The 57,671-nt window shown below is 49.7% G+C and carries 54 protein-coding genes (1 of these 54 running past the window's edge); 34 read left to right on the forward strand and 20 right to left on the reverse strand.

Translation table 11 applies throughout. From position 1 onward, the window contains the following. Positions 1–69: 69 nt before the first annotated feature. From AAC007_RS12200 to AAC007_RS12215, 4 genes are all read right to left on the reverse strand, one after another. Positions 70–1,104, reverse strand: coding sequence for an LLM class F420-dependent oxidoreductase (locus AAC007_RS12200; protein WP_339677203.1), 1,035 nt, complete (start codon positions 1,102–1,104; stop codon positions 70–72). Between the two features lie 61 nt (positions 1,105–1,165). Beyond that, positions 1,166–1,645, reverse strand: coding sequence for a ribonuclease E activity regulator RraA (gene rraA, locus AAC007_RS12205; RefSeq protein WP_295875316.1), 480 nt, complete (start codon positions 1,643–1,645; stop codon positions 1,166–1,168). A gap of 106 nt (positions 1,646–1,751) precedes the next feature. After that, complete coding sequence (locus AAC007_RS12210; protein WP_339677205.1) at positions 1,752–2,315, reverse strand: hypothetical protein; 564 nt, start codon at positions 2,313–2,315, stop codon at positions 1,752–1,754. Positions 2,316–2,518: 203 nt separating this feature from the next. Beyond that, a complete protein-coding gene (locus AAC007_RS12215; RefSeq protein ID WP_295875321.1) occupies positions 2,519–4,117 on the reverse strand; it encodes an isocitrate lyase in 1,599 nt (532 codons plus the stop codon). Positions 4,118–4,446: 329 nt separating this feature from the next. Here AAC007_RS12215 and AAC007_RS12220 point away from each other — a divergent pair, with 329 nt between their 5' ends. The 10 genes from AAC007_RS12220 to AAC007_RS12265 all read left to right on the forward strand — a co-directional run bounded on the left by AAC007_RS12220 (position 4,447) and on the right by AAC007_RS12265 (position 16,864). Continuing rightward, entirely contained in the window at positions 4,447–6,630 is a 2,184-nt protein-coding gene (locus AAC007_RS12220) for a malate synthase G (protein ID WP_339677206.1), read from the forward strand. 237 nt (positions 6,631–6,867) lie between these two features. Then, positions 6,868–7,821: a LysR family transcriptional regulator gene (locus AAC007_RS12225; protein WP_295875328.1), complete on the forward strand. Its 954-nt coding sequence runs from the start codon at positions 6,868–6,870 to the stop codon at positions 7,819–7,821. A 162-nt stretch (positions 7,822–7,983) separates the two neighbouring features. Then, positions 7,984–8,469, forward strand: a complete 486-nt coding sequence (locus AAC007_RS12230) for a peptidylprolyl isomerase (RefSeq protein ID WP_295875331.1) — start codon at positions 7,984–7,986, stop codon at positions 8,467–8,469. A 179-nt stretch (positions 8,470–8,648) separates the two neighbouring features. Next, entirely contained in the window at positions 8,649–9,551 is a 903-nt protein-coding gene (locus tag AAC007_RS12235) for a phosphoribulokinase (RefSeq protein WP_339677207.1), read from the forward strand. After that, complete coding sequence (locus tag AAC007_RS12240; protein WP_339677208.1) at positions 9,548–10,369, forward strand: HAD-IIB family hydrolase; 822 nt, start codon at positions 9,548–9,550, stop codon at positions 10,367–10,369. The genes AAC007_RS12235 and AAC007_RS12240 overlap by 4 nt, the downstream gene beginning before the upstream one ends. Before the next feature lie 65 nt (positions 10,370–10,434). After that, positions 10,435–11,655, forward strand: coding sequence for a glycosyl transferase (locus tag AAC007_RS12245; RefSeq protein ID WP_339677210.1), 1,221 nt, complete (start codon positions 10,435–10,437; stop codon positions 11,653–11,655). After that, the gene (locus tag AAC007_RS12250) at positions 11,656–13,431 is read left to right on the forward strand and encodes a sugar phosphorylase (protein WP_339677212.1); all 1,776 of its coding nucleotides are present in this window, start codon (positions 11,656–11,658) and stop codon (positions 13,429–13,431) included. 335 nt (positions 13,432–13,766) lie between these two features. Then, complete coding sequence (locus tag AAC007_RS12255; protein ID WP_339677214.1) at positions 13,767–14,561, forward strand: alpha/beta hydrolase; 795 nt, start codon at positions 13,767–13,769, stop codon at positions 14,559–14,561. Between the two features lie 205 nt (positions 14,562–14,766). Further along, entirely contained in the window at positions 14,767–16,140 is a 1,374-nt protein-coding gene (locus AAC007_RS12260) for an alanine/glycine:cation symporter family protein (RefSeq protein ID WP_339677216.1), read from the forward strand. A 211-nt stretch (positions 16,141–16,351) separates the two neighbouring features. Continuing rightward, a complete protein-coding gene (locus tag AAC007_RS12265; protein WP_295875352.1) occupies positions 16,352–16,864 on the forward strand; it encodes a DUF1993 domain-containing protein in 513 nt (170 codons plus the stop codon). Positions 16,865–16,908: 44 nt separating this feature from the next. On the opposite strand, the gene oxyR is transcribed toward AAC007_RS12265, so the two are convergent. After that, a complete protein-coding gene (gene oxyR, locus AAC007_RS12270; protein ID WP_339677218.1) occupies positions 16,909–17,802 on the reverse strand; it encodes a DNA-binding transcriptional regulator OxyR in 894 nt (297 codons plus the stop codon). Between the two features lie 138 nt (positions 17,803–17,940). On the opposite strand from oxyR, the gene ahpC reads away from it, so the two are divergent. From ahpC to AAC007_RS12305, 7 genes are all read left to right on the forward strand, one after another. Next, positions 17,941–18,510 (forward strand): alkyl hydroperoxide reductase subunit C, encoded by a 570-nt coding sequence (gene ahpC, locus AAC007_RS12275; RefSeq protein WP_159240620.1) that lies wholly within the window; start codon positions 17,941–17,943, stop codon positions 18,508–18,510. A 229-nt stretch (positions 18,511–18,739) separates the two neighbouring features. Then, a complete protein-coding gene (gene ahpF, locus AAC007_RS12280) occupies positions 18,740–20,341 on the forward strand; it encodes an alkyl hydroperoxide reductase subunit F (protein ID WP_339677221.1) in 1,602 nt (533 codons plus the stop codon). 272 nt (positions 20,342–20,613) lie between these two features. Beyond that, positions 20,614–21,789: a Fic family protein gene (locus tag AAC007_RS12285; RefSeq protein WP_296433746.1), complete on the forward strand. Its 1,176-nt coding sequence runs from the start codon at positions 20,614–20,616 to the stop codon at positions 21,787–21,789. Between the two features lie 250 nt (positions 21,790–22,039). Further along, complete coding sequence (locus tag AAC007_RS12290) at positions 22,040–22,453, forward strand: (deoxy)nucleoside triphosphate pyrophosphohydrolase (RefSeq protein ID WP_295875364.1); 414 nt, start codon at positions 22,040–22,042, stop codon at positions 22,451–22,453. A 4-nt stretch (positions 22,454–22,457) separates the two neighbouring features. Beyond that, on the forward strand, positions 22,458–24,431 hold the full coding sequence (locus tag AAC007_RS12295; RefSeq protein ID WP_296433744.1) for a DUF2075 domain-containing protein: 1,974 nt from the start codon (positions 22,458–22,460) through the stop codon (positions 24,429–24,431). A gap of 229 nt (positions 24,432–24,660) precedes the next feature. After that, positions 24,661–25,140, forward strand: a complete 480-nt coding sequence (locus AAC007_RS12300) for a hypothetical protein (protein ID WP_339677222.1) — start codon at positions 24,661–24,663, stop codon at positions 25,138–25,140. 226 nt (positions 25,141–25,366) lie between these two features. Next, positions 25,367–27,679 (forward strand): DUF6351 family protein, encoded by a 2,313-nt coding sequence (locus AAC007_RS12305; protein ID WP_339677223.1) that lies wholly within the window; start codon positions 25,367–25,369, stop codon positions 27,677–27,679. Positions 27,680–27,784: 105 nt separating this feature from the next. On the opposite strand, the gene AAC007_RS12310 is transcribed toward AAC007_RS12305, so the two are convergent. After that, the gene (locus tag AAC007_RS12310) at positions 27,785–28,903 is read right to left on the reverse strand and encodes a helix-turn-helix transcriptional regulator (protein WP_339677224.1); all 1,119 of its coding nucleotides are present in this window, start codon (positions 28,901–28,903) and stop codon (positions 27,785–27,787) included. Positions 28,904–29,181: 278 nt separating this feature from the next. On the opposite strand from AAC007_RS12310, the gene AAC007_RS12315 reads away from it, so the two are divergent. Continuing rightward, entirely contained in the window at positions 29,182–30,804 is a 1,623-nt protein-coding gene (locus tag AAC007_RS12315; protein WP_339677225.1) for a thrombospondin type 3 repeat-containing protein, read from the forward strand. 57 nt (positions 30,805–30,861) lie between these two features. After that, complete coding sequence (locus tag AAC007_RS12320) at positions 30,862–31,536, forward strand: hypothetical protein (protein WP_295875383.1); 675 nt, start codon at positions 30,862–30,864, stop codon at positions 31,534–31,536. Positions 31,537–31,605: 69 nt separating this feature from the next. On the opposite strand, the gene AAC007_RS12325 is transcribed toward AAC007_RS12320, so the two are convergent. The 4 genes from AAC007_RS12325 to AAC007_RS12340 all read right to left on the reverse strand — a co-directional run bounded on the left by AAC007_RS12325 (position 31,606) and on the right by AAC007_RS12340 (position 35,689). Next, the gene (locus AAC007_RS12325; RefSeq protein ID WP_296435140.1) at positions 31,606–32,670 is read right to left on the reverse strand and encodes a succinylglutamate desuccinylase/aspartoacylase family protein; all 1,065 of its coding nucleotides are present in this window, start codon (positions 32,668–32,670) and stop codon (positions 31,606–31,608) included. 10 nt (positions 32,671–32,680) lie between these two features. Next, entirely contained in the window at positions 32,681–33,586 is a 906-nt protein-coding gene (gene rimK / locus AAC007_RS12330; RefSeq protein WP_219042926.1) for a 30S ribosomal protein S6--L-glutamate ligase, read from the reverse strand. Positions 33,587–33,646: 60 nt separating this feature from the next. Further along, positions 33,647–34,099: an ATP-dependent zinc protease gene (locus tag AAC007_RS12335; protein ID WP_295875390.1), complete on the reverse strand. Its 453-nt coding sequence runs from the start codon at positions 34,097–34,099 to the stop codon at positions 33,647–33,649. Positions 34,100–34,240: 141 nt separating this feature from the next. Then, positions 34,241–35,689 carry a coniferyl aldehyde dehydrogenase gene (locus tag AAC007_RS12340; RefSeq protein WP_339677229.1) on the reverse strand — a complete coding sequence of 483 codons (1,449 nt, stop codon included), beginning with the start codon at positions 35,687–35,689 and terminating at the stop codon, positions 34,241–34,243. A 101-nt stretch (positions 35,690–35,790) separates the two neighbouring features. On the opposite strand from AAC007_RS12340, the gene AAC007_RS12345 reads away from it, so the two are divergent. After that, positions 35,791–36,498: an SIMPL domain-containing protein gene (locus tag AAC007_RS12345; RefSeq protein ID WP_339677231.1), complete on the forward strand. Its 708-nt coding sequence runs from the start codon at positions 35,791–35,793 to the stop codon at positions 36,496–36,498. 194 nt (positions 36,499–36,692) lie between these two features. On the opposite strand, the gene AAC007_RS12350 is transcribed toward AAC007_RS12345, so the two are convergent. Beyond that, positions 36,693–37,478 (reverse strand): DUF2889 domain-containing protein, encoded by a 786-nt coding sequence (locus AAC007_RS12350; RefSeq protein WP_339677233.1) that lies wholly within the window; start codon positions 37,476–37,478, stop codon positions 36,693–36,695. 133 nt (positions 37,479–37,611) lie between these two features. Here AAC007_RS12350 and AAC007_RS12355 point away from each other — a divergent pair, with 133 nt between their 5' ends. From AAC007_RS12355 to AAC007_RS12370, 4 genes are all read left to right on the forward strand, one after another. After that, positions 37,612–37,992, forward strand: a complete 381-nt coding sequence (locus tag AAC007_RS12355; RefSeq protein ID WP_219042921.1) for a DUF4345 family protein — start codon at positions 37,612–37,614, stop codon at positions 37,990–37,992. A gap of 4 nt (positions 37,993–37,996) precedes the next feature. Then, positions 37,997–38,809, forward strand: a complete 813-nt coding sequence (locus tag AAC007_RS12360) for a DUF4126 domain-containing protein (protein WP_296435150.1) — start codon at positions 37,997–37,999, stop codon at positions 38,807–38,809. Positions 38,810–39,022: 213 nt separating this feature from the next. Next, entirely contained in the window at positions 39,023–39,907 is an 885-nt protein-coding gene (locus tag AAC007_RS12365; protein WP_339677236.1) for an OmpA family protein, read from the forward strand. Between the two features lie 59 nt (positions 39,908–39,966). Beyond that, the gene (locus AAC007_RS12370) at positions 39,967–41,610 is read left to right on the forward strand and encodes a ShlB/FhaC/HecB family hemolysin secretion/activation protein (protein WP_339677237.1); all 1,644 of its coding nucleotides are present in this window, start codon (positions 39,967–39,969) and stop codon (positions 41,608–41,610) included. Here AAC007_RS12370 and AAC007_RS12375 read toward each other — a convergent pair. Continuing rightward, positions 41,593–42,129: a MarR family transcriptional regulator gene (locus AAC007_RS12375; protein ID WP_339677239.1), complete on the reverse strand. Its 537-nt coding sequence runs from the start codon at positions 42,127–42,129 to the stop codon at positions 41,593–41,595. The two genes, AAC007_RS12370 and AAC007_RS12375, sit on opposite strands and share 18 nt — an antisense overlap. Positions 42,130–42,230: 101 nt before the next feature. Here AAC007_RS12375 and AAC007_RS12380 point away from each other — a divergent pair, with 101 nt between their 5' ends. Next, positions 42,231–43,430: a multidrug effflux MFS transporter gene (locus AAC007_RS12380; protein WP_339677241.1), complete on the forward strand. Its 1,200-nt coding sequence runs from the start codon at positions 42,231–42,233 to the stop codon at positions 43,428–43,430. A 7-nt stretch (positions 43,431–43,437) separates the two neighbouring features. Here the strand turns inward: AAC007_RS12380 and AAC007_RS12385 are convergent, their stop codons facing one another. Continuing rightward, positions 43,438–44,316 carry a LysR family transcriptional regulator gene (locus tag AAC007_RS12385; protein ID WP_295875487.1) on the reverse strand — a complete coding sequence of 293 codons (879 nt, stop codon included), beginning with the start codon at positions 44,314–44,316 and terminating at the stop codon, positions 43,438–43,440. Between the two features lie 124 nt (positions 44,317–44,440). Between AAC007_RS12385 and AAC007_RS12390 the strand changes: the two genes are divergently transcribed. From AAC007_RS12390 to AAC007_RS12415, 6 genes are all read left to right on the forward strand, one after another. Next, positions 44,441–45,214: a ferredoxin--NADP reductase gene (locus tag AAC007_RS12390; protein ID WP_295875418.1), complete on the forward strand. Its 774-nt coding sequence runs from the start codon at positions 44,441–44,443 to the stop codon at positions 45,212–45,214. A 293-nt stretch (positions 45,215–45,507) separates the two neighbouring features. Continuing rightward, the gene (locus AAC007_RS12395) at positions 45,508–46,647 is read left to right on the forward strand and encodes a hypothetical protein (RefSeq protein WP_339677243.1); all 1,140 of its coding nucleotides are present in this window, start codon (positions 45,508–45,510) and stop codon (positions 46,645–46,647) included. A 142-nt stretch (positions 46,648–46,789) separates the two neighbouring features. After that, positions 46,790–47,176 (forward strand): MAPEG family protein, encoded by a 387-nt coding sequence (locus AAC007_RS12400; RefSeq protein WP_219042913.1) that lies wholly within the window; start codon positions 46,790–46,792, stop codon positions 47,174–47,176. Positions 47,177–47,181: 5 nt separating this feature from the next. Beyond that, a complete protein-coding gene (locus AAC007_RS12405) occupies positions 47,182–49,929 on the forward strand; it encodes a CehA/McbA family metallohydrolase (protein WP_296435160.1) in 2,748 nt (915 codons plus the stop codon). A 160-nt stretch (positions 49,930–50,089) separates the two neighbouring features. After that, positions 50,090–50,758, forward strand: coding sequence for an OmpA family protein (locus AAC007_RS12410; protein WP_219042911.1), 669 nt, complete (start codon positions 50,090–50,092; stop codon positions 50,756–50,758). A 73-nt stretch (positions 50,759–50,831) separates the two neighbouring features. Continuing rightward, the gene (locus tag AAC007_RS12415; RefSeq protein WP_296435163.1) at positions 50,832–51,305 is read left to right on the forward strand and encodes an LEA type 2 family protein; all 474 of its coding nucleotides are present in this window, start codon (positions 50,832–50,834) and stop codon (positions 51,303–51,305) included. Positions 51,306–51,355: 50 nt separating this feature from the next. On the opposite strand, the gene AAC007_RS12420 is transcribed toward AAC007_RS12415, so the two are convergent. Together AAC007_RS12420 and AAC007_RS12425 are read right to left on the reverse strand one after the other, a co-directional pair. After that, a complete protein-coding gene (locus AAC007_RS12420) occupies positions 51,356–52,153 on the reverse strand; it encodes a ParA family protein (protein WP_219042909.1) in 798 nt (265 codons plus the stop codon). A gap of 103 nt (positions 52,154–52,256) precedes the next feature. Continuing rightward, the gene (locus AAC007_RS12425) at positions 52,257–52,523 is read right to left on the reverse strand and encodes a DUF1145 domain-containing protein (protein ID WP_296435166.1); all 267 of its coding nucleotides are present in this window, start codon (positions 52,521–52,523) and stop codon (positions 52,257–52,259) included. A gap of 119 nt (positions 52,524–52,642) precedes the next feature. Between AAC007_RS12425 and AAC007_RS12430 the strand changes: the two genes are divergently transcribed. Beyond that, positions 52,643–53,260, forward strand: coding sequence for a riboflavin synthase subunit alpha (locus tag AAC007_RS12430; RefSeq protein WP_339677247.1), 618 nt, complete (start codon positions 52,643–52,645; stop codon positions 53,258–53,260). 39 nt (positions 53,261–53,299) lie between these two features. Here the strand turns inward: AAC007_RS12430 and AAC007_RS12435 are convergent, their stop codons facing one another. Further along, entirely contained in the window at positions 53,300–54,427 is a 1,128-nt protein-coding gene (locus tag AAC007_RS12435; protein WP_296435168.1) for a nitronate monooxygenase, read from the reverse strand. Positions 54,428–54,655: 228 nt separating this feature from the next. Between AAC007_RS12435 and AAC007_RS12440 the strand changes: the two genes are divergently transcribed. Together AAC007_RS12440 and AAC007_RS12445 are read left to right on the forward strand one after the other, a co-directional pair. Further along, a complete protein-coding gene (locus AAC007_RS12440) occupies positions 54,656–54,856 on the forward strand; it encodes a YdcH family protein (RefSeq protein ID WP_219042905.1) in 201 nt (66 codons plus the stop codon). A 272-nt stretch (positions 54,857–55,128) separates the two neighbouring features. Further along, positions 55,129–55,911 carry a methyltransferase domain-containing protein gene (locus AAC007_RS12445; protein WP_339677251.1) on the forward strand — a complete coding sequence of 261 codons (783 nt, stop codon included), beginning with the start codon at positions 55,129–55,131 and terminating at the stop codon, positions 55,909–55,911. Between the two features lie 2 nt (positions 55,912–55,913). Here the strand turns inward: AAC007_RS12445 and AAC007_RS12450 are convergent, their stop codons facing one another. The 4 genes from AAC007_RS12450 to AAC007_RS12465 form a co-directional block, all read right to left on the reverse strand. Then, positions 55,914–56,375, reverse strand: coding sequence for an Mpo1-like protein (locus AAC007_RS12450; protein ID WP_295875449.1), 462 nt, complete (start codon positions 56,373–56,375; stop codon positions 55,914–55,916). Positions 56,376–56,464: 89 nt separating this feature from the next. Next, positions 56,465–56,833 (reverse strand): PPOX class F420-dependent oxidoreductase, encoded by a 369-nt coding sequence (locus AAC007_RS12455; protein ID WP_295875454.1) that lies wholly within the window; start codon positions 56,831–56,833, stop codon positions 56,465–56,467. Positions 56,834–57,162: 329 nt separating this feature from the next. Continuing rightward, the gene (locus AAC007_RS12460) at positions 57,163–57,288 is read right to left on the reverse strand and encodes a hypothetical protein (protein WP_296435181.1); all 126 of its coding nucleotides are present in this window, start codon (positions 57,286–57,288) and stop codon (positions 57,163–57,165) included. 286 nt (positions 57,289–57,574) lie between these two features. Further along, positions 57,575–57,671: the final stretch of a glycerophosphodiester phosphodiesterase family protein gene (locus AAC007_RS12465; RefSeq protein ID WP_296435183.1), read on the reverse strand. The gene runs 647 nt beyond the window's last position; 97 of the gene's 744 nt are visible here — the last part of the coding sequence; its start codon lies off the right edge, out of view; it ends in the stop codon at positions 57,575–57,577.

The following is a 57,671-nucleotide window of genomic DNA, read 5'->3' on the forward strand; positions in this document are numbered from 1 at the left end:
CTTCCGACTTCCGACTTCCGACTTCCGACTTCCGACTTCCGACTTCCGACTTCCGTCAAGCGTCTCCCATTAAAGGAAACAATCCGCCATCACTTCCATCGCTTCCGGCTGCGCGCAATTGAGCAGCATAGAATTTACTTCGCCGCGCTTTGATGCGGCTTTCCAGTCAGCCGCGCGTTCGCGAATACGCGCTTCCGGTCCGACTAAGGCGATTTCGTCTACGAGTGCGTCTGGTATGGCGTTGCGAGCCTCGTCTTTTTTGCCAGCCAAGTACAAATCTTGTACTTGCTCTGCAGCATCACCGTAACCCATACGCGTTGCATAGTCGGTGTAGAAGTTTTTACCCTTCGCGCCCATGCCGCCAATATAAAGGGCAAGGAAGTCTTTAATAAAGTAACGGCAGCCGTCGATATCATCGTCCATAATCACGCCGACAAAAGGCGCGACGTCGAAGTCGGCTTTGTTGCGGCCGCTTTTTTCTAGGCCTTTCGTGATACTTGGTTCCAGCACAGAGTATTTTTCCGGGCTCATCCACACAGGGAATACACCATCGGCAACTTCCGCTGAGGCGCTAACGCCAGCGGGCGTAATCGATGCTGTGTAAATCGGGATGCTTGGGTCGCCATGCAAAATTGATTTTAAGGGCTTGCCTAGTCCAGTCGCGCCGGTGCCTTTATACGGCATTTGGTACATGCCACCGTCAAATTCTACCGGGCCTTCGCGCTCGAAAATCTTTTTCATGATTTGAATATATTCGCGGGTCCGAGTAACAGGTTTACCGTAGGGTACACCATGCCAGCCTTCTACTACCTGGGGGCCAGATGCACCAAGCCCAACAATAAAGCGTCCGCCGGAAAGTTGGTCTAAGCTCATGGCCGTCATTGCGCACATGGCGGGAGTGCGCGCTGGCATTTGCATGATGGCAGTACCGACTTTGATTTTGCTGGTTTGCGCCAATATCCATGCCGCTGGAGTGACCGCGTCTGAGCCGTATGCCTCTGCTGTCCATACTGAGTCGAAGCCGAGTGCTTCAGCTTTTTTTACGGTGTCCATTGGCAGCGATAATTTTGCGCCAGAGTAGCCGAGTAGTAGTCCGAGTTTCATGTGCGTCTCCCGCATTTCGTTGTTATTACTTAGTGGGTTACAGCCTAGCGTATTTCACCGTTTATAGGGCGTCTGATGAAACGATAATGCCGCTTAGGTCCGCGTAAAGATATTCGCCAGCATTAATGGTGGTGCCGCCAAATTCGAGTTGCACATCGCAGCGGCCATCGCCAAGCTTTTCAGTTTTTCTGGGTACGCTACCTAGCGCCATAATACCGATAGGCATCGGGGCAATCTCCTCTACGTCGCGAAGATAGCCGTAAATAACGATGCCAGCCCAGCCATTATCTACCGCTGCTTTCGCTAGGTTGTCGCCCAATAGTGAGCGCCGCGGTGACGCGCCGCCGTCGACCACCAGTACGCGGCCGTTGCCTGCTTCTTTTACGCGCTCGGCAACTTTAGAGTTGTCTTCAAAGCACTTAATGGTGGCGATTTGGCCGCTGAAATTTTTACTGCCGCCGTAATGGCGGAATTGGCCCTCAATAACGCGAACTTTGTCGCCGTGCTCGTCACATAGATCTGGGGTGGATATTGTGGTCATAGTAACTCCTACAGTGTTTGGTGCTGGGCGCGTGATGACGAATAAAACTACTATGCCTTCTTTTGCGTCTCCCGTCTCCCGTCAAGCATTTGCCAAGTGGCTTTGTTTAGCTGCTAATAAGGGTCAGATTTAAGGGGCTGATATCCTCATTGAGATACGCCATGCCTAACACATTCAAGTACGCTAAACGGTCTGCGCGCATCAGGTCGATATTCGGTACATCAAAACCATTTTCCTGATAAATTTCGGCTAGATACGCCATAAATTCTTCGCCTTCTTTCAACAGCAATAAGCTCGCGGCGCCGACGTCGGGTTTTACTTTGGCGTTTGTGTCTTCAGGCAGTGTTGCTGCAACAACCACAGGCTCTTCTTTACCTTCAATACGCACGCTGCGGTTTCGCACTGTTTGCTCGGCCCAGTAAAAAGCCAGCTCTTTACTTTGGCTTAAGAAAACCGGCTCCACCGATTCACTGTAGTCATTGCCGATAGTGGCCATGGTTTTTTTTGCGGCTTCTTTCAATACTTTATCGCCAGAGCGTTTTAGGCCCTGCTGCTTGATTGAGTCGACAAGCGCCGATGAGGTGCCGTGATACCAGACGTTGCTAGCGGCAAAGCCCTGTTCGCTTAACAAATCTTTGGCGTCTTTTAGGAAGGTGGGGGTATTGGCCATATAGAGAATCACTTGGTTGTTTGATCAGATTTAAGCAGACATTGGCATACTAACGTAAAACGCTATCTGATTCTTTTGTGATGGTGCTAAGTGGAATTTTATTCATAAAAAAGGCGGCGCCTTTAATTAGGAGCCGCCTTTTTTCTTGCGAAGGCTGTACCTTGTCGATGCAGAGCAATCAGCAAGGTACTAACACGTCGAACTTAGTTGAACTGGTTCGAGGTGTTTTTTGCGCCGCCCGCTTTCAACGCTAGCTCACCGGCATAGTATTCTTTGTGGTCGTCACCCATGTCAGAACCTGACATGTTTTGGTGTTTAACACAGGCAATACCTTGACGGATTTCTTTGCGCTGTACGCCAGCAACATAGCCCAACATCGCTTGCTCACCAAAGTACTCTTTAGCTAGGTTGTCAGTGGACAGCGCAGCAGTGTGGTAGGTTGGCAGAGTGATCAAGTGGTGGAATACGTTAGCTTCACGCGCAGTATCCGCTTGGAAAGTCTTGATGCGAGCGTCAGCTGCAGCAGCCAGTGCAGTTTCGTCGTATTCAGCAGACATTAGGTTTGCACGATCGTAGGCAGATACGTCTTCACCAGCTTCAACCATGGCATCGTAAGCTTGTTGACGGAAGTTCAGGGTCCAGTTGAATGAAGGAGAGTTGTTGTAAACCAACTTCGCATCTGGGTGAACTTTACGAACGTCGTCCATCATACCTTTGATTTCGTGAACGGTTGGAACTGCAGTTTCAATCCACAACAGGTCAGCACCGGCATTGATCGCTTCGATACAGTCAAATACACAGCGCTCATGGCCAGTGCCTTGACGGAACTGGTACAAGCCAGAAGGTAGACGCTTAGGACGAACCAACTTGCCGTTACGGTTGAAGCACACATCGCCTTCGGCCATGTCAGCTACGTCAATTTCTTCAACATCAAGGAAAGAGTTATATACGTCGCCTTGATCGCCGCGCTCTTTAACAACAGCGATTTCTTTGGTCAGGCCAGCGCCTTCAGAGTCGGTACGTGCAACGATAACGCCGTTGTCGACACCCAGTTCCAAGAAAGCGTAACGCAGCGCGCGCAGCTTAGTGTGGAAGTCGGCGTGAGGCACGGTTACTTTGCCGTCTTGGTGACCGCACTGCTTTTCGTCAGCAACTTGGTTTTCGATCTGCAAGCAGCAAGCGCCGGCTTCGATCATTTGCTTGGCCATCAGGTAAGTCGCTTCAGCGTTACCAAAGCCGGCGTCGATATCAGCAACAATCGGTACTACGTGAGTAACGTGGTTGTCGATTTGATCTTGGATTTTAGCTTCTTCAGCCGTGTCGCCAGCTTCACGAGCTGCATCCAGTGCGCGGAACAGGCCGCCCAACTCGCGCGCATCTGCTTGGCGAAGGAAGGTGTAAAGTTCGCGAACCAAATCGGCAACAGAAGTTTTTTCATGCATTGACTGGTCAGGTAGAGGGCCGAACTCAGAGCGCAGAGCGGCAACCATCCAGCCAGACAGGTATAGGTAGCGGCGGTCAGTTTGGCCGTTGAAGTGCTTCTTAATAGAAATCATCTTCTGTTGACCGATAAAGCCGTGCCAGCAACCCAGTGATTGGGTGTACTTGGTCTTGTCTTTGTCAAACGCGGCCATGTCTGCACGCATGATGTCGGCAGTATACTTGGCGATGTCTAAACCGGTTTTGAATTTGTTCTGGGCACGCATACGTGCTGCAGATTCGGGATTGATGGCGTCCCAGCTGCTGCCAGCTTGTTCTTTAAGAGAGGCGACTGCCTGGATGTCTGCGTCTAGAGTTGACATATGTGGTCCCTATTTTGTTGCGGGTTGGGTTATTTAACGTTGGCAAGTTTACGCTCGGAGTTTAAATTTTTCTAATTTATAGTTATTATGCTCGATATTCATTTTAAAAATGATGTTTGCGCCAGAGCGTTTGAAGGGCTATATAGCTATGGAGCAAAATATTTGCAAATCGCGATGGTCGCGCACAGCCTTATTATAGTCCCATGATTCGCTATTGCCATTCACAATAAAAATATCAGTGATAATATGGATAAATTTGCAGAATTATCCTCAGCTGCTAGGATAGTCTCCTTAATTAACGCCAAATTACCTTTTCTATAGGAGTGTTTATGTCTTCGGCCATTTCCAGAGTACAGCACAGCGGACTTCAAATTGCCGATGTACTTTATCGCTTGGTGAATGATGAAGTCGCTCCTGGTACAGGCATTAGCTCCGACACATTTTGGTCTGCATTTGCTGATATATTGAAGGATTTGGCGCCGAAAAATCGTGAATTGCTGCAAAAACGCGAACAAATTCAGGCTCAGATTGACGAGTGGCACCGCGCCAATGCGGGCAGCTTTGACGCTACGGCCTACAAGGCGTTTTTGCAAGAAATTAACTACTTACTACCTGAGCCAGCGGACTTTAGCGTCGCCACTGAAAATGTAGACGAAGAAATTGCTGCCTTAGCTGGTCCGCAGTTGGTTGTTCCCGTAATGAACGCGCGTTACGCGCTCAACGCAGCAAATGCGCGTTGGGGTAGTTTGTACGATGCGCTTTACGGCACCAATGTAATTTCAGAAGACGATGGCGCTGATAAAGGCAAAGGCTACAACCCTGTTCGCGGTGCCAAAGTTATCGCCTATGCTCGCCAGTTTCTTGATCAGCACACTAGCTTGAGCGATGGCAGTCATACCGACGCGACTTTATATAGCGTTGTTGATGGTGCCTTGGCCGTTACCCTGGCCGATGGTGGTGTGACTGGTTTGGCAGATCCTTCGCAGTTTGTTGGTTATTTAGGCGACGCGGCAGCACCGAGCAATGTATTGCTGGTCAATAATGGCCTGCACATCGATATTCAGATTGATGACCAGCACCCAATTGGTAAGGACGATGCTGCGCGCGTAAAAGACGTCGTGTTGGAATCGGCCTTAACCACTATTCAAGACTGTGAAGATTCCGTCGCAGCAGTGGATGCTGACGACAAAGTAGAGGTCTACCGCAACTGGCTGGGTCTGATGAAGGGCGACCTTCAAGAGTCATTCATGAAAGGCGGCAAAGAACTTGTTCGCACCCTCGCCGCTGACCGCGTATTCACTGCCGCTGGCGGTGGCGAAACCGTTTTGCACGGTCGCAGTTTGTTGCTGGTGCGTAACGTAGGTCACTTGATGACCAATGGCGCCATTATCGATGCTGATGGTTTTGAAGTGCCAGAAGGCATTATGGATGCCATGGTCACTGTGTTGGCCGCCATGCATGATCTTAAACAAACAGGTGCTTTGCGCAATTCTCGCGCTGGTAGTGTGTATATCGTTAAGCCGAAAATGCACGGGCCTGAGGAAGTCGCCTTCGCTGCGGAATTGTTCTCGCGGGTTGAAGATGCCTTTGGCCTTGCGCGCAACACCTTAAAAATTGGCATCATGGATGAAGAGCGTCGCACCACAGTTAACTTGAAAGCCTGTATTGCGGCAGTGCCTGAGCGCGTTATTTTTATTAATACGGGCTTCCTTGATCGCACCGGTGATGAGATCCACACCAGCATGGAAGCGGGTCCCTTTGTTCGCAAAGCGGATATGAAACAGCAGGCGTGGATCAAGGCCTATGAAGATTGGAATGTCGATATTGGTTTGGCGTGCGGCTTAAGTGGTCATGCGCAAATTGGTAAAGGCATGTGGGCAATGCCAGACGAAATGGCAGCGATGATGGATGCCAAAATTGGCCACCCGCAAGCTGGCGCAAACTGCGCGTGGGTACCGTCGCCAACAGCAGCGACTTTGCACGTAATGCATTACCACCAAGTAAACGTATTGTCGGTGCAGGAGCAATTGGCCAGCCGTCAGCGCGCTGCACTAGATGATATTTTAACCTTCCCTGTGGTGCAGAATCCAAATTGGAGCGCGGAAGAAATCCAGCAAGAGTTAGATAACAACGCCCAAGGTATGTTGGGCTACGTTGTGCGCTGGATTGATAACGGCGTGGGCTGTTCAAAAGTGCCAGACATTAACGATGTGGGTTTGATGGAAGACCGCGCGACACTGCGCATCTCTAGCCAGCACATCGCCAACTGGTTGCGTCACGGTATCTGTTCAGAGGCGCAGGTGCTAGAAACATTGAAGCGCATGGCGGCGGTGGTTGACCGCCAAAATGCGAGCGATGCTGACTACACGCCAATGGCTGATAATTTTGACGACAGCGTCGCTTTTCAGGCGGCTTTGGAGCTAGTTCTAAAAGGCTGCGAACAGCCAAGCGGTTATACAGAACCGGTTTTACATCGTCGCCGTATTGAATACAAAGCAAAGCAAGCGGGTTAAGTTTTAATAAAATTCGCGTTTTGTAACAGTTCCTGTCAGTGAGGCTTGGCCCGGATTTTCCGGGCCTTTTTTTTGCAAAGTCAGATGTCGGGTGTCTGAAGTTTGATGCGGGTGTAACGATCTTTACGTCCGACATCAGGCGCCCAGCGGCCAGCTTGCTTTGCAGCCTCTGGCAGTAAAGCTTTAAAATGCCCATAATCACGTAAAACTATTAAGCCCAGCGGAGTTATTCTTGTTATGAATCTGTCGCGTATTGACCTAAACCTGCTTGTCTATCTCGACGTATTGTTGCGGGAGAAAAATGTTACCCGCGCTGCGGAGCAGCTGGGTATCACTCAACCGGCTTTGAGTAACGGTTTGCGGCGCTTGCGCGATTTATTCAATGACCCACTATTGGTTAGAACTAGTGAGGGCATGACTCCCACCGAGCGGGCAGTCGAATTACAGCCGCAGGTACGGAATATCTTGTCATCGGTTGAGCAGGCGGTGTTGCCGGTATCCGATTTTGAGGTGACCAAGAGCACCCGTGTGTTTCGGATTATGGCCAGTGACTATGCCGAGTCCACCCTGTTGGCGCCGCTGTTGTTCAAGCTGCGTGACGAAGCGCCCAATATCACGCTGGACGTCCTTACGCCAAGTGATGTGACCTTTCAAGATTTAGAGCAGGGCAAAATTGATATGGCGATCAACCGTTTTGATCGTCTACCCCAGTCCTTTCACCAAGCTACAGTGTGGCGAGACAGCTTTTCGTGCTTGATGAGCAGTGAGAACAAGGCCCTCGACAATTTTGATATGGATGCGTTTCTGGCCGCTCCGCATATTTGGGTCAGCAAAACCGGCATGGGCGTGGGGCGCGGGATGAGCCAGCGCGACAGTCAGCGCTTAGGATGGGTAGATGAAGCCTTGGCCGAATGTGGTCACGAGCGTCAAATACGCGTGTTTACGCGTCACTATCAAGTAGCGGCCTTGCTCGCCAAACATCCAGATTTAATTGCCACGCTACCTACCCAGGTGGCGCGTTTATACGACGAAGATCCAAGATTGGCGATTCGCAAGCCGCCATTTATGATTATTCCAATTGAGCTTAAGCTGGCGTGGAGCCCGCTGCTGCAGCACGATCCTGGTCATATTTGGCTGCGTCGTCGCATTGTTGAAGTTGGTCAAGCTATTACCGATCCCAGCGGCGTTTGAAGATTTTGGCGCTCGGCGCGCGGTGAATTATCTTCGGTCTGGCGCGTCGATATTGGCGATTAGGTCGTTAATGTCGTGCAATACCCAATAAATTGAGGCTCTCGCGTGACCTCGTCGGGCAAAACTGTCATGCTTGTCGGCTTATTTTAACGGGAGGCTCCCATGATTATTGCTAATGATAGCGTAGTGGCGTTTCACTACACCCTGACTGATGACAATGGCACTGAAATTGATTCTTCAAAAGGTCAGGATCCACTAACTTATCTTCACGGCCACGGCGGCATCATCCCAGGTCTTGAGCGTGAATTGGCGGGTAAAACCACCGGCGACGCAATGAAAGTAACGGTACAGCCAGCTGAGGGCTACGGTGAACTCAATCCAGAATTGATTCAACCTGTTCCTCGCGCGGCGTTCCAAGGTGTTGATCAAATCGAAGTCGGCATGCAGTTTCAAGCGCAGGGCCAGGGCGGCCAAATGCAAACAGTGGTTGTTAAAGAAGTTGACGATGAAAATGTCACTGTTGATGCCAACCATCCACTAGCGGGTCAAGTCTTGAATTTTGACGTGAGTATTGAGTCTGTTCGCGCTGCAAGCGAAGAAGAGCTCAGCCATGGCCATGTTCATGGCGCGGGCGGTCACCAGCACTGATTGCTGAATGACTGTAAAAGAGGCCATGCGGCCTCTTTTTTTTTGCTTGTCACTTTTTGCAACGCAACTAACTTCACTAGTCCGTTCAATAGTGGCAAGAAACCTGCTTAATTTGCTTGTAGTACTTAGCTGTCAAAATAGTCTAAGGTAATACAATCACGCTTGGCCGGAGAGAGATTTTGCCTAAGGATACCCTGAGCGAATTTCTTGAAAGAGAGAAATTGCCCGATAGTTATCGGGAGCAGGCCCAAAAGAATTTTATTCCATTCATAGAAACGCTTCGGCCTTTAATGGGAGCTGAGGGGCGTGTTCCCGTACTCGGTATTTATGGTTCGCAGGGTAGCGGAAAATCGACCTTGGCCGAGTTTATACATTGGTATTTGCAAGAGCGAGAAGGTCTAAATATAGCCCTATTATCGCTGGATGACTTTTACCTAAGGGCGGCGCAGCGTAAAGAACTCGCCAGCACAACACACCCCTTGTTGCGAACCCGCGGCGTTCCGGGGACCCACGATGTTCCTTTGGCCTTGAATACCATTGCTAAGCTGCGGTCGCTTAGTGACGATGAAACCATGCGCTTGCCGCGCTTTGATAAAGCCCGGGACGACCGCGCACCCGAAGCGGCGTGGCCAAAAGTAAACGGGCCGATTGATCTCATAGTGTTCGAAGGCTGGTGTGTGGGTGCGAGTCCGCAATCACCTGCTGAATTAACCTCGCCAGTGAATGATCTAGAGCGTTTAGAAGATGGCGATGGTGGCTGGCGAAGCTATGTGAATAGCTGCTTGGCTGGCGAGTATCAAGTATTGTTCGGTGAAATTGATTATTTGCTTATGTTGCGCGCCCCGAGCTTTGCGTGTGTCGCTGGTTGGCGGAGTGAGCAAGAGCGAAAATTAGCCCAGCGCCAGACGGATGCTGCGGCCGCCAAAGGTGTAATGAGTCAGCAAGAAATTCTAAGATTTATACAGCACTATGAACGATTAACGACGCACTGCCTGAAGACACTTGCCGCGAAGGCTAATTGCGTGATGGCGCTAGGTGAGCAGCGCGAAATACTGAATGTGACGTATAGGGAGAATAGATGACCGAGTTATCGACGAAGGATGTGATCTTCACCGATCTCGATGGCACCTTGTTAGATCATGATAGCTATTCGTTTGCCGCTGCCGCGCCTGCATTGGCCCAGATCGCTGCGCAATCGATAGCCTGGATATTAAACACCAGCAAAACCAGCGCGGAATTGCATCCGCTTTCCCAGCGGCTGGCTAACCCCTATCCCTATATTGTTGAGAACGGCGCGGCGGTGGTGGTGCCCAAGAGCTGTGACTTACTGGCCGATGTTGAGATGGAATTAATCGACGGAGCGAGGCATAAGCGTTTTGCGCCGCACCGAAGTGACGTCCTGGTTTTGCTTCACCGCTGGCGCGAGGATAAGGGCTATAAATTTTCTGGATTCAGCGATTTTGATGTCGCTGCCCTGCAGGAGATTACCGGCTTGGACCACACTGACGCCGAGTTAGCACTGCGGCGCGATTATTCTGAACCGATATGCTGGGAGGACAGCGACGAGCGATGGCTGCAGTTTTGTGAGGATTTAAAAAGCGCAGGTCTGCAAGCGCTAAAAGGCGGCCGCTTTCACCATATTATGGGGCCAACAAACAAGGGCGTGGCGATGTCGTGGCTGGTTTCTTGCTTATATCCCACAGGCGCCAGACCACGGGTGATTGCCTTGGGTGACAGTGGCAACGATGTGGCGATGTTGGCGGCGGCTGATATCGGCGTTGTTATAAGGTCAGAGCATCATCCTGCGCCTGACGTAAAAAATCCGCAGGGCAAGATTATTTGCACTGAGCAATACGGTCCTGCTGGCTGGAACGAGGCACTATTAAACTTATTGACGTGATCCCCTTTGCAGGTACATTTTGGCAAAGGTGTTAAAACCAAATTAAAAAATAAAATGAGATTTTTATGGGCGATTTTTACCAAAACGGCATTATCACTACCTTACACAATTTGGTCGACCGACCTGTGGCGGAGTTAGAGGCAGAGCTACTAACATTTTCTAAACGGCGGCCAATGGCCTTAATTCTACCATCGCTGTTTTCTGAGCTCGAAGGCACAGCCTTGACGGCGATTATCGATGAAATTGCAAAAGTAGATTATATCGATGAAATCATTATTGGCCTCGATCAGGCAAACGAAGAACAGTATCGCCATGCATTAAAATTTTTCAGCAGACTGCCCCAGCGTCATCGCGTGCTATGGAATGACGGCCCGCGTTTGCAGGCGATAGATCAGCGCCTCAAATCCCGTGGTTTGTCGCCCGCAGAGCCAGGTAAAGGTCGCAATGTGTGGTTTTGTATCGGTTATATTCAGGCGTCTGGGCGGGCGGAGGCAATCGCGCTGCACGACTGCGATATTCTCACCTATGATCGTCGCCTGCTAGCGCAACTATTTTATCCCGTGGCCAATCCCGGTTTTAATTATGAGTTTTGCAAAGGCTATTATGCGCGGGTGGCCGACGGGAAAATAAACGGCAGAGTGAGTCGTTTATTAGTTACGCCCTTAATCCGTTCTTTGAAAAAAATATTTGGCTCTCTGGATTATTTAGATTATCTCGACAGCTATCGCTACCCCTTGTCGGGTGAATTCTCTATGCGCAAAGACGTCTTAAACGATTTGCGCATTCCCAGCGATTGGGGATTAGAGATCGGCGTGTTGTCAGAAATGTATCGCAATTATTCCACCAACCGCTTGTGTCAGGTCAATATCGCGGACGTGTACGACCATAAACATCAAGATCTGTCGGAGCAGGATGACAGCGGCGGATTGTCAAAAATGTCTATCGATATCGCCAAAGCGGTGTTCCGCAAACTGGCTACCAATGGCGTGGTGTTCAATAGTGAAACCTTCCGCTCGATCAAGGCAACTTACTACCGCGTGGCTTTAGATTTTGTCGATAGTTATCGCAACGATGCGGTCATGAACGGCTTGGACCTTGACCTCCACGGAGAAGAGCAGGCGGTAGAACTGTTTGCTCAAAATATTGTAAAAGCCGGCAATATGTTTTTAGAAAACCCCATGGAAACGCCGTTTATCCCAAGTTGGAATCGGGTGTGCAGCGCAGAGCCGACCTTGCTAGAGGACATGATGGCAGCGGTGGTCGCCGACAATGAGGAATTCGCCTGAATGACAGATTTAACGCCACAGCAGCATTTGCGTGAACGGCTCAGCGCCCATTTAGAGGTCTTATATCCACACCTTGAAAAGGCAGCTTTGCTGGAAGACATAATTGCGTTGATGGCGCTTGATCATCGTTGTTTTATGCCGGAGGCGCATAAAAACCTGTGGGACGAAAGTGACACGCTGGTCATTACCTATGGCGATTCTATTCTGCGCGAGGGCGAATGGCCGCTGCATACCCTGCATGATTTTTTGCGCCGAGAATTGCGCGGCTTAATTAGCGGCGTGCATATTTTACCCTTCTACCCCTATAGCTCAGACGACGGCTTTTCCGTTATTAACTATGTTGAAGTAAATCCGTCGCTGGGTGACTGGAAGGACATAAATGCTATTGCGCGAGACTTTGACCTAATGGCTGACTTAGTCATTAATCACTGTTCTAGTCGCAGCCTGTGGTTTGAAAATTTTAAACAGCGTCGCGATCCGGGCATGGACTATTTTGTCGAAGTCGATCCCAAAACGGATTTAAGTGAGGTTGTCAGGCCACGCACCAGTCCGCTACTAAATGAGGTGCAAACCTTGGATGGCAAGCGCCACGTCTGGTGTACCTTTAGCCATGACCAAGTTGATCTTAATTTTCAAAACCCCACGGTGTTATTAGAGTTTGTAAAAATTATTCGCTACTACCTCGATATGGGAGTGAAAATTTTTCGCCTCGATGCCGTTGCCTTTTTGTGGAAGATTCCCGGCACTAGCAGTTTAAATTTGGAACAAACCCACGAGGCCGTGCGCCTTGTTCGAAGCCTTATTGAGCACGCGGTCCCCGAGGCCATTATCATTACCGAGACAAATATTCCGCTGCGGGAAAATTTAGCCTACTTCGGCAACGCCAATGAAGCGCATTTGGTTTACAACTTCTCTCTGCCGCCCCTGCTAATTAACACCATGGTCAGCGGTAGCTGTAAGGCTTTGAAAACGTGGATGATGGGCATGCCCGCGGCGCAGGATGGCACGACCTATTTTAATTTCATTGCCTCTCACGATGGCATTGGTTTGCGTCCGGCGGAGGGTTTATTAGAAGACGCCGAAATAAATCAATTAGTCGCCCTAATGCAAAAGAGCGGCGGTCGCGTGTCATGGCGCGCGCTGGCCAATGGCGAAAATCGCCCCTATGAAATAAACATCAGTTTGTTTGACGCTATGCGCCGGCACCTATATTCCAGTAATGAAAATGACGGCGAAGATGGCTTCCAAGAGCAGCGCTTTATCTGCGCTCATGCGTTGATGCTCGCGGTGCAAGGTGTGCCCGCGTTTTATATACACAGTCTATTGGCAACGGAGAACGACGAGAACCGCGTATTGCACACCAGCCATAATCGCTCAATCAATCGTCACCAATGGGAGGCGGATGACCTGGAATCACAGCTCGGCACCGACAGCCATCACGCTAGAATTTTTAATATCCTTAAGGCGCTGATCACCCTGCGCTCAACGCAGGCTGCATTCCATCCCAACGCTGCGCAATACCCGTTGCACCTGGGTGACAAGGTGTTTGGTATTCGTCGCGAGAGTCACAGCACGGGTGCCGCTATTGTTGCGGTTTACAATATAAGCGCTGAGCCGCAGGAAATTTTGTTGTCAGATCTAAATCTTGATGAGTCAGTATCCTGGCAGGATATCTTGATTGATGGCGCTGATATTCGCAGTCAGTACAGCATACTGCTCGCACCTTATGACTATCGTTGGTTGCGTCGCGGTGAGGTGGTGGGGGCGTCAAGTTGATATTGGTATGCACGTTCTAACTGCGGTACTAAATATAATATTTTCAATTATTCTTAAAAAAATATAATGATCATCGCTGGTGCGTGAGCTGAACATAATTGATATGACGGTGATACAGTGCTAAGTACTGCGTGTGATATCGCGATAAAAATTTTCATGCGAACTAGGCGCTATTAATTCCAGGGTCAACGTAGCGTCATTAACGCTGTACCCGAACCGCGTGGCAAACAAAGTCTAACAAGCAAAAAGCAGCGCGCCTGCGTTGGGAGTGGTGTGGTAAAAGCTTGGTAGCGTTTATGCGCGATTATGCACAGAAATATCTAAGGTGATAACTCATGAAACTGGAAGTCATTCGTAAGGGCGAGCGCAGCCAAGTCTGCCAGGCCCCTTTGTTGTTTGTGCACGGTGCCTGGCATGGCGCCTGGTGTTGGGATGAGTATTTTCTCGATTACTTCGCCAGGCTGGGTTATGAGTGTATTGCGCCGAGTCTGAGGGGGCATGGTGGTAGTCCCGGCGTGGCAAAAATGAATCTCTATCGCATTGCCGACTATGTGGAGGATGTGGCGAGTATAGCCGCGTCGTTAGATACACCGCCCATCGTCATCGGCCATTCCATGGGGGGATTGGTAACCCAGCACTATTTAGCGCAGCACCCGGCAACGGCGGGCGTACTGCTCGGTTCGGTGCCGCCGGGTGGAATTAAAGGCGTGGTGATGAGTATGCTCAAGCATCATCCGCTGCGTTTTATGATCGCAAACCTGAGTTGGAATCTGCATTTATTGGTCAACACGCCGGCCAAGGCGAGAGCGCTGTTCTATTCCTCCGCGGTTTCGGAGGCGGATGTAGAGCGCTTTGCGCACCGGCTGACGAATGAGTCTTATCTTGCGTTTATCGATATGTTGTTGCTTGACTTGCCTAAGCGAGCTGCGGTGAAAGTGCCGCTCAAGGTGATAGGTGGTGAGCTGGACACCATCTTTCCGCCCGCTGATGTACAAGCTACTGCGGAGTTCTACAACAGTGTGGCGAAGATTTATTCTGACACCGCCCACAATCTGATGCTGGAGCCACATTGGAAAGAGATAGCTGACGATATTCATGGATGGATTCAGGCGGCCGTTGTGGGTTGGTGAATGTTTACCAGATACGGTTAAGTAGTCGCGACCTGCTTGAGTGTCGCATACAGGCGATCCATCGGACTCAGTAAACGAGCTGTATCACCGACCCTTCAAACTGCGATGTCATGTTGCGGGCCAGCAGCTATTTTGAGGGCTGCCACTCGCTTGCGCATAAGCTGCCCGTAAATAAGCCTGCACTCGGTCATGCTACAATTCTCACATGGATTTTATCGATAATATTGAAGCGGCGCTCGGCGCTCTGGCGGGTTTATTGTGGGGGATGCCACTGGTATTTCTGCTGGTCGGGGGCGGGACTTTTTTTCTTTTGTATTCACGGTTTTTGCCGTACCGGCATTTGGCGCAGAGCGTCCGTCTATTGTTTCGGCGCGCAGACCCGAATGATCCGGGGCAGCTGTCGCACTTTCAGGCGCTGAGCACGGCGCTGTCGGGCACGCTGGGTATGGGCAATGTGTCGGGTGTGGCCTTGGCAATTACCATTGGCGGCCCCGGCGCAGTATTTTGGATGTGGCTTAGTGCCTTGCTCGGCATTGCGACGAAGTTTTACACGTGCACTTTGGCCGTAATGTATCGAGGTAGGGATAGCGAAGGCGAGTGGCAGGGTGGCCCAATGTATGTGATTCGCGAAGGACTGGGCAAACGCTGGCGACCGCTGGCTTACTTTTTTGGTCTTGCTGGTTTGTTAGGCACCATACCGGTCTTTCAGGTTAATCAGTTAGTGCAGGTGTTGCGCGACACGATTGCTATTCCCGCTGGGCTGACCAGTAACGTTAGCCACTTCAATTTTGATCTTACGCTGGGAGTGATATTGGCCGCGCTCATGTTCATTGTGGCTTCGGGTCGGTTACAGCGCTTGGGCAGTGTAACTAGCTGGATGGTACCCACCATGGTAGCGGGTTATTTAGTGTTGACGGCGGTCGTGTTGCTCAGTCATTACGCCGAGATTCCTCATGCGCTGGCGCAGATTGTGATGGATGCGTTTAGCGGTAGTGCGGTGGCCGGTGGCGCGGTTGGTTCGGTGATTGTCACCGGCATTCAGCGTGCGGCTTTCTCCAATGAAGCGGGTATAGGCACCGAGGCTATGGCCCATGGCGCGGCTCGCACCAAGGAGCCTGTGCGCGAAGGCTTAGTCGCTATGCTCGGCCCCGTCATTGACACATTGCTGGTCTGCACATGCACGGCTCTGGTGATTTTAATCAGCGGTGTCTGGCAGAGTGGCGATCATGACGGCGCCAGTTTAACGGCGACGGCGTTTGGCGAGCTGTTTCCGGTTGGCGGGGCCACTATTCTGGCGGTGTTAGTCAGCTTTCTCAGTCTGAGCACAGTATTTACGTTCTGGTATTACGGTAGTAAATGTTTGGGATTTTTAATCGGGGCGCGTTACCAGCACCATTACATTTGGTTCTACCTACTGCTTATTATTGCAGGCTCTGTTGCCTCACTGAATTTAGTGGTTAATCTGGTAGACTCAATGTATGCCTTGATGGCTATACCCACGATGACCTCGGCGCTATTATTAGCGCCAAAAGTTAATGCCGCCGCTAGAGCCTATTTTGCGAGTTCTAAGCAACAGTAACGACCGTGACGGCACGAAATTTATGGGTCAACCCTTGTGTTGTGATCACTTATAAATTGAAGAATATTGCGTCGATAAGCTTCGTGGGTATTGCTTATCCTGACGATAAAAATTTTAATCTTTAGGCTATTGAATCACTCATTTATACCCCAAACTCTTACTCAGCAACAAAAACCATAAAAGCTCAATCCATTCCGCGAGGTGATCTACCATGTTCTATGACATTACAGTTGTACAAGCGAGCAAGATGCTGGGTAATTTGAAGGTAATGCTGGAGAAAGCCGAGGAGTTTGCAGAAACCAAAAAGGTCGCCCCAGAGGTATTGTTGAGCTCGCGCTTGGCGCCGGACCAGTTTCCTTTGATTCGCCAAGTCCAAATTTGCTGCGACACCGCCAAGCTAGGTGCAGCGCGTTTAGCCGGTAAGGCAGACAGTGCACCAAAGCATGAAGATACCGAGACAACCGTCGATGAGCTCTATGCTCGTATTGCCGCGGTGCAGGAATACTTGGCCACCTATACCCCGGCAGATTTTGCGGAGACCGCGTCCAAAGAAATTAGTCTGCCGTGGTTAGATGGCAAGAAAATGTTAGGCAGTACCTTTGCGACCAGTTTTGTTATTCCGAACTTGTACTTCCACGTGACAACGGCCTATGCAATTTTGCGTAACAACGGTGTCGATCTGGGCAAGTTGGATTATTTGGGTAGCATTTCCTTTATTGAGTAAGCTCAAGCCACGGGTCGTCTAACAGCTTGTGTTCGGTGGCCCGATCATTTTATAACGTTCACCATCGACGTTCTGATCGACGACACCATCGCCCGCACGCATTCCATTCTTGAGTAGTTGGGTCTGACCAGCAAGCAAATCTCCCTGCTCGGGGCGGGCGCCTTAAAGTGTGTGTAGCGCAGACCGTGTTCCCCTTCTTTGATTGCCAATTCCGGTATCAGGGTGATGCCCATGCCGCTGGCGATCATATAGCGCAAGGTCTCTAAGCTCGTTGCCTGAAATCGCGAATCCTCTTTGGCGCCGGCGCTAAAGCAATAGCCCAAGGCTTCGTCGCGCAAGCAGTGCCCATCTTCTAATGTGAGTACCCACTGTCCGTTTAAGTCTTTTAGAGTAAGGGCCTTATTTTGCGCCAAGGGATGATTGACGGGAGTCGCTAATACCAATGGTTCTTTAAATAAGGAGTAGCGTTCCACGTTCTCCATAGTGTCGAGCCAGCTTAGAATCAGCACGTCCAGCTTGCCTTCATCTAATTGTTTTAGCAGCACGTCGGTTTGATTCTCGTGCAGAAAGAAGTTGATATTGGGCAGGGCAGCGCTCAGCGCCGACATAATATGCGGCAGCAAGTAGGGCGCTACCGTGGGAATTAAGCCCACATGCAAGTCGCCACTTAGTGGGTCCGACAAGGATTTGGCCGTTTCTTCAAAATCCTCGGCGGTACGCAATACCTGCCGCGCGCGTACCAGCAGCGCTTCCCCCGCCGGGGTCAGCATGACCTTCTTGCGATGGCGCTCAAAAAGGCTCAGTCCAAGCTGATCTTCCAGCTTCATAATCTGTCCGCTCAGTGTGGGCTGGCTGACAAAGCAGGCCTCTGCTGCACGGCCAAAGTGGCCGTGCTTGGCAACGGCGTCGAGGTATTGCAGGTCGCGAATCTTAATCATGGCGCTCAATAGGTATTGGTAAAACCTATCAATATCATAATAACGATCGATTAGATATGGGTTTCACCCTTCCGTAGTATTGCTCCTGAACTTAAGGCAAACCGAATTTAGCTTTAACAATACCTCAGGAGTAACGCTATGTTTCCAACCATTATCAACACCAAAGTACAGCCCTTCAAAGCGACGGCTTACCACAATGGCGACTTTATTGACGTCAGCGATGCCGACCTGCTGGGCAAGTGGTCAGTAGTTGTTTTTTACCCCGCAGACTTCACCTTTGTATGCCCCACCGAGTTGGGCGACATGGCAGACCACTACGCACAGCTGCAAGAAATGGGCGTGGAAGTGTACTCAGTATCAACCGATACCCACTTCACTCATAAAGCGTGGCACGACACCTCCGACACCATTGGCAAAATTCAGTACCCAATGATCGGCGATCCAACGGGCCGCATTTCACGCAACTTTGGCGTCATGATCGAAGAAGACGGTTTGGCATTGCGCGGCACTTTCGTGATTAACCCGGAAGGTGAAATCAAAGTGGCAGAACTGCATGACCTGGGTATCGGCCGTTCAGCCAAAGAGCTAGTGCGTAAAGTACAAGCAGCTCAATACGTTGCAGAACACGATGGCGAAGTCTGCCCGGCAGCATGGCAGCCAGGTGAGGCGACACTGTCTCCATCACTAGACCTGGTCGGTAAAATTTAACACCCCTGTTGGCCTCGGCGACGGGGCCTTTTTTAAGCCGAATTTTTAAAATTAATTTTATAGAGGCATTTGTACGAGCCGGAATTTTTCTTTCTGACGAGGAAAAAACGCACGCAATGAAGGAGTTTATAGATATAAATGACTGATTGAGTACGATTTTAACGATGTTCAGAGAGTAAAAGAACAATCGTACAAAGGTCTCTAAAGTTTACGGGACGAGGTAGTCACCATGCTAGACGCGAAATTGAAAACCCAGTTGGAGGCCTACCTCCAAAATCTTAAAACGCCGGTAGAGCTGGTCGCGTATCTCGATGGCCAGGACAAATCCCGCGAGCTAGAAAGCCTAATGAACGAGATATCAGCGCTGTCTGCGCTGGTATCCGTTGTTCAGGGCGAAGATGCAGCAGCGCGCCGTCCGGCGATGGGTGTGCGCTCAGTAGCTAAGGGCACAGAAATGCGATTTGCCGGTGTACCGCTTGGCCACGAATTTACCTCATTGGTATTGGCCGTATTACATAGCGGCGGCCACCCAATGAAAGTCGATAAAGACTTGATAGAACAAGTGCGCAATCTTGACGGCGAATACCGTTTTGAAACCTATATTTCCTTGAGCTGCCAGACCTGCCCGGAAGTGGTTCAGGCGCTGAATATGATGGCGGCGATCAACCCGCAAATCAGCAATGAAATGATTGACGGCTCACTCTTCCAGCAAGAAGTTGACGACCGCAAAGTGATGGCGGTGCCCACGGTATTCATGAACGGTCAGCAGTTCTCCCAAGGCCGAATTGGCTTGGCCGATATTTTAAAGAAAATCGACAAAAATGCCGGCGCACGCAGCCTTAAAAAGCTGGATGACAAAGACGTGTTCGACATGCTGATTGTCGGCGGTGGGCCAGCCGGTGCAGCGGCAGCCATCTACGCAGCCCGCAAAGGCATTCGCACTGGCGTGCTCGCCGACAAGTTTGGCGGTCAATTATTAGATACCGTCAGCATCGAAAACTTTATTTCGGTAACAGAAACCGAAGGCCCTAAATTAGTCGCCAATTTAGAAGCCCACGTGGGTGCTTATGACGTTGATATTATGCGCGGCCACAAAGCTTCTGGGCTGACCGTGGCAGACGACGGCAGCGTAGAAATAAGCGTTGAAGGCGGCGCGGTATTGCGGAGCCGTTCGGTACTGCTAGCCACCGGCGCACGCTGGAGAGAAATGAACGTACCCGGCGAGCAGGAATACCGCGGTAAAGGCGTGGCTTACTGCCCACATTGCGACGGCCCCTTATTCAAAGGCAAATCCGTTGCGGTCATCGGCGGTGGTAACTCCGGTATAGAAGCCGCAATCGACCTTGCCGGCATAACCGCACACGTCACGGTACTGGAATTCGACAGTAAGTTACGTGCAGACGACGTGCTGCAACGTAAAGCGCGGTCGATGAAAAATATCGATATTATTACCAGCGCTCAAACCACCGAAGTGCTCGGCGATGGCCAACGTGTTACTGGCTTGCAGTACACAGATCGCAACACCGGCGACGTGAAAAGCGTCACCCTGGCAGGCATCTTTGTGCAGATCGGCTTGGTGCCCAACACCGAGTTTTTGAAAGGCACTGTGGCATTAACACCGCGCGGCGAAATTGAAATTAACGCGCGCGGCGAAACATCAATCCCCGGCGTGTTTGCGGCGGGCGATGTAACCACCGCACCGTTCAAACAAATTGTTGTCGCGGTAGGTAGCGGAGCCACCGCAGCGCTGGGTGCCTTTGATTATCTTATCCGGCAAGTGGTTGATGAGCCGGAGGCGTCAGTAAGCGCTGAGGAGGAGCAGGCTGCTTAAATCGTCGAAATTTGATACACCTCTTTGCCCCTCGTTTGAGGGGCTTTTTTTGTCTGGATATTGATCAATGGAAAGTCCATTTCCTCTTGCCTTTTCACTGAGAGGAGGTAGCTCATTGGCATTAGCTCTCTGCCATTAATACGACTACCTGCTAACCAAGTCGCATATCAAGCTAAGCGAGTTTCGGACATAACAGGGCAGCTATATCGAAAACACCTGTATAATTTGACATAAGAGTGGTCTGGGCATACATTCGACATTGAAATAATCTAATGTCGAAAACTGGCGTGGAATATGACATAGCGATGGATATTCACGATTACAAAGCTGGAAGGTATAAGCAGCAATATCAGTACAAAAGTTTTGCTCCTGAGCCGATTAACCACGCATGGGTCTTTTCCGATGGCGATATTCAGCAGCTTTTGAGTGAGGCTGACCGGATGTTGGGGGAGCTAAATGCCTTTTCGCAACTCATTCCTGATGTGGACTACTTTATCCGTATGCACATTACCAAGGAAGCTACCCAGTCCAGTCGAATTGAAGGCACTCGCACCACAATAGAGGACGCCCTGCTAGATAGGCTCGATATTGACCCGGAAAACCGGGATGACTGGGAAGAGGTCCAGAATTATATTTCGGCTATTAATCAAGCTATAAAAGAGCTGGAAACCCTGCCGCTATCGAACCGCTTATTAAAATTTACCCACAAAATACTAATGACTGGGGTAAGGGGAGAGGGTAAGCAGCCCGGAGAATTTCGAAACAGTCAAAACTGGATTGGCGTTAGTTTAAAAAACGCGATTTTTGTGCCGCCACATCAAAGTGAGGTGGTCGAACTGATGAGTGACCTTGAGAAGTTTTTCAACAACGAAGAGCTTAAAACCCCTCATTTGATAAAAATTGCAGTAGCGCACTATCAATTTGAGACCATACATCCCTTTTTAGACGGTAATGGCCGTTTGGGTCGGTTGATGATTACTCTCTACCTGGCAAGCTCTGGGTTGCTAAATAAACCTGCCCTGTATTTGTCTGATTATTTCGAGCGCAATAAAACGCAGTATGTCGATTCTCTGATGGCTGTTCGCGAATCCAGCCACTTAAAGCAATGGCTAATATTCTTTTTGCATGGTGTTGTTGAAACCGCAGAAAACTCTATTCAAGTGTTTAAAGACATCCTGGCGTTAAAGCTTCGCGTGCAACAAGAGGTTTTGCCACGGTTTAGTACGCGCAGGCAAGAGAATGCGCAGTTGTTGATGCGCCACCTCTATCAAGATCCTGTGGTTTCCATTAAAGAAGTAGCCGAGTTGTTGAGCATTAAGGTTAATACAGCAGCCGCTTTAGTGAGTGATTTTGAAAAGTATGGTGTACTAAACGAGTTGACTGGGGGGCGGCGCAATCGACTTTTTCACTTTGTAGATTATACGAGCATCTTCAAAAGCAAGAGTTGATCGGCTAATGCAACGGTTGCGATAAATATTTAGTGGGTATCCGGAATCATGCCGACGCTAAGGAAGTTGACTTGAATATAGGGATCTCATGTTATGTTTGGCTTGCGTAAAATTCGGGGGGCGTCTTTGAGATATGATTTCATTCGGAATTTATGAAAGGTTTACGTCATGTATTGAATTATTATAGAAAAAATAAAAGTGTGATTTTAAGGACTTTATCTGATATTTAAATATACTAAATTCTTACGTTATGAAAAAACAACTCGACGTTACCGCCGCTATTATAGTCAAAGATAGTAAAGTATTTGCTGCTCGCCGTAAGCTTGGTAAGCATCTAGCCGGCTATTGGGAGTTTCCTGGTGGCAAATTAGAAGAAGGCGAAACTCCTGAGCTCTGCCTGGCCCGCGAGCTAAGGGAAGAACTTAATATCACTACCCGCGTTGGAATTTTTGTCGGTGAAAATATTTATGACTATGGTACTAAGGTCGTTCATTTAATGGCTTATCAGGTTGAGTACTTGGCAGGTGATTTTACATTGATTGATCATGATGAAATGCGATGGCTATCTTTTGATGAGTTGAATAGCGTTCAGTGGGCGCCAGCTGATATTCCCTTGGTAGAACAGTATCAATTAATGACTAAAATGTTATCAGAGATAGATTAAGCGAATGAATCGAGCTTATTACAAAAATACTATTGCTAGGTTCTGCGCTGATGACCCCAATCATATTATGGGGAAGATGGTAGTTGAGCATCACTTTGCCTTATTAGCCACGCAACGCGATGCTTGGGTGGAACAGATCTTATTGTTGCAATCGATTCTGAAAGATTTCACCGGTCATGTTTATTTTGAATATTCAATCCCGCGGATGGGTAAGCGCATCGATGTTTTATTAATTATCGATGGTGTGATCTTTGTGGTTGAGTTTAAGGTGGGAGCATCTTCATTTTTAGGGGCAGATCTTGATCAAGTGACGGATTATGCGCTCGATTTGCGAAATTTTCATGAAGGCAGCCATGACGCCTATATTGTACCTATATTAGTTTCTACTGAATTTGAAGGTAGAGTTGGCGATGATATGGCGCAACCGAAAGACAAATTATTTTTCCCCATTTGTTGTAATGGCGCTGAATTGGAGCGGGTTATTCTCTGTGCTTTAGCATTAATTCCAGCTAACTTTCTTGATATGGCTAGTTGGGAGAGTAGTGGTTATAAACCAACCCCTACGATTATTGAGGCAACGCTAGCGCTATACAATGGGCATTCGGTGGTCGATATATCTCGTAATGATGCGGGTGCTATCAACTTAAGAGGTACATCTGCATCAGTTGCAAACATTATTAAATCAGCAAGGGAGAATAATGAGAAAGCAATTGTTTTTGTCACGGGGGTACCTGGCGCAGGTAAAACCTTGGTCGGTTTGAATATTGCTACTACGCATATCGACAAAGATGATGAGCTTTATAGTGTGTTTTTATCAGGTAATGGCCCTCTGGTTTCAATCCTTCAAGAAGCGTTGGCTCGTGATAAGGTTGCACGCGCTAAAGAAAAGGGCGAAAGAGTAAAGGTTGGTGCCGCACGAAGTGAGGTCAAAGCTTTTATCCAAAACGTTCATCATTTTCGTGATGATGGTTTGGCAAACCTTGAAACGGCACCGGTAGAGCATGTTGCGCTTTTCGATGAAGCACAACGTGCTTGGGATAAGGTTCAGACTGTGGACTTCATGAGGATGAAAAAGGGGCGGTCAAATTTCAATCAATCTGAACCTGAGTTTTTAATCTCATGCATGGATAGACATAAAGACTGGGCTGTTGTGGTTTGTTTGGTGGGTGGTGGCCAAGAGATTAATAAAGGTGAAGCTGGAATACATGGTTGGTCACAAGCCGTTAAGGAATCGTTTCCTGAGTGGAATATTTATGCTTCAGATCAATTATTTGATAGTGAATATGGTGGGCAAGCGACTATTAGTGATTTAAATGCTATCAAAGGCACAACCTTTATTCCTCAGTTACATTTAAAAGCGTCGATGCGTTCATTTCGCAGTGAAAAGGTATCGCTTTTCGTAAAGCAGTTATTAGACCTAGAAATGTCGCAGGCCCAAGACACTTTTAAAGAACTGTCTGAGAAGTATCCTATAGTCTTGACTCGTGATTTAGATCGCGGTCGGGAATGGTTGCGTTCTAAAGCAAGGGGGTCTGAACGCTATGGCATCGTTGTTTCTTCTCAAGCTGAAAGACTGCGACCACTAGGCGTACATGTTAAAGCGCCTGTTAATCCAGTTAATTGGTTTTTAGATGGTAAAGACCATGTACGTTCGTCTTATTATTTGGAAGATGTGGCAACAGAGTTTCATGTTCAGGGTTTAGAGCTGGATTGGGCCTGCTTGGTTTGGGATGCCGATTTTAGGTACACACCTAATGGATGGAAGAATTGGTCGTTTAGGGGTAATAAATGGCAGCGGGTTAAAAAAGAAGAGCGCCAGATGTACCAAAAGAACGCTTACCGCGTTTTATTAACTAGAGCTAGGCAAGGAATGATTGTGGTTGTACCTGAGGGTAATGATACGGATATAACCCGGGCTAGGCGCTATTATGATGACACTTATGAGTATTTGGTAAAGGTTGGGCTTGAGGTAGTCTGAGTATAAAAGTCGTTAAAGACCGATGATCTAGGATTAATGGGGTCAGATTCGAACGGCACTAACTTAAGCATTGGGCTTGTTATATGCCAGGTCGTCAAGTGAGTTGTTGATCCTGAGCTCCCTAATACAGAATTACGTTTCCTTGTAGTAATATCGCTTAATAAGACCGCATCTGCACTTTCCTTGGCTAAAATAAAATTCGATTCACTGTCGAGATAAAGAGAAAATTATGGCGCTAGCAATCATTATGATCTTGTATGCCAGTGCTGGCATTTTGGCGGCAGTCGGCTCGATGTATCTTTCTCACCGTTTTGTGCCTGTTCGATTCGAGGCGACGTTGTATGGCGTATTTCTGATTGTTATCGCTGTATTCTATCTCGCGTTTACATCCTATTTCGGCGATGAGTTGGCGTGGCGCCTTGAAACGACTGCGGTTGTCGTCTTTGCTGTTTTGGGTTGCCTCGGTATAAGGCTGCCGATATTGCTTATCGCTGGCTACGCATTGCATGGGGCGTGGGACCTTCTTCATGAGATTCACCAGCACAGCGGAGTGAATGTGTTCGCCGGTAGGCAAGCTACGCAGGTACCGCTCGCCTATGGCGCTTTTTGTGCGACGTTTGATTTGGCTGTGGCGGTGTATTTGGCGTATCGGCGCAAGGAGTGGCTTGTGGCCTGGTCGTCATTGCGAGCAAAGAAAGTCCTTGGCTAGTTAGCGCGGGGTCTGTTCTGATATTCCTGCGCCAACTCCCACCTTCATTCAAGTTATTGAGCAATAAGTACTTTCTTATTTCCGCAGCTAATTCCGACTGTTTTTTCCTTCGACGTCTATACTTTCTAAATACTATGTAAGTTGACACTGCACATTTTGCCTATAAAGTGTCGTAGTGGTTTTTGTTTCGTAAGGCAGTTCGCGAGCGCGAGCAGAGGTTCTAGCAGTGAATGTAAAAATAATAACGGTATTGATCGCTCTGATGTTGGCCGCCTGCGGCGGCAGTGGTTCTGGTCGTGGCAGTTCGGGTACGCCAGACCCTGATCCTGGTCCTGGTGACTCGGTAGACGACACAGCGCAGCTGCGGGTGTTGTCTAATCGGCCAGATATGGTGTCGGCGGGCGATGTGCTAGTTGAAGTGGTGTTAGAAAATGCCGCTGCGGTAGAAGAGCTCGTGTTGACCCGCAACGGCAGTGATGTGACTAGTGTGTTGCAGGCGACGGCAGATAACCCCCTGCGGTTAGTGGGCGTGGTTGACGGTTTGGCGGTGGGTGACAACACCCTCAGTACCAATATCGGCAATGACCTTACCGTGGTGAACCATCCTTCTGGTGGCCCAGTGTTTACAGGCCCGCATATTCAGCCTTGGGAGTGCCAGGATACGGCGGCTGATGAAGATTGTAATCAGCCGGTGGAATACAAGTGGCTTTATAAATCGAGCAATCCCCTAAATGGCGGTTTGCTGCCCTATGACCCGGAAACCCCGCCAGACGATGTGGCGATGACCACGACCGATACCGGCGAAACGCTGCCGTTTATTGTGCGGCAGGAGATTGGTTATCAGGCGCGGGATCAGTACACGATTTTTACACTGCAGAAGGTGGGCGAAGATTGGACACCGGTTCAGCCGCAGTCGCAGTGGAATGGACGATTGTTAGTCACCCACGGCGGTAATTGCCGAGGCGACCACGATACCGAGTCGCCGAGTACCGACGACTATGCCGGTACGATTCCGGGCAACCCGCTTATCGATCAGTCTTATATTACGGCCCTGGGTTCGGGGTGGTCGGTGCTGTCAACTGCGCAGCTTAATCTGGGTCACAACTGCAATCTTAGCTATCAGGCCGAATCGCTGATGATGGCGAAGGAGCGCTTTATCGAGCAGTACGGTGAGTTGCGATATACCGTGGGCACCGGCTGTTCAGGCGGGGCGATCACCCAGAATATGATCGCCAATGCTTATCCCGGTTTGTACCAAGGCTTGCTGACGACCTGTACCTATCCCGATGTGATGAGTACCGCTACCCAGTTTGCGGATTATCATATTTTGTTGCGTTACTTTAAAACCAATATGAATGATCCGGCCCTGCTGGCGCGTGACGGCACGCCGTTCACCGTGCTGCAGCAGAACGAAATTTATGGCCATCTAAATGGCATCGTCAATGCCTCACTTGCGGACTCAGCCTTGTTTGCTGAGGCGGTCGACCCTGCGTCTAGTTGTGGCGGCATCAGCGATGAAGAGCGCTTCGATCAAGATACTAATCCAGGCGGCGCGCGCTGTGATGTGCTGACCTTTATGCAAAATATGATCGGTCAGCGCGAACAATTCCCCGCTGAGGATCAGCTGCGCGATCATTGGTCGCAAATTGAAAAAGACTTAGGTTACGCATTTTCTGGTTTTCCGTTGGGCAATGAAGGCGTGCAATACGGCCTCATTCCCTTGCAGCAAGGCATCATCACCCCAAGTCAGTTTTTAATGCTCAATACCAATATTGGTGGACTTGATCCGAGTTTGAATGTAACCGCTGAACGCTTAAAACCTGACTATCCGGCGCTGCCAAATGCCTACCGCACCGGGATTCTAAATACCGTAGTGAATATGGACACGGTGCCGATTATTAATATGACGGGGCCTGATCCGGGCATCGCTCACGACAGTGTGCACGGCTATTGGGTGCGCTGGCGCTTAGAGCGAGAGTTTGGCAACCGCGACAACTTTGTGCACTGGGGCGGCCTAACGCCGTTGATTGGTGATCTGACGTATATGAGTCAATCGCTGGTCGCCATGGCATCGTGGTTAGATGCGATAGAAGCGGACACCAGCGATGCACCACTGGCGCAGAAAATAGTGACCAACAAACCCGCGAGTGTGCAAGATCAGTGTAGCGGCGTGCCGGGGCAAATGTGTCCTGAAGAGCTTATGTTGGTATTCGGTACGCCGCGCACCCAGGCCGGTGCCGACAAGTATGGTGACCAGGTACAGTGCCAATTAAAACCCTTTAGCCGCGCTGACGACTACGGTTTGGGTAATTTGGTCTGGCAAGAAGCGGACTGGCAGAAGCTAGAACAAACCTTTGCGACCGGTGTATGCGATTGGTCGAAACGACCTTTGGAGTGGCAGCGCACGATTACCTGGCTGAAGTATCAAGACGATCTGGGTGATGTGATTATTGGTGGTGAGCAAATGGCGCCGGCCGATTTTCCCGCGGGCTGGGCTAGTCCTGCGTTTAGTAAAACTTGGGTGCCGGGTTGGCAGTAGCCTTGAATTAACCTTTATCTAGTTTCCAGCTGAATGAGTACTTATTCAGTGCCGTTAAGTCCTGGTTCTTGCTAGGACTTAGCTTCGATATTAATGATTAAATATTTATATTAAATCCATTTTGGTTCGGGCGAGCGACGACATAATTTTACTGAGCAATTCAGATTGAGAGCGCACGCCAAGCTTTGCATAGATAGCTTTAAAATGTGATCTTATGGTGCTCTCTTTTACCGTCATGGCGTCTGAAATTTCTCTGACCACTAGGCCGCGGCTTAAGTGGCGCGTAACCATGGCTTCGGTTGTGGTAAGTCCGTATAAAATTTCGAGTCCTGCCAAATCAATATTCATATTTGTATTAATACTTTTAATTTGCAGAAGAAAGCCGAGTTCCTGTGTGCCGGGCGTTAAGCTCGGAAGTAAGTGTGGCTCTATGCTAATTTGGTAGTGCTCGGTTCGCGCATAATTTCGTCGATTGCGCCTTTTATTTTCCGTAAATTCATTATTATTATTTATTAGTCGTTCGATAGTATTGCGCAATTTATGTGACCGGAATGACAGCTTGCCTTCGTTAATGCAGGCGATGTCTTGGCAAAGAAATTCTTCGGCCAATGCGTTTTGCGACACGATGGTGGAGTCTGATCTGAGCAGGTAGGCGGCGCTGTCGGTGATGCTGGTGATAGCGTCAAAAACGCTTTGTAGAGACTCTAACGCAATATTGCGCTTATAAATGGCCAGTGCATTTTGCAGGTGGGGAATAAACAGATTTAGTGTTTGGAGTTCTTCCTTGCTAAATGGCTTGTGCTGGTGGCCGCGCTGAATGGTGACGCGAAAAGCCTGGCCAATCTTGGGGTCTTCAATATACGCGCCGCAGGCATACCGTATGTCGAGTGGCTTGGTATAGTCCGCGTAAAATTCTGAAGATAAAAATTGGCGATCTGGCAATATCTCGTTGCTGTGGAATTGTAATAGCGGAAGATCGGTCATCGCCTCCGCCCACACATCGGTATGTATGAAGTGCTCGCCGTAGAGCTGCAATTCGTCGTCACTCAAATGCCGAGAAAAAACAATGTCGGTTGCGTGAGTTTCGATTTCCTCAAACATCAGGGTTGTCGATCTGGATGGTATTTCAGATTCTAACTGGGCAAAAAACGCCATCCAACCATCAGCTTGGTGAGCATGTCGATAGAGCTCACCAATTAGCCGGGACAATTTACTATTTTGCATTAATTACTTATGGCCTTGTTATTTTTTCTTGACTCGCTTCCCTACGGCCATTTTTAAGTCGTTCTCCCCAATCTAGGGGAGGCGCTGAGCAAACTATACCGTTAGATTTAGTTGTGAGCAATTCTAAGTGCCCCTGCTGTTAATGCTGTGGGTGCTAGACGCGCTAATGAAGGAATATGACGGATTTCTTAGCACGTTAAATAGAGAATCCAAGGTCATAACAAAAATAAAGCGTGTGGCAGCATTCAGCTACGTCGCGCAAAACCAAGGGTAGATTTATGGTGGGATTTCATAAAAGACAAGCCAATACGGGTTTGCTTGGCATCACATTGTCATCTGTGTTGCTAGCGGCTTGTGGCGGTGGAGGTGGGGGCGGCGGTTCTGCCGGCGCCGGGGGCACTGACATTAGCGGGACGCCGATTAAAGGCCCGATGGTCAATGCAGATGTATCGGCTTTTCGTTTTGATGCCAGCGATGACCGCTTGACAGGGAGTTTACTGGCAAGCGGCACGACCAATGCGCAAGCTGCAATTACTGGCCTAAGACTGCCCAGTGATTACAGTGGCGTCTTTATTCTGGAAGTTCGAGCTAACGAGCAAACCCGCGATTTAAGCACGGATCTGGCTCCGGCGATCACCGTGTTTCGCACGGTGTTGAACAGTAGTAATGTGCAAAGCAATGTTCCTGTGTATCCCTCGCCGCTGACCTCGTTAGCCTACGAACTGGCAGTGGATAATGCCGACTCGGCCGCATACGGCGGGAATGACGACGGCAGTGTAAGTGAAGATGAACTGACGGCCGCGTTTGCTCTAGCTTCGCAAAAGGTACTGGCGACGGTGGGCTTTGGTTTAGAGCTTGATACAGACCTTAATGCCACCCCGGCGTTACTTACCTCGGCAACGACGACTACTGATGCCAAGCTTAAAGCGATACGTTATCGCGCCGCGATAGAGGCTTTGAGTGCCATCTTGATTACGATGAAAGATAACGCGACCGCAAACAATGCCAGCTCTACGCAAACTACGGATTCACTGTTGTCCGCGCTGGCGGCTGACCTTGGTGATGACGTGATTGATGGCTCGGCCGGTGGGGAGCCAATTTCTGCGTTTGCCGACATTACCGATGTTGTGGCGCTGGTGACGGTTGACCCGGCAACGCTTAAGGTTCCCGGCACCGAAACGTCCATTGCGGATATTGAATCTGTTCTGGTCGCTGAGCAGGGCGCCACTGGTGAAGACGTAGATAGCGCTGATGTTGCAAATGGCAGCGTTTCCGCAGACCCAGAGCCAGCAAAGACAGCTTCGGATATCGATGGTGATGGTGTTGCTGATAGCACAGACAATTGCCCATCCATCAGTAATCCAGGTCAAGAAGACCTAGACGAAGATGGCATAGGTAATGTGTGTGATGGTGATCGCGATGGTGACGGGGTCGCAAACGCAGATGATGCCTTCCCAAATGATGCTACTGAGACCGTTGATACCGACAGTGACGGTATTGGCAACAATGCGGATACCGATGACGATGGCGACAATACCGCCGATGTTGATGATGCCTTCCCGCTAGACCCGTCGGAAACCACTGATACCGATCTCGATGGCATTGGCAACAATGCAGATCCCGACGATGACGATGACGGCGTTGCCGATGTTGACGATGCCTTTCCGCTGGATAAGGACGAGTCTGTGGATTCGGATGGCGACGGTGTTGGTGACAACGGCGATACCGATGTAGACGGTGACGGCGTTGACAATGACGTAGACAACTGCCCGGCGGTTGCGAATGAGGATCAAGCCGACAGCGATAGCGATGATATCGGTGATGTGTGTGATGAGGATGATCCAGAACCGACCTTAGCCGTGTGGGATAGCTTTAATTGGGATGACGCCAATTGGCAGTAAGAACATCTTAATTTTAAAAAATCAGATTTTAGTTAGCAGTTTTAGGGGAATATAAAAATGAAAAAGCAGATTATTTTTGCAGCGGTACTGGGTTTTGCTACACCGAGCTTATTTGCCGGCGAAGTGGATGCCTCTTCGGTCACTACGTTTAGCGCCGGTACTCCGGCAAAGGCGGCGGAAGTCAACAGCACCTTCGGCGCGCTTATTGCCGCGATTAACGATAACGCTGAGCGAATCAGCAATTTAGAGCTCGCGGAACCCAATAATTCCGTTGCTGGCGGCACGTACCAAATTCGCAGTATTAATAGCGAAGTGGCAGTGGGTAGCAGTGCTCAAAATGGATATCAACAAGACGGTCCTAACGATTTTGCCAATATCAGTAACGGCAGTCTTGCCGCTACGCTTAGCTTTTCTAGCGAAAGCTCTAGCGGCACATTTGTTGTGGACGCTGGCGCTGATAAAACCTATGAGGCAAATACGCCATTCAATCGCTTCACCGATTTTTCTGATTCAGAAAGCGAGTCCGAGCAGATTACCTACGTGCAAACTGGCAGTACGGTAAGTGTGACGTTTCCAGACGATGGCGACACGTTCACAGTCGACTTTATAGTAAGTGGTGATGGTTCGGTGCTATTAACCAGATCATTTGAGGCCGGTGATACTACCTTTAATGATGGTTCTCCTGGCGAATTTTCCTTTATGGAATTATTGGTTGGGATTCGTACCGAGTAAATCTTGCTTGTCGCCACTACCAAGTGCAGCTTGTGCTTGGTAGTGGGTTTTGTTTGTAGCATTAAACATCTAGCCTGCAATGGGCGGATGGTCGTCGTACTCATCTCCCGATAGGTAAGTTTCTGGCTCGAAAGCTTCTCTGAACGCATTAACCTGTTCCAGCGCCTCTTCTACATTGGCTTTGTATTTTGCGATATGGAACAAGGCGTCTCCCTCATACACCAGCGGTAAAAAGGTTCGACCAATCACGATGCCGTCGTCGCTGGCGAGTATCTTTACGTCAGAGCTATAGTCGCCGAGTGGGTCGGATATCATCGCTAGGACATCGCCCTTGCTGACAAATGCGCCTAGCGGTACCAATGCGCGTAATACGCCGCTGCTGGTGGCGCGCAGCCACGCAGATTGGCCGGTAATCATGCTGCTGCGCTTGGGCTTTTTGCTGCGCGATGGCGGCAGCATGCCAATATGGCGCATGACACTGAGGATACCGCTAACCCCGGCGCGAATCGCCACTTCGTCAAAACGCAGCGCTTCGCCCGCTTCGTATAGTAAGACTTGAATATTGTTTTCGCTGGCGATTTCTCGCAGCGATCCGTCCCGTGTTGCGGAGTGCAATATAACCGGTGCACCAAAATTCTCGGCCATGGCGAGGGTGGACTTATCTTTTATGTCGGCGCGAATTTGCGGCAGGTTGCTGCGGTGCCGCGCGCCGGTGTGCAAATCGATGCCGTGGGTGCATTGCAATACCACTTCATTGAGAAAAGTGTGGGCCATGCGCCCTGCAAGCGAACTTTTTGGTGAGCCGGGAAACGAGCGGTTGAGGTCGCGGCCATCTGGCAGATAGCGGCTATTATTTAAAAAGCCGTGCACATTCACGATGGGGATGGCGAGTAAGGTTCCGCGTATTGAGCGCAACGCTTTGTGCTGCAGGAGCCGCCGAACAATTTCTACCCCGTTAATTTCGTCGCCGTGAATGGCGGCGCTAACAAACAGGGTTGGGCCGTCGCGACGCCCCCTCACCGATTTGACCGTCATGGACAATTCGGTGTGAGTGTATAAATTAGCGACGGGAAGTGCGATCTGTTGGCGGCTGCCGGCAATAATGTCGACACCCGCGATGGTCAGTTTTTTCATGAAGGTATTTTCAGCCAGTTCCACGGGTTTTATTTTTATTCGGGCCGGCATTTTCTTCAATAAATTTTACGATTTCTGCGGCAACATTTTTCTTGCTGGCGGTTTCAATGCCCTCTAGACCAGGGGAGGAATTGACTTCCATTACCAGCGGCCCCCGTGATGAGCGCAAAATATCTACGCCGGCAACGTTGAGGCCCATAATTTGCGCGGCTTTTACCGCGGTTGCCCGTTCGGCAGGTGTGAGGCGTGTAAGTTCAGCGGTGCCGCCACGGTGTAGGTTCGAGCGGAATTCGCCACTGGCGGCGGTGCGTTGCATGGCTGCGACTACTTTTTTGCCAATAACCAGGCAGCGCACATCGGCTCCGCCTGCTTCTTTAATGAATTCTTGAACTAGGAAGTCGGCTTTTAACTCGCGGAAGGCGTCGATAACGCTCTCTGCCGCCTTTGCGGTTTCTGCCAGCACAACGCCACGCCCCTGTGTGCCTTCTAGCAGTTTGACCACCACCGGTGCGCCGCCAACCAGCTTGATGAGCTCTTTGGTGTTGTGAACGTCGTGGGCAAAGCTGGAGATGGGCATGCCGACGTTTTTGCGTGACAGTAATTGCAGGGCGCGCAGTTTGTCCCGTGAGCGACCCAGCGCGACAGATTCGGTCAGGCTATAGGTGCCGAGCATTTCAAATTGGCGAATAACGGCCAAGCCATAGGGCGTAATCGACGCGCCGATACGCGGAATGATTGCGTCAAAATCTTCTAATTTTTCGCCCTTATACCACACAACGGGCTCATGGGAGCTGAGTTCCATATAGCATTTAAGGGTATCTAGTACCCGCACTTCGTGGCCGCGCTCGGTGCAGGCCTCAACCAGGCGACGAGTAGAGTAAAGGCGTCTGTTGCGTGACAGTATTGCAATTTTCATGGTGACAGTATCTCTTGGTTGTGCGGGTGTAGAGGCGGTGTGCTGAGATTCGCCTGAGCCCTAAATAGTTCCCGTTGCTTTCGGGGGTTTCTGGCTCGCGCAGTAAGATCGGCCAGGGTCTACGGTGTAGCGATTTTTCATGGCGGTGCGCCCCAACAACATGCGGAACATCATTTGTGAACGGTCTGCCAGTGTCATCTCTGCGGTAAATTGTTCACTGCCGATGGTGATGGTGGTCTCTATAACATAGCGCATACTGCGGTGACCGCCAGAATCGGTGACCTGACGATAGTCTTTTACCCGTGCTCGGCACGGTACTGCGCGGTCGGTTTGGTGCTGTACTGGATATACCTTGAACTCAACCCACTGTTCGCCATCGACATCGACTGGGTGAATGTCTACGGCATTGAGTGAGGAGCTGCGTGCGCCGGTATCAATTTTTGCCTTGATACCATCTATGCCTAGATCAGGTAGCCTGATCCATTCGCGCCATCCTAGAGTTGTCTGTGCCAAACGCGGCCTCTTTGAAGTCAGACATTGAGGTGGCCAGCATAGCGGCTTAGATTGTCAGGTAATAGCTTTAGCGAGGTTTTTTTAACTAGTGCCGCGATGGTGGCGTGGCTGCCACCGTCACTGCACAAGCGTAGGCGGGACTTATTTTCTTATCATTGCACTGAGCGTTTTATCACATTTATCGCCGTAGGGCGGCAGCATGCCTCCGAGTTTTTGGAAGTTCACATTGCTTTGCTTGTAAATGGCTTTGGCGTGACTAAAGGTTTTGAAACCGTCTTGACCGTGGTAGCTGCCCATGCCGCTGGGACCAATGCCGCCGAAGGGCAGGTCTTCGCAACTCACGTGGAAGATCACGTCATTAATGGTAACGGCACCCGAGACAGTTGAGTCCAAAATATGCCGCTGCTCATCTTTGTTTTTACCAAAATAGTAGAGCGCCAGCGGCCGTGGGCGGGCGTTTACGTAGTTTATGCAACCGTCCACCGAGGAGTAGGTTTTTACGCAGATCACGGGGCCGAACAATTCTTCCTGCATCACTAGCATATCGTCGCTGGGGTTGATGATGAGTGTGAGTGGAATTTTGTGCGTGCCTTTTTGCTGCGAGAAATCTTCGTTGGCCGGGTTGATTTCGCGAATATCAGCGCCTTTTTGGCGGGCGTCTTCCACGTAGCTCATTAAGCGCTGGTAGTGACGCTCATTCACCACTGAGCTGTAGTCGGGGTTTTCGCGCAGGGTTGGGAACAGATTGCATATATAGCTAGTCGCGGTGTTACAGAACTCTTCCAGTTGCGCTTGCGGTACAAACACATAGTCTGGCGATAAGCAGACTTGGCCGACATTGAGGATTTTGCCGTTGAATATCCGCTCAACCGCTTCTTGCAGAGGGTAGCTGTCGCTAATAATAACGGGGGACTTGCCGCCTAACTCTAGCGTCACGGGCGTTAGATTGTCGGCTGCGGCGCGCAGAATGTGGCGAGCAATACTGGTCGCGCCAGTGAAAATTATATGATCGAAGGGCAGCGCGGCGAAGCTCGCGCCGACGTCTGGGCCGCCATTGAATACCGCGACCTCGTCAGTTGAGAAGTATTTTGCTGCGAGGGTTTCTAGCAGCGCGCCAGTTTGTGGGGTTACCTCGGAACATTTGATCATGGCGCGATTGCCCGCGGCAAGTATTCCGCCTAAGGGCGCGAACACCGTGTTTAGCGGGAAGTTCCACGTGCCAATAATGCCGATGACGCCTTTTGGCTGGTATTCAACTTTTGCTTTGCCACCCATTAAATTCATGGGAAATGGGGCTTTGCGTTTCTCGGTTTTCATCCATTTTTTAAGATGTTTCTTGTTGTGTTTAAGGCACTCAATGGTGGCATAGATGTCTGACATCAGTGATTGATGGCTGCTGCGATGGCCAAAATCTAATGCCAGTGTTTCGACAATTGCCTCGCGATTGTCAAAAACCAGATCTATGGCGCGGGACAGGCGGTCAATGCGAACCTCTGCACTGACAGCGCCGCCGCTGGTACAAAGCTGTCGCTGGCTGTCGAGCGTGCTGCGCATAGCTGAAATAACTGAGTTGTCGCCGAGATTGCTCATAGTATTCTCCCTGTCGTAGTCGTTTTATGGTTATGGTAGTGACGCGTTTGTGGCTTGCTTGTCGTCAAGCGAGCCTTAGTAGATAAATAAGGAATTTGTAGATGAAAAATCGGATTGGTCTTATCTTGAATCGTAAATTGGTGATTGTCTTGTGTGCTTTGCTGCCTATGTTTGCCGCGGCCGCCACTTTGCCTGATGATCCGCATGTGGTGGTGTCGGCGCGCGGCGAGGTTGAGGCGCTGCCAGATATTGCGCGCTTGCAGCTGCAAATTTCTGAAACCCGCGACACCGCGGCTGATGCTAAAAATCGCGTCGATCAGCGCACCGCGAGGGTGTTGACTGCCGTGCGGGAGCAGGGCATCGCCGATACTGATATTCAGGCGTCGCAAATTCGAATTTATCCCGATTACGAGTGGGATGACGGCAAGCGCATTCTTCGCGGGCAACGGGTTGAGCGCAGTATCGATTTGACCTTGAACGACTTGAGTCGCTACGGAGCGGTACTTGACGGTCTTGTGCAGGCTGGCATTACCGAGTTGGGCAATGTGAGTTTTGACCTGTCCAATCGCGATGCGCTGATGGCCCAAGCTGTTCAAGCGGCGATGGCTGATGCCAATGCGAAGGCGGCCACCTTGGCAGCCGGTTTTGGGCGCAGAGTGGCGGGTGTTTACCACATTGACGAAGGCACAGAGGGGCCTATTCGTCAGGAACGAATGGTGATGATGGACGCCAAGATGAGCGCCGCGCCAATGTTGCTCGGTAAAGAGACTGTGAGCGCAACCTTGAATGTGGTGTTTTTGCTGAAGTGAGCCAATGCTGGGGGTTGCGCTGTGATTGGCAAATCCCCAGGCATAAAAAAAGCACCCAAAATTTGGGTGCCAAGCGGGGGTGCTACTATGGAGACCGTTGGATGGGGCTGTGTGCCTTAACAATGGTCCCAGAATAGTGGCAACAGAGCTGGAACAATATTCGTAATTATGCTTATGAATCGGCATAAAAATACTCACGTTACGGTGGGGTCGAGAAACATAAGTAATTGCTCGGGTGTGTCACTGAAGTCGCGGGAGCTATTGGCGGTGCGCAGTGCTACTTCAATTTGTGGCGAACTGTAGCTATAGCATGCGCCCAACATGACATCCATGTGTTCGGCGGCGGGCAATCCGGCTTGAGCGTTGATATTGTAACGGCGCGCACTCGATACAAAATACCCCTTTTGCAGGGCAAATGCGGCTTCTTTGATGTCGCCACTGAATGTGGCGCTGGCCCACTGACTAAACCCTTTGTATAAGACTTTTCCCGTCAATGGCGCGGGCTCTGTAATTTCCCAGTTGCGGGTCTGCCAGCTGTGGAGGAGCTCGCCATTGGCGCGTATTTCCGCCTGCGCAGTTTGCTCGCCCTGTTGATCCTCGATACAAATATCATACACGCGCTCGCTTTCTTGTCTGCGGGCGTGGCGAATTGCCAGTAGCGCTAAATCAAGTAAGTGGGTGCAATTGCCGCTGGTGTCGGTGTGTGGAATAAGTTCTTGGATATCGTCGCACAGGCTGAGACCAATGAGTTTGCGGATGGGCTCCGACGCGCCGGGGCAGGTGTTAAAGGGTATTCTGAGGACCTCGCTTTGAATGTCAGTGACGCGCTCGCCATCGTGGCTAATTTCGCAGCGAAATGCGTGATTGCTGTCTTCGAGCTCGCCGTGAACGCTGTTGCCAATAGATGTTAGGCGTATGCGGCGTCTATAACGGCCAAGGCCGTAATTCGGGTTTTCTGGGTAGTCTGGCGCCGCGTGCATACGTATCCTCCACAATAGGCTACGATATTATCGACTTGGCGGCTAAAGAAAGTGACCTTAGCGGTCTATTTCAGTGACGCTTTCGGTCATGGCCGGAAATGGCGGACGACATAACAATAAGGTGGTGGAGTGAATGGCGATATTTTTAGTGTATTTAATGTTGAGTTGGTTTGGCATTGGTGCATGGCTAATTTACGACCCCAGCGCCTTGGAATCCTACGCGGGGGTGGCGGCCTTGACGCCAACCGGCGAAGCTGAGCTGCGGGCAATGTATGGCGGTATGGAGCTGGCCATTGGTGGCGCGGTGCTCCTGGCCCTGTTGCGTCCGCGTTGGCGCTGTCATGTTTTATTCTTGAATGGTGTGGTTGCTGGTGGCATTGCGGGTGGTCGCTTGGTTGGCGTCGCGCTTGCTGGCACTATGTCTGTATACACGGCGTCAGCGCTCGCATTTGAGTTAAGTACGGTGGTAATTTGCTGGCTATTGGCGCGTGGTTTAAAGCGCAGCGAGGAATAAAGCAGTGGAAGAATATCAACAATTAATAGGCGTTATTTCCCTGACGATGGGGGTGGCGTGGGCCAGTGGTCTGAATCTTTATGCTGCCATTCTGGTATTGGGGTTTGGGGGCTCTACCGGCAATATCGATTTACCCGAAAGCCTGCAGATTGTGCAGGATCCGGCGGTTATGTTGGCGGCGGGCTTGATGTACGCAGTCGAATTTTTTGCGGATAAAGTACCCGGTTTGGATACCGGTTGGGACGCCTTGCACACCTTTATCAGAATTCCCGCCGGTGCTTTGCTGGCGGCGAATACCGTCGGCGATGTCAGTCCTGCCCTACAGCTTGCAGCCGGTATAGTGGGCGGCTCGGTTACGTCGGTAACCCATGCCGCCAAGGCCAGTACGCGGGTTTTAATAAATACCTCACCGGAACCGGTGAGTAATTGGGTTGCGTCTATTTCTGAGGACGTCGCTGTTTTCGGTGGCTTGTGGGTTGCGCTGAATCATCCGGTGCTATTCTTGATAGGTTTTGTTGCCTTCCTGTTGTTATTAATTTGGTTGCTACCAAAGTTATGGCGTGGAATTGGGCGGATTTTTCGGAAAATTGGTCAGTGGCTTGGCCTGGCAGATGAAACCCGCGACGCAGCAGGTGATCCGGCGGTAGCATTAACCGCATCTCCTTCTACGTCAGCACCGCTGGAATCGGAGTCGCCCAGTCAGTCATTGGTCGAGGCCCTGCAGGGTTTAGATGTCATGCATAAGTCTGGGGCCTTGAGCGATGCTGAGTTCGAGCAAGCAAAAGCCTCTGTGATAGCCGAGCATCAGCTAGCCTAGTACTCCTCCAATATCATGTTGAAGGAGTACTAGTCTGCCGGGGATGTGTGAATGGCGTCACAAATCCCCTGTCAGGCCGTTTCCTCTTTTTAAAAAGACACCGCATTTTGAATAAACTCCATGCTTCATCGTGTTAAATACGATTTAATCTAAAACACGGAATTCTATTTTTGGGTCACACGTTGATTCAGCGCTTAAGGTTGAGCTGTTTGCATGATGGAACAAAGAACAAGTCGAATATATGTCCTGGTGGTGCTGATGACCGCAATGAGCGTTTGCGTACCGACTCACGCTGGCGTATTGCGAGAGTTACTCACCCAAACAGGCATTCTTGATATTGTCACGCCAGTGACCACGGCAGTGGGTATTGAATTAGACGATACCGTGACAAGCCTTGATGGTGCTGTTAGTGGCGTGCTCGGTGTCGATATGAGCGGCGCAGATATGATGGGTGCCGAACTGAATTTAACATCAGAGCAAAGCCGTGATTTGCTGAGTATGGATACGCCGGTGACGGCCGCGCTTGGTACTATTTTATCCAGTGTGTTTGCACCTGCTCCCGCCTTTGATCAGCCGGCGTTGATTCCCTTGGTAAACCTCGATCCGGTGTTTGATGTGGGGCAAATACAAACCCAAACTTATCAATGCAGCGACGGTGACGGCGATGGGGTATGTGATCAGGATGACCAGTGTTTAAAAACACCTGTCGGTATCAAGGTTCTCGCCAATGGCTGCTATTTAGACGGCCCTCGTGGCGTCGCGCTGGAGGGCGTATTTTTTGCAAATGACAGTGATCAGCTCACTATTCCTGCCCAGCAAATACTCCGTAAAGTTGCAGAGGTCATTAAGCAGTCCTCCGCGACGCTAATTGAAGTGGGTGGTTACACCGACAATGCCGGTGATGCTGAATACAATCTGCGCTTGTCGGCGGCGCGTGCAGCCACAGTGCGTGAATACTTGATTGGTCAAGGTATTCAACAGGCGCGCTTGCAGACTAAAGGTTACGGCGAGTCGTCGCCACGAGCGGACAATACGAGTGACAAGGGGCGGGCCTTGAATCGTCGCGTGGAGCTCAAAATAGTAAAAAGCGCGCAGTAGCAAAACACTGGTGGGGTCTTGCGGCCTCACCGCAGCCGAATGAGTTTAGGAGAATGTGAATGGCAATTGATCTGCCACCCGTGATGCCACCACAGTTGGCGACCCATGTTCAGATTGAATCCGCAGCGCAAGCAAATGCCGAGGCGATTACTGCGGTAGTGGCGGGTATCACTCTGCGCGTTGTGGGTAATCAGTATTTGTCCCCTGCGCAAATCACCGCAATATTATCTGCGGCAGAAACACCCTCCGCCGCGATTACGGCTTTAACACGGCGCTATTACAATGCCGGCTATTTGTTGGTGAGCGTGAGTTACTTTCGCGTAGACGACACCGTGACGATTCTAGTGAATCAAGCAGCTGTCAAAGGCTTTCGTGGTAATCCCGCCATTACCGCGCATTTTGATGGGCTGGTTGGCGATCCCGATTTAAGCTTGGCGGAATTTGATCGCGCGCGGGTCTTGGCAGATTTGCACGCGCAACGCGCTGGCTTGGCGTATAGCATTGCCTACGAGCAGCACTATGATAATCAGGTGATTCTCGATTTTCGCGAAGTGCCTGTCGAAAATCACGACGCGACTGACGTGGTGCTGGAAGCAAATAATAAGGGTAGCCGTTTCCTCGGGCGCTACTTTGGCTTGGCTGGCGTCCGTCATCGTTTTACGAGCGGAACCGAGGCAAGTGTCGCCTACAAAACTATCTTTGAAGAGTTTGGTGAAGCCGGCGACGGTGACGGTTATCAGCAGCTGGATATCAGTATCGAGCATCCGTTTACCTTTGGTTTGTATGGTCTGGATCTGACTCGTATTGAGTATGAGCGGCAGCCCGTGGTTGGCGGCGGTGCGACAACGGGTGGTCTTCTCGGCTTGTGTTTGCCGCCCTTGATTAGCTGCACACCGGGCGGCGGCTCTACGGTGGTGGATCTCGATGCCAGAATAGATATTGCGGCGCTTTCAGGTGAGCAGGTGCTATACAGTAATCCGGTGCGGCGCTGGTCGGTCTTTGAGCGCATCGAGTATGTTAATTCGGAAATTCAATCTGACTTGCAGTCACAGCCCTTGTTAGACGAGTCGTATCAAACTCTGGAGCTTGGTGCGAAGTATTCGGTGCGCGGCGCTTTGGGTCAGTCGCCGTCGTATTTTAAAGCTCAACTTTCTGTGCGCGGCGGATTTGGCGATGGTGGTAGTTTAGAGAGCGATCGCAGCGACGGTGTTGGCATAGGTCAGCGCTCGGCGGACTTTTTAATGTTGCGGCCCAAATTGGGTTATAAATTTGCCTTAGCCCCACAGTATGAGTTGGCATTGAACTTAGATGGGCAGTTTACCGACAACACCCAATTGCCTCAGCAGCAACAATATGTGCTGGGGGGGATGAATAGTTTAAGTGCCTATCTACCGGGTGTGTTGATTGGCGACAACGGTTATTTTTTACATGCCGCCATTAATGCCAAGCAGCGTGTTTGGGGCATGCCGATGGAGGCGTCAATTTTCGTTGAATACGGCGCGACAAGTTTTAATAATGTGTCCGGCGAGCTTGGTTCAGATCAGATTGTGGCCGATGCTGGTGTTCGTATGAGCCTCGAACTTGCTTATGGTTTTGAGACGGAGTTAGTTGCGGCGGCGCCGTTAATGGATGACGTGGTCGATCAAGCGCGCCTTGATACCTTAGAAGCAGACTTTTTTTGGCGCTTACGTTGGACCTTCTAGGTGGTCTTCTCGTGTAAGCGCCTCTCCCTCGTTGACTTGAAGCATTTTGCGTAATAGATGATCCAGCTGGGCCTGTTCCGTGGCGGTTAAATTACGCAGTCGATCCGTGTGCAGTTGGCCAATCGTTGCGACCAAGCCTTCAATGAGTTTTTTTCCTTTTGGACTGAGCTGTACTAGCAAGCTGCGGCCATCTTCTGGGCTTGCGGGACGTTTGATTAATTCTGCAGATTCCAGTCGATACAGCAGTTTGGTTAAGCCGCCGGAGCTGATGAGCAGCGCTTTGCACAACTCTGTGGGTGTTATGCGGTGCGGGGCAGCTTGGCGGCGAAGCGTTGCGAGGGCATCGAATTCTGCTCGCGACAGTGTGTGGTTTTTAAGCTTGAGTGTCGTTTGATTCGTAAATACGTCGCTGGCGCGGAGTATTCTTAGCACAGCGGGTTTTGCAGCCGCATACATCTCCGGCCAATTTGCTTCTTGCTGGCGATGAAGTTCGTCGACGGTGATACGTTTGTCATCCATGGATAATCCCGCTATATAGCGTTGTCGCGAGATTGTTGCTCGTGACTTGTTTAGTGAATAGTTGGATCTTATCTTGCTGGAAAGATAAATATGGAATTTATATGGTCTCCTCTATGCCGCCAATGCGGTTAATTATTTCATTGGCGTTGATTTTTACCTTATCGCCTTTAGCAATTGATATGTACTTGCCTACCATTCCTGCAATCGCAGGTGAGCTGGCAGTACCTGTTCAAGACGTTGCGATTATAGTCAGTCTTTATATTTTGGGTTTAAGTTTCGGTCAGTTTTTTGGTGGGCCTATCAGTGACTACATCGGCAGACGCCCGGTGCTGTTTTTTGGCTTAGCCGTTTTTGCGTTAGCGAGTCTTAGCATTGCGCTGACAAATTCTTTGCAGGTACTTTGGTTTGCGCGATTCTTACAAGCCGTCGGCGGTGGTTTTGCCGCGGTGGTCGTGCCGGCTATTATTCGCGACCACACCGAAGGTCAGGCCACGGCGAAATTATTTTCGCAAATCATGTTAATAACGATCATTGCTCCCGCAGTTGCGCCCAGTATTGGGACCTTTGTTTATAGTGTCAGTGGCTGGCGTATGGTGTTCTATGTGCTTGCCGCGTATGCCGTTGTCGTGTGTATTATGGGGGCAATATTTATTGGCGGTGAGGCTAAGGATTCGCAATCTGCTGAACCTAAGCCCGTTCGCGATAGCTTAATTGAGCGCTATCGCTATGTGTTGAGCAATCGCAAAGCGATGCGGTATTTACTATCGCAAGGCCTCGCGTTTAGCGTGATGGTGACGTTCTTAGCGAATGCGGCGCTTATTTATATCGATCAATATGGCATGACTGAAACCCAGTTTTCGATGTTGTTCGCGGCAAATGTTGTCACCTTGGCTGTTGCCAATCGAGTAAATAATAAGTTGTTGAATACCACGCTTGCGGCGCAAATTTTGCCTAGAGCTATGGCGTTGCAGTGTTTAGCGACGGGTGGATTAGTACTGATTAGTGGCTTCGCGCCACCGATTTGGTTGGTCGTGCCGTTGATTATGCTCAGTATAGGCGCGCTTGGTGGAGTAATGGGAAATTCGCAGGCGAGTGCGCTGCAGTATTTTCCACATCACAGTGGTATTGCCTCAGCTTTGCTTGGTAGCGCGCAATATTTAATCGCGGCGCTTGTTAGTGGTGTATCGACTTTGTTTTTAAGCGACCAAATGTGGCCAATGACCATAACGATGTTTGCCGCCGCGCTTGTCGCATGGTGGTTTGTACCAAAACACTCCTCCGAGCTTGTCGCCATTAAATAATGCACTATTAGCTGTTTTGGCAAAGCTCCAACCAGCGCAAAATACCTTCGCTGCGGTATTTTTGGCGGTGCAGGATAAAGTAGAAATAGCGTTTAAAGTCGCGACCATTAGCGGTTAGTGGCACGAGCCGGCCGCTGTCAAAGGCAGCTTGTAGCGACAACGTTGAAAGACAGCCTATTCCAAGCCCGGTTTCAACGGCCCGTTTAATCGCTTCAGTATGTTGCAATTCAAGTCGAATATTGAGGTCGGGCAGCAGTTCGTGGACGGCGCGATCGAAAGCTTGGCGTGTGCCGGAACCGGCTTCGCGCAATATCCATTGCGCGGCCAACAGATCTTCGTCGCTTAGATTTTTCTTTTTGGCTAAGGGGTGCTTCGCGCTGCAAAATATTTGCAGTTCATCCTCACGCCAGCGCGTCACTTCAAGGTCAGGGTGGTGTAACTCACCCTCTATTAAGCCTATGTCTAAGTCGAAATTTAAGACTTGCTGGCTAATGACGGCGGTATTGGCAACATTTAGCTGCACTTTTGCCGCGGGATAGCGATTGATGAACTCCGCCATAATGTCGACCGCGAGATAGTTGCCGATAGTGAGTGTCGCGCCAACGTTCAGCTCCCCCACTTGGTCGTGACGTCGAAAGCCTTGTTCCAGTGCCAGCGCTTGGTCTAGTAGCGCCTCTGCTTGAGGGCGCAGCGCGCGTCCGAGCTCATTAATTTGCAGTCGCTTACCTATTCGATCAAATAGTTGTATCGAAAATTGCTGTTCCAGGTCTTTGAGAGCGCTAGACGCGGCGGATTGCGACATGGCGAGTTTTTCTGCGGCGCGCGTGATGTTCTCGGTGTGAGCGGCGGCAAGGAAAACTTCGAGTTGGCGTAGAGTGTAGTGCATACCTGTAAAACCGATATAAAAAATCATTATAAGTCATTTTGCAGATATCATAGACCTGACTTACAGTGTTGGCAAGCGCGATATGTGGCGCGGGCAATGCGCTAATACCGAAGAGAGGTTTGCAATGAGTAATATAGTTTCTGAGCGAGTTACCAGCGTACACCATTGGAACGACACGCTATTTAGTTTTAAAACTAGCCGTGATCCATCTTTCCGTTTTGAGAATGGCCATTTCACTATGATTGGTCTGAAGCAGGGTGAAAGAAACTTGATGCGCGCCTATAGCATTGTGAGTGCGAATTACGAGGAGGAGCTTGAGTTTTTTAGTATCAAAGTGGCTGATGGCCCGCTGACTTCTAAGCTTCAACAAATCAAAGTGGGTGATGAAATTTTAATCAGCCGCAAACCGACAGGCACCTTGGTTGCGGATAATTTATTGCCAGGTAAAAATTTATACTTGCTGAGCACGGGTACGGGCTTGGCGCCGTTTATGAGTATTATCAAAGACCCGGATATTTATGAGAAGTTTGAGAAAATAGTCCTGGTACATGGTGTTCGCTACGAAAGTGAATTGGCCTATCAAGACTTTATTCGCCACCATTTGCCGCAGCATGAGTTTTTTGGCGACGTGGTGCGCGATAAATTGGTGTATTACCCCACGGTTACCCGTGAAAAGTTCGCCAACCAAGGTCGTCTGACCGATTTAATTCGCAGCGGAAAGCTGATGGCGGATGTGGGTTTGCCTGCGCTGAATGTCGATGATGATCGTTTTATGATCTGCGGTAGCCCAAGCATGTTGAAAGATACTTGTAGCTTGCTTAACGGTGCCGGTTTTCAGGAGACGCGTGGTGGTCAGTATGGTCATTTCGTGATTGAGCGAGCTTTTGTCGAGCATTAATGTCTGCGTTGCTTTGTTTTTCTTGAGCCCCTTGTAAAGGGGCTTTTTTTTAGTGATTTTTAGGTCACCCCGGTAGGGTATGAAGTTTCTCCCGCCAATTGTTCTGTCAGCCGTCGTCTTTTTGCAAATACCATTCGTCAACGCTAATTCAGTGCGCAGTTTAACAATGCATGCTAGCGTGATCAGCAAGGTGTTTATTTCGCTATAAATTGATAGATAAGCGCTTTAAGGTGGAGTCATTCAGGCAGCCTTGATAAGTTAGGGGCTGTTTTTAATCAGGACAAGTGAGCGCCATGTTTAAAAAAATCTTATTATCGCTGACAGTGTTATTAATTGTTGCGGCTGTCTATCTTCGATTTGGTCACCTGCCTGAGCCCTTGCCGGCGGATACGCAAAGTAGTCATTGGTTGGAGGGCGGCATATATGACGTCAGTTATTTTGATGTTGAGTTAGTTGATGATACTCGTCCGACCCAAAAAAATGGGGATTACGCGGGGAGTGATGAGCGTCGCTTGCAAACTCGAATATGGTATCCAGATGGGTTTGTGGGGTCGGCGCCTTTGCTGATATACAGTCATGGCTTTATGTCGTCGCGAAGCGGCGGTAGTTATCTCGCTGAGCATTTTGCGAGCCATGGCTATATTGTTGCGGCAATGGATTATCCGCTCACTAATATGAACGCACCGGGCGGGCCGCTGGTAAAAGATGTTGTGAATCAAGCGGACGATATTAGTTTTTTGATCGACCAGTTTGTCTCGTGGGATACAGATGCCAGTAATCAGTTTTACGAACGCTTAGATGAACAACGTATCGGCGTGATGGGCTTATCCTTGGGTGGTATGACGTCGACCTTGGCCGCGTTTCACCCACGCAGTGCTGATTTACGTATTTCTGCTGCGGTCTCTATTGCGGGGCCAGTTTTCCTTTTTAGGTCAGATTTTTACGAGTCTAGAGATATTCCCTTTATGATGATCGCGTCGCCGATTGACGCCATGATTGATTATCAAACGAATGCGGCAACAGTTTTGCCGAATGTAAAAGGCGCGGTTTTGGTGACAATGGCTAAGGCTTCGCACACCGGTTTTGCCGACCCAGGTCGTTATCTGCGATGGCTGGATAATCCCGATTTATTGGGTTGCACGATGGTAACGCGCGGGCTCGAAAAAACTGCGGATGAACCGTGGGCGAACGAGTTAGGTTCTGTGGAGGAGGGGATATTGGTGGTGCCTCAAACGGCACTTTGTACTATAGATCCTTTGCCTTCGGCGATGAATCCAGTTCGTCAGCAGTGGCTTACTACCTTGGCTGTCTATTCGTTTTTTGAATCAAAATTCGCATTAAGTGAATTGCGGCGCCAGGAAGCAGCCGAATTTTTGTTAAATACGATGTCCACTGAAATCCCTCAAGTGACAGTCACTCGTGCTGCGAAGTGAGTGAACTAGAGGTGACCATATAGGGCTATCGAAGCGTAATGTGGCCGGTTATATTGATTGGCCAATAGTGAGCTTTGGCTTGTTGGGTAAAGGGATGCGCAAATCTGCGTGCTATTTATAATAATTAATAGGGAAAGTGAAGATGACTGTGGCTTTTTGGTGTGTATTTATCGCGTGTTTGCTGCCAATCGTGACGGCATGGGTGTGTGGGTATTTTCGGGGGAAGCAGTTCGGTAAGATCGATAATAAACACCCTCGCGCTCAGTATGGGCAACTTGAAGGTCCGGGGGCGCGTGCTTACGCGGCGCAGCAGAATGCGTGGGAAGCTTTACCTATCTTCGTTGCTGCCGTGTTGGTGGCGCATTTGGCGGGCGTTGACGCAAGTAAATCTGCCATCGCCGCAGAGGTGTTTATTGTCGCGCGAATACTCTATCCAATTTTTTACATAGCGAACAAGGATGCACTTCGTTCTCTGTCATTTTTAGTCGGTCTTGGAGCGTGTATTGCTCTATTTATAATGGCGGCTTAAAACGAATGACGGCAGTGATGGACAAAAAGATATGGATATTGTGTTTGGCGCTGGGCTTTGTCCTCAGTGCAAATGGCTATGCGAAAACTGAGGCTACAGAAGAGGCTGGCCTCGGAACCGCCGAAGAATTTTTGCCGGTAGAGGAGGCTCCGCCGCCACCATCGTTGCTGCGCGCAGAACAAATAAAGCTTGAGACATTTGATAGTTTTCCTCGCGGCGGCCCGGATAGCATTGCTGGGCTTGGCGATTGGTGGCTGTCTAATGGCAAAATTTGTGTGGCGGTAAGTGGTGTTAACCATCACGCTGGTATTGTTGCCGGTGGTGGTACGCTTATTGACGTGTCGCATTGTGAGCGCGGGAATGATCAGTGGACCTATGCGAATATATTGACTGGATTGGCAAAAGAGACCGCGATTCCAGTTTCGAAAGTTAGTACGTTGATTGAAGGTGATCACGCCGACATTATCACCGAGGGAGAGGGCGACGGCATACGTCAAACCGTTACATACCGTTTATTAGAAGGCGGCGAAAACCTCGAAATTGACGTAAAAATAGAGCGTATTGGTGACGGTCGTGCTGTGCAGATGAGTGGCTTGTTTACCCTGTACTCGCAGCGCGCATTAACCCCATTTAGTTTGTCTAGTTATATTCCTGATGCGACCTTGGGTTTTCAGCATCCCGCGATTGATCGCAATAAAGTGTCTTCTCTGCTTGGTGGCATGTTGCCAAACGACTGGAATATTTTGGTGGGCGCGGATACTTACGACACCAAAATCAGTTACGGCGTGCAGCTGGGGTCCGCGGAATTGATTAAGGCAAATGGAAGTCGTCAGCCCTTACCACGATTTTTGGCGGTGTTTCCCGATTATAGTTTGCATGGTTGGATGACGCGCCCACTGTGGTTTCAAAGTGAGCGGCTAACGTGGCTGTCACTGCTGCAAAATCAGTTTATGGATTTAGAAAAAGGTGAGCAAATGCTTGCCAAGTTTACGGTTTTGTTAGGTGATCGTGCCGACGTCGCATCGGTGACAGATCAAATTTATAGCGGTCCGCGATTGCGTGGTTATGCGAATAATTTCGATGTTTCGGTGGCGGTTTGGGATCAGGAAGACAGGCCCGTGACCCAGAGTCGTGTCGCGGCAGATGGCAGTTTTAATATTAGGCTACCGACCCACGTGCAGTGGGTGAAAATGCAGGCCACCGCGCCTTGGGGACAAAAAATCACCCGGGAATTATCATTGGCTGATGCGCGCAACGACAGTGGCCGCTGGGTATTCCGTAAGAATGGCGCGCTGAAATTGCCGCGTGACATTGCTATGAGCCTATATTTTTTTGGTTTTGGCGATACCGCAACGCCAGAGTTTGGCAACGATTTGCTGGGTTTTACCGAGCAGGGCGTGCAGCTGCCCGGTATGTTGCGCCGAAATCGTATTGATCTAGCCGGTGTGGACTCAGATTTAAAAGAAATTAATTTGCCGCCTGGCCAGTATCGCGTGTTAGCGGCACGTGGAATCGAGTTTGATGTGCGAGAGTATTTGTTGACGGTTGTTGCCGGTAAAACCAGCCAGCTACCCATCGTTCCGTTAAAGCGTATTTGGCATGGCGGAGATTGGCACTCCGCCGATTTACACGTTCATAGCGGCGCGAGCTTTGACTCAATTTTGCCCTTTGATGAGCGTCTGCGCAGTTTTGTGGCGCAGGGGGCAGAGGTGTTGGTGGCCAGTGAGCACAACCGCTTGATTGATCAACGCGGGCGAGTGGCCGCAATGGGTCTGGAGAATAAGGTACAGGTCATTACCGGCAGTGAGTTGACGGGGATGGCTAGAACGGTGAATGCGCCAACGACTGTGGGTCATAGCAATGCATTTCCCTTAACTGCTAAGCCAATGGAATTTGCCGGTGGTAGTCCCGCAGTAGAAAACAGGGCCTTGCGTGAAGTTATTGCCGGAGTGCGAGAGCAGGCGCCCAATGCGCTATTTCAATTAAATCACCCACGAGCGGTAATTCCCTTGGATGCGGATTTAGCGTTTTTTGATCATTTATCAGTAGGTCAAAGCTATGATCCAAAGCAGCCCTTAGACAGTATTAATAACGGTAGCTTACTTGCCCCTGATCCAGTGTCAGGGTTTCGCGATATCGATTTTGATGTGATTGAAGTGCTTAATGGTGCTGAGTTTGCGGTGTATTCGCAAATTCGGGATGACTGGTTTTCACTGTTGAATCAAGGTGCCAGACGGGCTGCGACGGGGAATAGCGACACCCATGGTTTACGCAGCGTGGTCGCCGCCCCTCGCAATTATGTTTACATACCTAATTCAAATAAGCAGCTTCCACTGGATGAGACGGCTTTTGTTGGTGCAATTAGAGCGGGGCACAGTTTTGCGACGACTGGCCCGTTGTTGGCGGTAACACTCCGGGATGCGTATTCAGAGGCGGGCATGGGAGAAACCTTTTCGGGGCGTCGCGGTGAGCTGCATATTCAAATTGATGCGGCACCCTGGGTGTCGGTCGATACCTTAACTGTGTGGGTTAACGGTGAAGTTTATCGTCAGTTGAAGGTCGCAGTTGGCGATCACAAAGTGATTGAGCTAATTGCCGATACGGACTCCTATGTGGTGGTGGAGGTAAGCGGGGAGCCAAATGCGGTGTATCGCGCGCTGATGCCTGATTTAGCTCCGCTGGCGCTAAGTAACCCCATTTACCTTGATGCCGATGGCAACGGGAAGTGGCAAGCGCCCAAGATAATGAACTAGTCTTAAGTTCGAATTGTCATAGTCGGCAAGTGCCGAATGTGAATAGTTATACCGTGCGAATGATTTAATGCTGTGAATATTGGCATGTTTTTTTAGACGAAGGCTGTGTCATGATACTTTACAAGACACGTAGATCGATGACGAACGAGGGGGTTCACCAATGAGAATGTCAATTAATGTTAGCCGTTGGGCTACATTGCTAATGGCGGCAGTTTTCGCAACAGCATGTAGTATTGATCCATATACCGGCGAAGAAAAGACCAGTAATACGGCTAAAGGCGCTGGCTGGGGTGCTTTGGGCGGCGCGGTATTGGGCGCGGCGGTATCAAGTAAAAGTGACCGTAAAAAAGGTGCGCTACAGGGTGCAGTAGTTGGTGCCGCTGCAGGTGGTGGCTACGGTTACTATATGGACCGTCAGGAGGCAAAATTACGAGCACGCCTTGAGGGTACTGGCGTTGGCGTTCAGCGTGTAGGCGATACCATTAAGCTAATCATGCCTGGCAATATCACTTTCGATACCGGCAGTTCAGCGATCAAAGGTGGTTTTACCGACGTGCTTGATAGCGTTGTATTGGTAGCGAAAGAATTTGATAAGACCTTAATGCAAATTAATGGCTTTACCGACTCTACCGGTAGTTTCCAAACCAACCAGTCATTGTCTGAGCAGCGTGCCGGCAGTGTTGGTCGCTATTTTATGAACCAAGGTGTTGCAGCAAGTCGTATCCGTACCACAGGCTATGGCCCGCGTGATCCGGTTGCAGATAACAGCACTGCATCAGGTCGTGAGCAGAATCGTCGCGTAGAAATTGAGTTGTTACCTACTCAGTAACCGGCGATTTATTCTTAGAAGGGCGTCATCCGTGACGCCCTTTTTTTGTCTAAATAAGCTTGGGGTCAAAGAAATGTCAAAAAATATCTACCGATTGTTGCTGGTTTTCACTGCAGTGTTGGCGCTGGCTGCTTGTGCCGCATTCAATCCCATTGAAAAGCCCCAAGTTGCAATCACTAATATTAAAATGGCGCCTGCCAATGGTTTTCAGCAAAAATTGCTGGTGGGTTTGCAGCTCGATAACCCAAATTCATTCGCGCTAAACCTAGGTCGATTGAGATACACGCTGGAATTGCAGGGCCAGTCACTCGCGGGTGGTAGTCTAAATGAAGCTATAAGCTTACCGGCAAATGGGCAGACCCAAATAGTTGTTCCCGTCGAGGTGAATTTGCTTAGCGGTCTTGGTGTCTTGAGTAAAATACTGGGCAATATGCAATCCGATCTCGATTACAAACTGAGTTTGACGGCTGCGGTGTCGAATTTTGGTCTGGGGGATATTACGATCAATAAAGTGGGTAAGGTCGGAATAGGTAGTTCTGCACCGTAAGCTATCGGGGCCGGTTTAGTGGCAGGCTTGCTAGCCTGCCACCGTATTTACTAAGCACTTTTAGCAGATTTACTTTTCTTGCCGCTGTCTAATTTGTCGTGAAGGCTAACAAGCTGCTGGGTTAACTTATGCGATGGCGCATAATGAATCAGCGGAATCTGCCTGCTGCGTGACTCCTTCATTTTAACCGAGCTGCTCAAATATTGATCAAAAATAGGTAGCCCGTCGGCTTTCATGCTTTCGATTAATTGGGTGGGCAAGCTGGCCTGAGCTTGGAACTGGTTAACGATTATCCCCTCAAGCTTTAAATCTGGGTTGTGGTCTTCGCGAATTTCTTCAACGGTTTCCATTAGGCCCATTAGCGCGCCTTGAGAAAAACTGTCGCAGTCAAAAGGAATCACCAGAGAATCCGCGGCAATAAGTGCCGAACGACTGTAAAAGTTGAGAGCGGGCGGTGTATCAATGTATATATGTTCGTATTCAGCTTGCAGCTTATTAAGTGCGTCGCGAAGTTTGTAAATTTTGTGGCGGGTCTCTAGCTCTCGCTCAATCACGGCGAGCTCTGGGTGCGATGGCATTAAGTACAGGTTTTCAAACTCTGTTTCGTAAATACAATCGCTTGCGTCTTTGCTTTTGCCAAACAGCGACAATTTTTGTTTAAAGAAGTCGGCGGCATTGTCTTCAAGATCACGAAATTGTGAGCCAATTAGGTATTCACTGCTATTTCCCTGGATATCAAGGTCAATAAGAAGTGTCTTAAAGCCCTTCCACGCGCTTATTGCGGCTAAATTGCAGCTTATGCTGGTTTTGCCGACCCCGCCTTTCTGATTAAAGATTACCCGCTTCATTGCTTTATGCCCTGACGACGTATTACTGAGAAAAACTAAATCCTAGCAGCTCTCGTGCCAAGGTGCTATGGCCCTACTTTATGTGTTTTAGTGCCGCGGCAGTTTAGCTGGGCTGCGACGGTTTTTTACCAATCCATTCACCGGTGCGCAGTACGCCGAATAACAGAACCACAAGATAGCCTTCCAAGGGGTTTTTGTATTCTCGGTGGATGTCTTTGCGGAAAACGATGCATTCCAGCCCATGCGCGACAAGTAGGCCTATGCCGATCCACGTTATCCACTGGCTGTTCTCACCGAGCAGGGGAAAGACAAAATTTATAATGAATGCGATCCAGAAGCTGAGTTGAACAATTTTCAATAGCATTGTCATAAGACTTGAATCCTTCGTTATTCTTCTAAGTCGCTGCATAATGCCGCAATGAATTATGGGCTTCAAGTCCTGTTACAATCGCATTACTTAACATTTATTTAGATTGAGAAGATAACATTATGTATACCGGAATTGTGCACGGTGCCTACCCACTCGCGGCGGTGGTACGTAAACCGGGTTTGCATCAGCTATCCATTGACCTCCCGCCGCTATTGCTAGACGAGTTAGTCATAGGTGCCAGTGTTGGCTTAGATGGTGTATGCATGACGGTGACGGGTATTAATGGTGCACGTGTATCATTTGACGCCATGCAGGAAACCCTGTCTTTAACGACCTTGGGTGAGCTGAATGAAGGCGACGGTGTTAACGTCGAGCGTTCGGCTAAGCAGGGTGCAGAAATAGGTGGTCATAATATTTCTGGCCACGTTGATGGTTGTGCGGAAATAATTGCGATTGAAGAGTCTGAGAATAATTGCACGCTGCACTTTCGTTTGCCGCAAGGCTTGAGCAAGTACGTGTTCAAAAAAGGATTTATTGGCGTTAGTGGCTGCAGTTTGACGGTGGCAGATTATAGGCGCGATGAGGCTGAGTTCACGGTTTGTTTAATTCCCGAAACATTGCGGGTAACAACCTTTGCACATAAGCGAGTTGGTGATCGTGTAAATATAGAAGTAGACCGACAAACCCAAGTCATTGTCGATACGGTGGAGCGGGTATTGGCTGAACGGGGTAGTTAAAAGTGGCTCCAGCGTTTTACACCGGAGCCGCTATGGTTTTTACTCGCTAGGCATAAGGCTGTTGACGCGCTCTAATGCGTCGACATACTCAGTGACTAAGCGAAATATGACGGCGCGAGTCGATTCAACATGGTTGATTTGACCGACAACCTGACCGACAGGGTTAAAGGCGACTTTTTGGCAGTCGCCAACTGATGCGTAGCGTGCGGTGCGGCGAATACCATCACCACTTACCAGGCCTTGTAAGGGCATTCCCAGCGGGCTAGGAGTGTCAGCGCGCTCCCAAGCTTCGGTCCATTCGTTTTTCAGCATGCGGCAGGTTTTGCCAGTCCAAGACCGTGAGCGCACAGTATCTTCGCTAGATGCACTTAGCAGCGACTCTTTTTGGGCAGGTTCGGCGTGGGCTTCTTCTACCGTTAACCACAAGGAGCCAGTCCATACACCTGCACAGCCCATGCTCATTGCGGCTAGCATTTGCTGACCATTGCCGATACCGCCGGCTGCGAGTACTGGAACTGGTGCTGCTGCAGCCACGGCTTGCGGCCATAGTACAACTGAGCCAACGTCCCCAGCGTGTCCGCCGCCTTCGCCGCCCTGTGCAACGATAAAGTCTAGGCCGGCGTCCTTGTGGGCTTTAGCTTGTTTAACACGACCACATAGCGCGCCGACTAGACGGCCACTGTCTTGGATCATTTTAATTTTATCGGCTGGCGGAGTGCCGAGTGCATTGGCGATCAATTTGCATTTGGGGCGGGTTAGAGCCTCCATAAGCAGCGGGGTAGCGGTTGCTTCTGTCCAGCCCAATAAACCCATGTTTTTAGTGCCGTCTGGCCATTCAGGAACACCGGCATCAGCTAATAATTTTTGAGCAAAGTCGATATGTTCCTGCGGGACCATTTTCCACAGTTCTTTCTCGAGCTCCTCTGAGCTCATGTCGCCCATGCCTTCATATTTTTGCGGGATGACGATATCTACGCCATAAGGCAGGTCGCCGATGTGCTCATCGATCCAGTCTAATTCCGCTTTTAGTTCCTCGGGAGAGAATCCAACTGCACCTAAAACGCCAATACCACCGGCTTTGCTGACTGCAACAACTACATCACGACAATGCGTGAAAGCAAATATGGGGTATTCTATGCCGAGCTTTTTACATAATTCGGTATACATTTCGAGCCTCTGACTTTGTGTGGCGCGGAATATACGGCGCCATGAATTGACCCGATTAGTATTGCGGACACCCTAGGCGTCGACAATGGCTTAAGTAATCAATCGCCATTGACTAAAAAGATCAGTATTTTCAGCCCATAGTTGTGTTTGGTCTTGTGCGTTCATGCTTGGCAGAGTAAAACGTGAACCTACACCTTCGTATATCCCGTATAGGAACTTCGCTTAAAAATGGACAGAATGCCCTCCATAAGCGCACGTATTTTGCTTTTGCAGATTCGTCATCGTGCTCTGGATACGGAAATAACTGAGCTGGCTTTGAATCCATATCAAAACCAGCTGCTTTTGCAGCGCTTAAAGAAAGAAAAGCTGCGTATCAAGGATGAAATACAGTGGTTGAAAGACGAGCTTATTCCGGACCTAGATGCGTGAAGAGGGTCTGGCAGCATGCCTTGTGAGATATGTCTCACAAGGCATGCTGCTGTTATCTGCTTTTACTTCCTTAGCAAGCGGGCATAATAGGCAGCGTCAGGACGACTTAGGCATTCAACGGATTGGGTGCGACAATGGATGTCGAAATTATAGAAGCCGGAGCAATTGCTCCGGCTTTTTTTTGCATTGAGCTTTTGTGATGACTTGCTTAAGCTGCGCTCTTTCTTGAGCCTCCTGCAGCGATTTCCATTTTATGACAGTGCGCGTTTGCCATGATAGATCGTAACTTTGACGGTATCGCTGAGCGCTTCCAAAAGAATATCTATGGAAATGCCAAGGGGGAGCTGCGGCTGGCTTTGTGTTGGCGAGAGTTAATCGACAAGCTGCCTCTGTTAAGCGCAAATCATTCGATGTCGGTATGGGACGCTGGCGGTGGCTTGGGGCAAATGAGTGTTCGAATGGCTGAGCTAGGCCATTCAGTGTTGCTCAACGATATTTCTGCTGAGATGCTGGAATTGGCTCGCCATAGTATTAGTCAGGCTGGACTGACTTCACGTGTCGATATATCGAATACCGCGATACAGGCAATCAGTTCAAGCCCTATGTATCAGCATTCCTTTGATTTGGTGTTGTGCCATGCAGTGCTAGAGTGGGTCGCTGACCCTGAGGCCGTGATCTTTGCTTTGGTCAGGGGGATGCGCCCTGGGGCCTATCTGTCCCTGATGTTTTATAATCGCAATGCGCTTATTTTGAGTAATATGGCCAAGGGTAATCTCTATAAATTACGGGATAGAGATTTTGCAGGGCATCCCGGTGGGCTGACGCCGCCCGCGCCGCGACAGCCGCAAGAAGTAATAGAGCTATTGCAGCAGGCGGGACTTGAGGTGCTTGCTAAGCGCGGCATTCGCTTAGTTTACGATTTAATGCCGCGAGCAGTGCGGGCTGAGAGAAGTATCGACGATGTGCAGGCGCTTGAGTGGCAATATGGTGCAGAAGAGCCTTTCTGGTCGCTGGGGCGTTACGTGCATTTACTTTGCCGTTTGCCCCAGTCTTAACTTTAGGCGTCGCGAAAGCGAATGCCAAGTTTGTCGTACACGGCCCCTAGAATCCAAAGTGGCCCGATTAATAAAAACAAAATATCAGTAAAGAAGGATGGCTTTTGGGCTTCTTTCTTGTGGCCAATAAACTGAAAGACCCAAGCGATGATCCATATGGTGGCAGCGGGTATCCACAGTGGAAAAGCGACATAACTTTGGTAGGCCATAATTGCTGCGGCGAGGAGTAATACGAAGGGCAGCATGCCCAGCGCTAGCTTTCCCGATAAATAGCCGTAAAAGAACATGGCGCCAATTAATATAATCTGACCAAGATTGACAGGCGTGGCGGGTATTTGCACCAGCCACAGTAAGGCTACGGTGCATACGGCAATCGCCGGCACACACCAATAATGGATGCGTTTATTGCCTGGATTTTGGTGCGAAGCGTTATATTCGTCTAGCCATTGGGTCAGGTTGCGCACAGCAGATCTCCGCTACTCAATCAAAAAGCTTAAGCTAAGTGAATGATTAAAGTGGGTCAATGGCCTCATTGACATTGTGGTTTGACAATCTACGTCAGGTCGATGCGGATAAATGCGCGAGTTTTCTTGCGCCCGCCAAGGGCCGCTCCTAAGTCTAATAGACGCATTTGCAGGCCGTATTTTTTTACTAGCTGGCGATGCGCTAGCTGACTTTCGGCGTCATCGATTAAATGGGCACTGCCGTTAATATTATCGCCAAGTGGTTTGCCCGTCACAGTACACGGCGCTATTTTACATTCGCTAAAGTTGCGAACGCGTTTGACTTTGCCTGCTTGGCCGGCTGAAAAAATATAAAGTGTGTTGTCATCGCCGGCGCACCAAACTGGGGTTGCCACAAAACTGCCGTCCCGTTTTTTTGTACTGAACAAAATATAACTAGCTTGGTGTAATGGCGTCATGATGTTAAATCCAAAGGATATTGATAATTCCTAGTGTGCGTGGTGAATGCGTCACTTGCAATATTAGGGTAAAAGGCTGTTGGGGTTTGGTTCTTGGGAAGAGCTTGATAAGGGAATTAGCCGCCGATATTTGGCGGCTAATTTTACTTCTTATCTGAGTATGGAGATGGTTTTATTGTGACTCAGAAGAGTGTGGCGATGCAGTAAAACAAGCCTGTAAAAACGATGGAGATCAGGCTGAATTTTGCACCTTGCTGAGCTATGTTGCTAATTGTGCACGCGCTAACGGTGTGCGAGTTCATTTTTAAATCCTCTTTAGTAGAATGGTGTTAGATCAAGCTAACAAAGCAAGATGCAATGCCGACAGCAACAATCGCTAGTAGGCTGTATTTAGCGAGCAATTCGCCGATAATATTAGTGTCTTGGTTAAGTACTGCTTGTTGTAATTGAGTCATGGTAGTGCTCCGTCTATAAAGTTTTGTGTGTGTCTTGATGACGGAGTCAGTATACGAATAAGCAAGAAATAATTGGGTTACACCACGTGTGTCATAGCGCCGCTAAAATAATGTTGTTACATGTTTTTTTAATCATTTGGACAGAATGGCAGGTACGTAAAAACAAAGACTTAGCGCATCTATTACCGAATATTTAGACGGGTGTTATATGGGTGTAATGATGGCTCGCGAGTTAAATTGTTGTAATGACAGGGAAAAATCACCCGGCGACCGCAGTTTTTACTGATTACATTCCTGTGTGTAAGGCAAAATCTTTGAGAAGTTCGCCGATTAAAAAGGTCTCTACGGCGACAGCACCCCGGCTAAACCAATCCTCGGCTTCT

The organism is uncultured Zhongshania sp. (assembly GCF_963975605.1).
GTDB lineage: Bacteria > Pseudomonadota > Gammaproteobacteria > Pseudomonadales > Spongiibacteraceae > Spongiibacter > Spongiibacter aquimaris.

Bases quoted from the DNA above. Each gene is read 5' to 3' on its own strand.
- AAC007_RS12200 (WP_339677203.1), bottom strand. From the start codon at position 1,104: ATGAAACTCGGACTACTACTCGGCTACTCTGGCGCAAAATTATCGCTG.
- rraA (WP_295875316.1), bottom strand. From the start codon at position 1,645: ATGACCACAATATCCACCCCAGATCTATGTGACGAGCACGGCGACAAA.
- AAC007_RS12210 (WP_339677205.1), bottom strand. From the start codon at position 2,315: ATGGCCAATACCCCCACCTTCCTAAAAGACGCCAAAGATTTGTTAAGC.
- AAC007_RS12215 (WP_295875321.1), bottom strand. From the start codon at position 4,117: ATGTCAACTCTAGACGCAGACATCCAGGCAGTCGCCTCTCTTAAAGAA.
- AAC007_RS12220 (WP_339677206.1), top strand. From the start codon at position 4,447: ATGTCTTCGGCCATTTCCAGAGTACAGCACAGCGGACTTCAAATTGCC.
- AAC007_RS12225 (WP_295875328.1), top strand. From the start codon at position 6,868: ATGAATCTGTCGCGTATTGACCTAAACCTGCTTGTCTATCTCGACGTA.
- AAC007_RS12230 (WP_295875331.1), top strand. From the start codon at position 7,984: ATGATTATTGCTAATGATAGCGTAGTGGCGTTTCACTACACCCTGACT.
- AAC007_RS12240 (WP_339677208.1), top strand. From the start codon at position 9,548: ATGACCGAGTTATCGACGAAGGATGTGATCTTCACCGATCTCGATGGC.
- AAC007_RS12245 (WP_339677210.1), top strand. From the start codon at position 10,435: ATGGGCGATTTTTACCAAAACGGCATTATCACTACCTTACACAATTTG.
- AAC007_RS12250 (WP_339677212.1), top strand. From the start codon at position 11,656: ATGACAGATTTAACGCCACAGCAGCATTTGCGTGAACGGCTCAGCGCC.
- AAC007_RS12255 (WP_339677214.1), top strand. From the start codon at position 13,767: ATGAAACTGGAAGTCATTCGTAAGGGCGAGCGCAGCCAAGTCTGCCAG.
- AAC007_RS12260 (WP_339677216.1), top strand. From the start codon at position 14,767: ATGGATTTTATCGATAATATTGAAGCGGCGCTCGGCGCTCTGGCGGGT.
- AAC007_RS12265 (WP_295875352.1), top strand. From the start codon at position 16,352: ATGTTCTATGACATTACAGTTGTACAAGCGAGCAAGATGCTGGGTAAT.
- oxyR (WP_339677218.1), bottom strand. From the start codon at position 17,802: ATGATTAAGATTCGCGACCTGCAATACCTCGACGCCGTTGCCAAGCAC.
- ahpC (WP_159240620.1), top strand. From the start codon at position 17,941: ATGTTTCCAACCATTATCAACACCAAAGTACAGCCCTTCAAAGCGACG.
- ahpF (WP_339677221.1), top strand. From the start codon at position 18,740: ATGCTAGACGCGAAATTGAAAACCCAGTTGGAGGCCTACCTCCAAAAT.
- AAC007_RS12285 (WP_296433746.1), top strand. From the start codon at position 20,614: ATGTCGAAAACTGGCGTGGAATATGACATAGCGATGGATATTCACGAT.
- AAC007_RS12290 (WP_295875364.1), top strand. From the start codon at position 22,040: ATGAAAAAACAACTCGACGTTACCGCCGCTATTATAGTCAAAGATAGT.
- AAC007_RS12295 (WP_296433744.1), top strand. From the start codon at position 22,458: ATGAATCGAGCTTATTACAAAAATACTATTGCTAGGTTCTGCGCTGAT.
- AAC007_RS12300 (WP_339677222.1), top strand. From the start codon at position 24,661: ATGGCGCTAGCAATCATTATGATCTTGTATGCCAGTGCTGGCATTTTG.
- AAC007_RS12310 (WP_339677224.1), bottom strand. From the start codon at position 28,903: ATGCAAAATAGTAAATTGTCCCGGCTAATTGGTGAGCTCTATCGACAT.
- AAC007_RS12315 (WP_339677225.1), top strand. From the start codon at position 29,182: ATGGTGGGATTTCATAAAAGACAAGCCAATACGGGTTTGCTTGGCATC.
- AAC007_RS12320 (WP_295875383.1), top strand. From the start codon at position 30,862: ATGAAAAAGCAGATTATTTTTGCAGCGGTACTGGGTTTTGCTACACCG.
- AAC007_RS12325 (WP_296435140.1), bottom strand. From the start codon at position 32,670: ATGAAAAAACTGACCATCGCGGGTGTCGACATTATTGCCGGCAGCCGC.
- rimK (WP_219042926.1), bottom strand. From the start codon at position 33,586: ATGAAAATTGCAATACTGTCACGCAACAGACGCCTTTACTCTACTCGT.
- AAC007_RS12340 (WP_339677229.1), bottom strand. From the start codon at position 35,689: ATGAGCAATCTCGGCGACAACTCAGTTATTTCAGCTATGCGCAGCACG.
- AAC007_RS12345 (WP_339677231.1), top strand. From the start codon at position 35,791: ATGAAAAATCGGATTGGTCTTATCTTGAATCGTAAATTGGTGATTGTC.
- AAC007_RS12350 (WP_339677233.1), bottom strand. From the start codon at position 37,478: ATGCACGCGGCGCCAGACTACCCAGAAAACCCGAATTACGGCCTTGGC.
- AAC007_RS12355 (WP_219042921.1), top strand. From the start codon at position 37,612: ATGGCGATATTTTTAGTGTATTTAATGTTGAGTTGGTTTGGCATTGGT.
- AAC007_RS12365 (WP_339677236.1), top strand. From the start codon at position 39,023: ATGATGGAACAAAGAACAAGTCGAATATATGTCCTGGTGGTGCTGATG.
- AAC007_RS12370 (WP_339677237.1), top strand. From the start codon at position 39,967: ATGGCAATTGATCTGCCACCCGTGATGCCACCACAGTTGGCGACCCAT.
- AAC007_RS12375 (WP_339677239.1), bottom strand. From the start codon at position 42,129: ATGGATGACAAACGTATCACCGTCGACGAACTTCATCGCCAGCAAGAA.
- AAC007_RS12380 (WP_339677241.1), top strand. From the start codon at position 42,231: ATGGTCTCCTCTATGCCGCCAATGCGGTTAATTATTTCATTGGCGTTG.
- AAC007_RS12385 (WP_295875487.1), bottom strand. From the start codon at position 44,316: ATGCACTACACTCTACGCCAACTCGAAGTTTTCCTTGCCGCCGCTCAC.
- AAC007_RS12390 (WP_295875418.1), top strand. From the start codon at position 44,441: ATGAGTAATATAGTTTCTGAGCGAGTTACCAGCGTACACCATTGGAAC.
- AAC007_RS12395 (WP_339677243.1), top strand. From the start codon at position 45,508: ATGTTTAAAAAAATCTTATTATCGCTGACAGTGTTATTAATTGTTGCG.
- AAC007_RS12400 (WP_219042913.1), top strand. From the start codon at position 46,790: ATGACTGTGGCTTTTTGGTGTGTATTTATCGCGTGTTTGCTGCCAATC.
- AAC007_RS12405 (WP_296435160.1), top strand. From the start codon at position 47,182: ATGACGGCAGTGATGGACAAAAAGATATGGATATTGTGTTTGGCGCTG.
- AAC007_RS12410 (WP_219042911.1), top strand. From the start codon at position 50,090: ATGAGAATGTCAATTAATGTTAGCCGTTGGGCTACATTGCTAATGGCG.
- AAC007_RS12415 (WP_296435163.1), top strand. From the start codon at position 50,832: ATGTCAAAAAATATCTACCGATTGTTGCTGGTTTTCACTGCAGTGTTG.
- AAC007_RS12420 (WP_219042909.1), bottom strand. From the start codon at position 52,153: ATGAAGCGGGTAATCTTTAATCAGAAAGGCGGGGTCGGCAAAACCAGC.
- AAC007_RS12425 (WP_296435166.1), bottom strand. From the start codon at position 52,523: ATGACAATGCTATTGAAAATTGTTCAACTCAGCTTCTGGATCGCATTC.
- AAC007_RS12430 (WP_339677247.1), top strand. From the start codon at position 52,643: ATGTATACCGGAATTGTGCACGGTGCCTACCCACTCGCGGCGGTGGTA.
- AAC007_RS12435 (WP_296435168.1), bottom strand. From the start codon at position 54,427: ATGTATACCGAATTATGTAAAAAGCTCGGCATAGAATACCCCATATTT.
- AAC007_RS12440 (WP_219042905.1), top strand. From the start codon at position 54,656: ATGGACAGAATGCCCTCCATAAGCGCACGTATTTTGCTTTTGCAGATT.
- AAC007_RS12445 (WP_339677251.1), top strand. From the start codon at position 55,129: ATGATAGATCGTAACTTTGACGGTATCGCTGAGCGCTTCCAAAAGAAT.
- AAC007_RS12455 (WP_295875454.1), bottom strand. From the start codon at position 56,833: ATGACGCCATTACACCAAGCTAGTTATATTTTGTTCAGTACAAAAAAA.
- AAC007_RS12460 (WP_296435181.1), bottom strand. From the start codon at position 57,288: ATGACTCAATTACAACAAGCAGTACTTAACCAAGACACTAATATTATC.